Below are 43,193 nucleotides of genomic sequence, written 5' to 3'. Positions count from 1 at the left end.
ATTTAATCTGATTGGTATTACATGCTTTGCTCTATCTCTCGGCGCTCAAAATTTAATGCGTCAAGCTCACCAGCTAGCCTTCTAGCTTTATTAATATTAAGACTTAATAGACAAGCTATACCTATGCATATATCATCTAAACGCCCTGATTTATTGAGTCTAGACGCAAGTGAAAAACCAAAATCAGAAGCAGATAATCTTGGTGTACTAAAGTGCGATTATTAGCATCTAAAGGCACTACATCAGCAACTGTACCTAATGCAACTAAATCTAATAAATTGGCAATATTAGGCGGTGTTTGATAAAAATTACCATATCATTTTGTACTGAAAACCAATTGCGAAATTATTAACGTCACTTCTCCTATATTGATTTAGCCTATATTCACTTATAAAGAACAAATTGTCGTAAAGCCTAAAACCCATTTGTACTTCACCTACAATGGGTGAGTTTGGTATTTTTTTCGACAAGTCTTGATTAAAAGTGTGATCGGCAAAGCCTGATAAATAAATCCGCTCGCTGATATAAGGAAATTTCATCAAAAATACATGCTCAATTTGCCAAACACTGGCATCTTTATTATCAAACTGAACAGCATGGAAGTTTAAAGAGTAATTTAAATTTATTACTTTAAAAATATCTTGTAAATATGACGTATTATTCAACCGCCAACGAACACCTAACCTATGTCTATCATTATCATCTCCAGTCCTAAAATTCATTTGTAATGTTAGATCTAAAGGTGAATCATCAGCTATTTTCCAGCGTATATTTTGCTCTGTGTAATAATTTGCTGTTTCTTTTAATGAATTATCACTACTATATAAATTAAGCAGGCTAAAGTAAGAAAATCTATTCGGTAATTTTACGGCTGTATTTAAAGTAAACACGCTATCTGTGCCTACATCAGTGAGCTTGGGATAAACATTAAAATCTAAAAAACCTCATGGGGTATTTTTAACTTGTCCGTTAACATTTGCGACTAGAAATAATTGTAAAATAATACAAATATACAAATAGTTAATTTTTACCATATTAAAAATCCTTTTATATTAAGTTTAACTTAATAAAAGATAGTGAAAATCAACTAAAAATCAACTATATACTTTAATATTTCTGTGATTAATAAAACAGGTTAAGAAAGTATTTTTTTAACTTCTTTTGATAAACACTCACCAAAGTGAATGTGTTGTTCTGCATCCCAATGAATTCCATCAAGAGAGCTCGTGTTAACTACTTTTGCGGCATCAAAAAAATGTATTCCTAACTCTTCGGCTACCTTTGAGTAATACTGAAAAAGATCACGAGACATATATTCAGCATGTTCAAACTCCTTTTTATCTTCTTCAGGAACCTGCTCAACATAACTTGGAGATATTAATAATAGTTTTGATGATTTATGACAGAAGTATTCACTATTTAAAATTGCTTCACAAACTTCCTTAACACCTAAAGATATTGATAAAGCAGATTGCTTTAAACTAGCTTTTAAATCATTGGTACCAAGCATAATAACAACTAAGTCTAAAGGTGAGTGGCTTTCGATTAAGGATGGTAGAAATTTAATACCATTTCGGTCATTTCGATTTGGATCATCATGAATACAGGTTCGTCCATTTAGACCTTCTTCGATTATCCGAAAATTACTACTTAGATTTGCTTGCAATACACCAGTCCACCTTACGTCAAATGGATAACGCTGCTTTGTAATTGGTGTATACCCCCAAGTATTTGAGTCTCCAAAACATAAGATATTTTTCATATATATTTACTTGTTATATTTTAAATCAAAAAGTATACGATATCATTTTACATTGCCCTCTCAAACAGCAATAATTCTTTTATAAAAGAAATCAATAAATAATAAAGAGTTAGAAAATGGTAGTAATCATTATTTGTGCACTTGTCGCAGTGCTTTTACCTTATTTAGCAAAAGTACCGCTTGCAATAGCAATGCATAAAGAAAGTAAATATGACAACAATTATCCTAGAACACAGCAATCTAAACTGACTGGTTTTGGGGCAAGAGCCCTTGCAGCACACCAAAATTCATTTGAATCCTTAATCGTTTTTTCTGTAGCGCTTGCTGTTATTTTAGCTACAAATAACATCTCAATCACAATACAAGTATTAGCTGTAACGTATATTGTAGCTAGAATAGCTTATTGCATTATGTATTACATAAACTTTAGTAAGTTACGCTCTGTTATGTGGTTGATTGCGATATTGTGTCCACTAGCAATGATCTGTCTCAGTCTATCAAAAATTCAATAAAAAGTTGAATAGGATGATTGCTAGTTAATTTAAAGCAATCATCACACTAAAACCCTTTTAGTTCTTTTGATTAAGAGCTTCTCACCCCAGTTATAAAGCATTAATCCGATAATCACAAACAGAGCTCCTATCATAAGATTTATACTGATAGTTTCACCATTGAAATATACGCCTAAACTTAAGGCAATAACGGGAGTCATCATAGTAATTAATGCGACGGTACTCGAGTTTAGTTTTTGCAAAATAAAATAGTAAGCAATAAAACCGATTAATGAGCCAAAAACACCTAAATATATAATTGCCCAAATAGAACGTTCACCCCAAGTATCTATAGGTAAAGTACCATCCATTAGCAGCCAAACTAAAGTAAATAAAGGCAGTGATATTAATAATGCACCCACTGTAGTTGAAATTGCATGTATTTCGATATCAACACTTTTAACTAATACAGAGCTTAAGCTAAAGAAAAATACCGCAATTAGAATGTAAATAATACCAAGCGTACTTTCTCCATTTAAAGATATGCTATCAGAACATACAAAACCTAACCCTATAAATGAGGTCAGTATCGCCATTTGACGAATGAAACCAAATTTAGGTTCATTAAGAATTTTTTGCGCCAAGAGCCCAGCTAAAACAGGCGCCAAACCAAATATAAGTGACATCATTCCTGATGAAACATATGCTGCTGCCATATAGCAAAATGTCATACCACCAAAAATACCTAACCCCGAATAACAATATAACTTTAAAGCAATTTTATTTATTGGAAAATCAATTTTTGAAAGCTTAATAATGAGCCAACCTAAAATAACTGCGATCACCATACGTGCTAACACAGCTAAAGTAGGATTTACTGTTTCACTACTCCAAACAATTCCTAAAGGAGTCGTGGACCAAATTAAAACAACAACTAAATAAGCGATAGGTACGTTCATTGTATTTTCCTATATATAAAATACATGTAGAAACAAAAATTGCAGTATTTGAATGGTATAAAAAGACAAAAACCGCAAGATTATCTCTGCGGTTTTAAAAGGTAAAATCTAGATTTTTTTATTTACACCACAGGGCAGCTATGCCATTTATAATTGCGTATTAATAGCCAATTATGACAATTTTGATTTACATTTGAGGTAAGTCGATTGAGCTTCATTGTGTTTGGTGTAAACTTAAATGATTCTAAAAAATATAAGCATCTATTGTGCGCCTAACTCACCAATTGAGTCAACTAAAAATATTGTTAAATATCACAATCAAAGTAACAAAATTAATTTATAATTGCTAAACATACTAAAATTTACTTACTAGTGTGGGTGAAAGAACCATCCCAATCATTTGATAATAATGTGTCTTTTAAAGATGCTATTCGTTCTAAATATATCGTATAAATTTTTCGATTTTTATTTACTTCTGTTAAAACTAAAAAGTGACTTTTTGCTTTCTCCCAGTTTTGATCTAGATATAGATTATAAGCTTCTTGATACTGCTTTAACTCATGATTTACGGCTAAGTCTTCAGTCATATTTTCAGGTATAGGTTCAAAAATACTCACCGCTTTGTGTTTACCTTTTACTCTGACTTTATCTATAAGCCTAAATTTCATATCAGGACAGTGTTCAATACAGGTTTCACCAACTAATATATCGACACCATAAAATTTTGTGAGTCCTTCTAATCTAGATCCTAAGTTAACAGCATCTCCCAATACAGTGTAAGCTTTACGATAAGTGGACCCCATATCTCCAACATTCATTTCACCAGTATTAATTCCCACTCCAACTTTTATCTGAGGTAAACCTTCCTTTTCAAAAATATCACTTAATTCATTAGTAATCTCTAACATTTTAAATGCACAGCAAATAGCATTACTCACATGGTGCTTATCACTTACCGGCGCATTCCAAAAAGCCATTACCATGTCTCCAACATATTTATCTATAGTACCGCGATGTTCAAAAATAGATTGAGTAATGGGTGAAAAATATCGATTAAGTAAATTTACAAGTTCATTAGCAGTGAGGTTTTCTGATATTGTTGTGAAACTACGAATATCTGAAAACAACACTGTCATCTCTTTTCGTTGCCCAGATAAGTTAATCGCATTGGGATCTTCTAACATTTTATCTATATGAGCAGGAGGTACATATTGATCAAAGATACCTTTTATTTGTTTTCTTCTTCCTGATTCAGTGAAATAGCCAATACCTATGTTTAATATTGTTAATGAAAAAGAAATTAATAAACACGTCGCCATTGGCAAACTAACTTTCTGCACAGACCATAAATAAAAATCTAAAGAAATTAATCCCAACAAGATAAAGAAACCAGTAAAAGCAATACTTCTAGGTCCTAAAAAAGGAAAATAAAATGATAACGCACAACCAATTAATAACAACATCAATAAAATTGTTGCTTCCCACCAGTCAGGTACACTCGGTAAAATTTCAGGATGTAAAATGCCATCAATTACATTTGCATGAATTTCAACTCCAGGATATTGCACGCCAACAGGTGTAGCCCTCAAATCTGAATGCCCTATTGCAGATGTACCGACAAATACAATCGCACTATCAAATAATGAGCTATCAACTTGATCATGTAATAAATCTGTCGCTGAAATATAAGGATAGCTTTTAGCTGGGCCTTTAAAAGGTATTAAAACGCGACCATATTCATCAGTTGGAATAATCTCCCTGCCAAGCTTAAGACCAACAATACTACGAGAAGTTGTTAAATCTGCTGTGATAACTTTAATATCATCCGATAAGGTATATAACTTTGCAGCTTCCAGAGCTAATGATGGGTAAAATCGATCTTTATATTGCGCTATAAGTGATGTTGTTCGAATGAAGTTATCCAAATCTGGGGTTGAGTTTATAAAACCAATCCCTGGTGAATTATTCTGTAAAATCGTAATGTTATTTGTATGACCAAAAAACTCATGACTATGTAATTGATTAAGATCTTGAGTATCAAAAGTAATCACACTTGATTGCATTTCTCCAACTTGTACTTGTGGGTCTGTATGAAATGCCATGCCTAAAACCACATCTGTTAACGTTAAGCTTTGCGCCATGATTGCGTCTGCATCAGCACTTTGAATTAGCGGAGATAATTGATTGATCAAAGTTTTATGATCTGGTTTTTTATCTAATAGCTTAATAACGGAGTTTACATAGTTTCTTTCAGGTTCAGAAAACATGATATCAAATGCCACAACAGCTGTTCCTGCATCAGCTAATTTCTCAATGATTTTAGCTATTTTAACGCGACTCCAAGGAAATCGCCCCTCTTTTTCTAAACTCTTTTCGTCAATATCTAATATAATTATATTAGTCTCTATATTTCTTGATTCTATTGTTATGTTAAGTCTTAAATCATAAATTAAACCATTTATTCGTTGTAATATTACAGAATTTTCAGCACCAAAATATTGCGTTAACATAACTAAAAAAGTAATAATTAAGCCGCTGATCATCGCTTTATTGTGCTTTTTAAAAAGACTTATTAATAGCATTAAAAAGACCCATTATTAATTTTATTTTAAAAAAAACAACTAAAATACAACTTTATGGTTCCACCAAGTTTATTTTTTGAAGATAAAAAAAGTTTGTTGGAAATAGGTTAAGATTATCCCCCCCTGCAATAATAAGTGTGCCATCAGGACGAACTAATATAGCTGATGCCCTTTCATTTGAACCATAGTCGAATAATATGCCGCCCGTAGAACCGTTAAATAAAATATCTTTAACTCCTGTATCTAATATTTTTGCGATAAAAATATCTTCATCGGTACCATTACTATTATATCCAGTTATCAAAATATTTTCTGAGGCATCTAATGCAAGCGCTAAGCTTGCCGCATTACCAGAACCATAGTTATAAGATACGATACCATCGGAATCAAAACTGGTATCGAAACTACCATTACTATTGAGTTGTATAACAACCACCTCTGTTTGACTGTCTGATGAAGCACCTGACGCTACTATTTTGCCATTTGATTTTACTTTAACTGTTTTTAGCATATCTTGGTTGAAACTAGCAGTAGGATCCAAATCAACAGTGAGGTAACCATTACTTACTGCAAAACCATTTTTATCTAAAACACCACTCGATGTCACTTTTGCAACTAACCCCTCAGGATTTGCCTCAACATAGTGCTTAACACCAATAGTAATAATGGAACCATCAGACAATACTGCGATATCTTCAATCGTTTCTTCTTCAGCCAAGTTTGTCGTTAAATCAAAAATAGCAACACCATTTGTACCAAAGGTATTATCTAAAATACCTGTAAAATCCATTTTGGTTAAATACATATCCTTCGTTCCTGAAGACGGATTATAAGTGCCGCCTACAACTATTTTATTACTCTCTAAATCTATTGCGTTTAATGTTAACTGCCCACCACTTGATATTGTAAGTTCACCTGTACTATTAAAAGTAGTATCAAGAACACCAGCCACACTTAGCATAGTAATAAAGCCTGACCTTCCAGTACCACCTACAACAACAAGTCGTCCATCACTCAATTCAATGATATCTTTACCCATAAATGAGTTTTCAGCATCTTTTTTGATGTAATAACCATTACTACCAAAGCTTTCATCTAAAAAACCATCACTATTATATCTTGAAACAATAAGATGCTGATTTATTTCAGAACTACCTACAGCTACAAATTTCCCAACATGAGGTGCGACCGTTAATTCAATCACCTGATTTAAAGAATCATTACTAAAAGTAGGATCAAATACATTAAAACCACAGCTATTAAATGATGTGTCTAATGCACCTAAAGCTGTAAATCTTGCTAATAATAAATCGGGAGCATTATTCCTTGCAGAAATTGCTTCTGTTAATAAGACTAATTTGTCACTGGTATCGATAGCGATACTCGCTATAGGGTTATCCCTAAATTCATCATCAAATATTACTTGACCTGAACTAGCATAAGTTGAATCTATTGTGCCGCTACTATCTGTTTTATACAAAATACTCTCAATATTTGAAGTACCTTTATCAATTCCAAAAAATATACTTCCGAACTGATCTTCAACAACCCCCCTGCCAATTGACGTATTTTCACCTGAACCTGCGTCACCATCAATATCAACTATTAATAATCCATTTGTTGCACTTGCAAAACTTGTAATATCTAAGGTTCCTGTTGAGCTCACTTTTAATGCGGCAAAATCTGTAGCTTGCAATGGTTTTGATGATCCCACCATAATCACTTCGTTACTTGAATTAATATATGAATCATAGGAAAAATCATCTGTTGAACTACCAAAATCAAATGTTGATGTGCCATTTGAACCATAACTTGAATCTAACGTAGGTGTCGTGGAAACATCAAATCTTGCTACTGCAAAATCATTCTTTGTTGAGCTATTATTTGCATAACCTGTGATCACAGCCTTACCATCGCTTTGTAATAGCAAAGAAGTCGGTATATCAGGTCCTGTTGTAAATATAGCATCGGCATTTGTATATGAATTACCATCATTGGCAAATTTAATAACTCTAAAGCCACCACCTCCCGAACCAATGTTAGATGCAACTAATATATTATCGCTTGCATCAACTTTCACATCTGCAGCAGTAGTATCATAACCATAACTTGTGATTCGATAACCAATCGAATTAAAATTCGTATCAAGAACGCCCACAGAGGTATAGCGGATCACAAATACTTCTTTTGTTGTACTGTTATCTTGGATTCCTGTTACAACTATATTTCCTAATGAATCAATATCAACAGCAACTGCTTCTTCTACAAAACCTAAATCTTTATTCACCACCCCTTGATAACCAAAATTACGATCTAATGTGCCATCGGTATTAAATCTAGTTATAAAAATATCTGTAGTATTTCCACTAAAATCATTTTTACCAATAACGACAATTCTTCCAAATGAGTCTAAAATCATATCATTAGGTTGGTCATAACGCATTTTAGTAAATGAATTTGAAGCTGCAGTGCCTGAATTACCAAATGAACTATCGATTGTTGGCGTTACATTTTCTGCAACATTCTTCACGCTGATAGAAACATCTGCTGTATCGCTTAATGAGCCACTATCGGTCACTTGAATTTTAATCGTATGGGACGCACTTAATTCATAGTTTAAATTACTGTTATCAGCAATCGTAATCTCGCCTGTACTACTTTTTATGCCAAATATACCATCACTATTAATCGTTATACTGTATGTATGTGAATCACCAATATCCACATCTACAGCTGTAATTGTAGTAACAGAAGTTGCGTTTGCTGAATTCTCAGTAATATTTGTCGTTATATCATTTATAATCGGAGCGTCATTGACAGCGACTATAATTAAGCTAACAGTAGAAGAAGTGCTCCCGCCATTACCATCACTGATACTGTAATTTATGGTATCTGAACCATTAAAGTTACTACTGGGTGTATAATTAAGGGTTTTATCTGTCTCTATCGTCACGCTGCCATGTGTTGCTGTGGCAATTGTCACCGAGAGTGTATCGCCATCTATATCACTATCATTGCTCAGTATATTAATATTAACAGACGTATCTTCATTGGTACTTTGGTTATCTGCTATTGCAATTGGATCATCATTTACAGCTAAGACTGTTACATTCACTGTTGAAGAAGCTGTACCACCATTGCCATCACTAATACTGTAATTTATTGAATCTGAACCATTGAAGTTTAGATTTGGTGTATATGAAAGGTTTGCTCCATCAACTATTGATACTGCACCACTACTAGCTGTTGCAGTTGTAATACTTAAATTGTCTCCATCAACATCGCTATCATTGATTAAAACAGAGATGCTCACTGTACTGTCTTCATTAACTGTTTGAATATCAGGGGTTGCAATCGGATCATCATTTACAGCAAAGACTGTTACATTTACTGTAGAAGATGCGGTACCACCATTGCCATCGCTAATACTGTAGTTTATTGAATCTGAACCATTGAAATTTAGATTTGGTGTATATGAAAGGCTTGATCCTACAACTGCTAATACTGAACTGTTACTTGCTGTTGCCGCTATAATAGTTAATGTATCACCATCACTATCAGTATCATTATTTAATACATCTATAAATAGGGACTCATCTTCACTCGTAGCTGCTGTATCGGGGTTTGCTACCGGATCATCATTCAAATTTATTACTGTAATAAAAACTTTTGCTGAATCTTCCCCACCATTACCATCACTAATAGTATAATCAATAACATCCTTGCCTATAAAATTAATATTAGGTGTATACGTGAGTGTGTTATCACTATTTATATTAACAATACCAGCCGAAGAAATAGCAGATAAAACAAATAGAGGATCATTTTCAACATCACTATCATTAGTCAAAACATTAATATTAATCGTAGTTTCTTCTACTGTACTCGTAGTATCATCAGTCGCAATAGGGTTATCATTAACACTTGATATCGTTAAAGTTGCTTTACCAATATCAGTTCCCCCTTCACCATCAATTACTTCATACTCAAAGCTATCTGAACCAAAGAAATTTTCATTAGGTTGATAACTAAAACTCCCATCTGTTGACAAGGTAACAATACCATTCGATACATTTGTGAAAGCAGTCGTATTTACAGATAATATATCACCATCTGCATCTGTATCATTATTTAACAACCCAGGCACACTTATAACCATTAATGAATCTTCGGTTAAGGCGAATATATCATCGAAAGCAATTGGCGCATTATTACTATTATTTATAGAAACAAGCACTTTTCCTTGTGCTTCTCCTCCCGAATTATCTGAAACGGTATAAACTATTTCAATTTCACCTTCAAAATCTGTTTCAGGATTATAAACTAAAGTATTCTCCTGAGTGATCTCTACACCTCCCTTAATTACGTCTGCACCTATAACGGTTAAAGTATCATTGTCAACATCACTATCATTTGCTAATACATTTATATTCACAGGGGTATTACTGAAAGTCTGTGCCCTATCATCATTAGCAATAGGTAAATCATTGATACTCTTCACCTCAATTGTAACGGTTTCAATTGAAATTAGACCTAACTCATCAACAACCTGGTATTGAAACGTATCTGTACCAAAATAATTTGCATTAGGTGTATATTCAAAACTACCATCAGTAGCCATAATTAAGTGACCCTGAGCAGGTGATAACAATGAGCTTGTGTTGATTTTTAATACATCTAAATCAATATCAATATCATTTGCTAATACACCTTGATTAGCATCTACAAACAAAACTAAGTCTTCATCAATAAAATAACTATCTTTCGTGGTTATAGGTGCTGTATTTTTTCTATTTACGGTAATAATAACACCAGCCTGAGCTGTGTTGCCTTGCAAGTCTGTAATTTCATAAATAAAGCTATCAACGCCGTAATATCCTGAACGAGGAAAGTAACTAAAAGTACCATCAGAGCTTAAATTTAAAGTGCCATGAAATGGACCTCTAATAAGATTTTCACTGATAGCTAAAGTGTCATTTAAATCATTATCAAAATCATTGGAAATAATGGAAAATAAGTGAGGGCTACTGTTATTTACAATTAATGTTTGATCTTGCTCTGTAACATATTTGTCATTAGCAGCTACTGGTGGGAAACTCCCCCCATTTATTGTAATTATGACATTTGACTGTGCAATGCCCCCTTGGCCATCAGTTACTTGATAAGTAAAACTATCAGAGCCTTGTACTCCTTCATTAGCAGTGTAAGTAAAACTACCGTCTTCATTTAATGCTAAAACCCCCTTACTAGGGGAAACTTGTGGTGTAGTCATCAATATTAAATTTTCACTATCAATATCCAGATCATTAATAAGTAATCCAGGTGCAGGTATATCTAAAATGGCATTTGATTGACTCTTTATATTCGCTTTAAATTGCTTCTTTATTACTCCTTCCAAGTTAAAATTATTATATGACGATTCCGGTTCATCATTCGTAGCTAATATTGATATCACTGCTAGTGCGGTATTTGTTTGCCCTAACTCATCAGATACCTCATAGGTAAAAATATCTCTACCATTAAAGTCGATAGTAGGTTCATATAGAAAACTACCGTCTTGATTAATTGTTAAAACCCCATTATTTGGAAATACAATAGGTGTTGGGTTAATAATGACAGCTCCATCTTCTAAATCCGTATCATTTCCAACCAAATTTCCAACTAATTCTGTATCTTCATTAACAGAAAAAAAATCATTTTCTGCTATTGGTGCTAAATCAACGGCACCATTGAGAGCTGACACTTTCATCTCTTCACTAAAAGCACTTTCTCCTGAGCCATCAACCCCTGTAACAATGCTAAAAAAAACTTTACTATCATTTTGAACCTCAAAAGCTAACTCTGGTTTTTTAAGTGCTAAAAATGCTTGTCCACCAGCTAAAGTTTGATAGTTTTCATGGTTTACTCCTGCAATAGAAGATATGTAAATGTTATATCTCAAGTAACCACTAAGCCCTTGCCAACTAAAATCTATATTTCGACTAGATCTAATTGCGTTGAATCCAGAAATAAAAGTTGCTTGCCAAATGAAGTTTACGTTATTAACTAAAACACGGTTATTTTGACTGTCATCAATCCATAATTCTAACCTTAACTCCCCTGAAATTTGCTCAAAATCAAGAGGGTTAATGCCTGTGATGGTTTTATGAAATTGTGTTCCACACTGAGATTCGCATAAAATATAAGCTTCCGGGCTATTTGGGAAACCAATATATACCGAATTTATCCCATCGGGATCAGATACATCTATTGAAGCTGTGAGATTGCTATTTAACTGTTGATTACTGAGTGGTAATCGAAATGAACCACTGGAGTTCGAAAATGTATTTGTTTGAACTTTAGGTGATTTATAAACTTGTTTATTAGAACTCTGTATATAATTAAACTGAACAATTTGATTACTTGAGATTACTTCATTTGGCTCTTCCGGTTGAATAATGTCTATATATGAGTTGACTACTTTCTCATCATTTGACTCACCGCAACTGCTCAAAGCTAAGCTACAAAAAAATATTGAAAGCAATTTTGTTAATGGACTCCTCATAATTCCTCCCATTATTTTATATTCACATTATCTACTCTAAAACTCCCATTTGCGGTTACATCTTTATTATCTATTTCATACAAACTAAAGTTTGTTAAAGTATGGTTCAAATCATTAAGAAAAAAAGCCTCAATATCCCCATCAGCTTTATTATTTCCATGAGAAGCAAAATTAATGTTCATTTCAAATGAGTCTACATTTATAATGCCATTAAATGCAGCAAACCACTCTCCAAGAGCATCATCAAAAACCAGATGTCCAGTTGGAATAGTACCGTTATCAAAATTAATTGTCATACTTGCTTGGAAATTTGATATTTGGCCTAAGCTACTATTTACAGCCACTTCACTAATATTATCGTAAGTAACTGAACCTGTTTTTTCTAAAATCAGTTCAGCTAAATTATTCGGAGGGACCAACACATCAACTTCATCTTGAAAAGGTTCAACTATTAATTCTAACTCTTCCATAGCTGGCTCAGGGATCCAATCACTCTCTTCAACATCTGGATTTTCAATTACTGCAACATTCTCAGAAACTTCAATAACAAGTTCTGATTGTGAATTATCATCTTGTGTTTCAATATCATTCTCTTGAACTGCTAAATCATCTTCACTATCTGACTGGGGATCTGAACTATGGCCTTCATTAAAATTATCAGGAGGTAAAAGTAATTCTGTTACCTCACCTACTTCGTCTATTTTTGCATAAGAAAAATCTTTTCCTTCCCCTAAGGATATATTTTGTTCATTTACTCCTACATCAATATTAATATCAACAACACCTTTCCATACAGCAATTAAAAGCTCACCATTGATAATTTCTATTTCATAATGCGTTCCACGTATGCCAATACTCCCAATAGGCGTTTTTAATTTATAATTTCCTTTCTCTGATTTAATCGCACCTGTTACAGATCTTAATCCCCCTTTAATCAGTTCCATAGTTACAGAGCCCGTTTTATCAGCTACATTAAACTCATATTCTGAGATCAATAATTCACTATTCTCTTTTAAAGCAACCATGCCACCATCAAGCATTTTGAACTGAGTTTGACTATTCACATCTGTTTTTACCAAATCCACATCAAATATAGGAGCACGTCTTTTCAACTTTCGTTGAATTGTTGTACCTACTTGTATTGCATTAACTTTTCCTTTTGCAATTATCGTTTTACCCGCGGGTTTACTTGCCAAAACGTCAATCGGAGCCGTTAAAACAATACAAAAGGTAAATATAAAAAAAAGTTTATTTTTAATGCGATTATTCATCTTAAAACCTTTAAAATTGCTTCATGAGTCCAAGTGAAATTTCGTTCCTGTCATACTCATATATGGGTAAGTTACTTTGCTTTTGTGCATGTTTTAGACTTAATTGCCAAGTCCAATTATCTTCAAAATAATAACGCCAACTTAAGCTACCTCTATATAAAGCCTCATCTCTTATTTCTAGCCAGAATGGATGAACACCTTTATAATTATAATCTTGATATTGAAATAAAAAATTAATTTGATGATATTGAGAAACAATATAACTCGTTTGATATTGTAGTAAGTACAACTTATAAGAATTATAGTCGCTCTCATGAGAAGTTGCGTCGATTTTACTCACACTCCCTTGTATTTGATGCCAAAATGGCCCTTCACTATATTGCGCACTCATACCAATAAACTGATCTTTAGAATCGAGATCATTCAGCTCTGAATACACTGAATCACCGATACCTGCTAGCAAAGAAAAATTTATTTTTTTATCAAAAGGTATTATGAGGTTTATCTCTAATCCATATTGATTTCGATACATAGCAGAATCAAGCAATAATGGCCTTAAATAAGCCCCTATTTGAAATGTACTCCAAAACCAATCATCTTGATATGTAGCAGAGATTTGAGCAATACTACTTTGAAATTTGTTATTTTCACTTTCCTTATAATCAGTATGAAATAGCGCAATTTCACTTATTATCAATTTATTTTGATTAATTGGAGTTTGATACCGTAATTGATAATTCAAATATAAAGCTTCATCTGAAGTTTTTTGATTCTCCTGGGATAATTTAATCGGTTGATTTAAAAGAGGAGATTTAAATTCGTCTAAAATAGCTCCACTGTTAATATTACTATCATGACCAATCGAGAAACCAACAAGCTGTTTTATTTGCTTTTGTTTATTTAATAATGATTGTTCAATCCTATCTAAGAATACTGAAATAGTTTGTTTGAATTTATCATCTGATACTAAAGGGTATAATTTATTTAACTCATTTTTTGCAGCCAATAAATTATCAATATAAAAGTAAGATTTAGCTAAATTAAAGCGCGCTAATTTCCACTTTGGTTTGACTATTACAGTTCGTTCTAGAGCAAAAACAGCTTGTTGATAATTGCCAGATTTTACTGCTGCAATTCCGATCAAGAAGTCAAATGTAGGTTCACCTGCATAATCAAAAATATATTCATCTGAAAATACTAAAGCTTGTCTATATTGTTTCTTTTTTATTAACTGGCTTAATTCTGACAATACTTGTTTTTTACTTAAAGCCTCAACTTGAAAACATATAAATATAAGCAATAAAAAAAATAATAAATAATATTTCGACATCTTAAAATTTAAGTACATATAATTTCCTGAAGGTTAGTTTTACTAGGGGGTGTTGATCTTTCAGGGTTAAATTTTGTTCGAGATAAAAGCATTTTAGTCGCGGCGAGTAGTGTGTAGCCTAGTCATTCTAAGTTAATACGACTCAATAAAGAATAAAATGCTTTTAGCCGAATCCTTCGGACAGCGTTTGTTGGGCATTTTTACGGCGTTATCGCCTTTTTATGTGGAACAACCACATGACAAAGCCTTTGCCTTGTATAAATGCCCAACAATTCGCTGCAAAAGTAATCTCGAAAGATCAACAGCCCCTAGATATCTTCAAAAATATAAAAATATTTATTTATTAAAATTAGCACAGGATTTTAATTTAACAATTAAAGGGTAAAGTCATTAATAACCCTTCCCTTGTATTGAAGTTATATTTAGCGGATATAAAAAATGCTTTAAAGTCAGAGCCTGTTTAGACATATCTTGTGGCTCAGGTTGGAATTATTCACCAATATCTTCATTCCATAATTCGGGCTTATCATCAATAAATTGCGACATAAGGTCTTTACACAACTGACTATCTAAATTAACAACCTCAACCCCTCGTGATTTCAAGTATTCTTCTGGTCCTTTAAATGTATGATTTTCACCGATTACGACTTTAGGTATGCCATACAATAAAACAGCGCCAGTACACATGTCGCAGGGTGATAAAGTTGAATATAAAGTTGCTTGTTTATATTCATTTGCTTTAATTCGACCTCCATTTTCTAAGCAGTCCATTTCTGCATGTAAGACTGAACTTCCTTTTTGAACTCTTTTGTTATGCCCTTGTGCCACAACTTCATCATTAATGACTAAAACTGAACCTATTGGGATCCCTCCTTCATCAAGTCCTGACTTAGCTTCTTTAATCGCAATAGCTAAAAACTTATCCATGTTATTCCTTGGCTTGTAAATAATGTTCTAAATTATAAGTTAATAAACTATAGTCTAATTACTTATCAATGGGGGCAGCCATTTGATCTAAAGCTTGAATCTTTGTTTTACGACGACCGCCTAATTCCGAATACAACATACCAACAATGATTAAACTCGCACCGATCCAACCTTTGTAACCTAAATGTTCATCTAATATAAAATAAGCTGCAATATGTGCAAATATAGGCTCTAAAGCAAAAATCAATGCCACTTTATGTGGCTTAATTAGTCTTTGGCTTGATGTTTGAGCCCAATATGCAAAAGCACTCGCTAACAATGCTGAATACAAAATAGCAGCGATTACATTTTTATTGTTGAGTTGATCTATTAAGCTCATATAACTTTCGCTGGCAGCAGTATTCATTTCAAATAATGCAGCTATTGCACTGTAACAAGTCACTGCACCTAATTGTAAAATACTAAGTGGAATAACAGCAAAACGACCTCCATATTTGGCCATCATAGAAATATGACTGGCATAACACACCGCACTAACTGCAACTAAAACATCTCCCTTATTAAACTCCAACTTGTCTCCCATGGTTAAAAAATATAAACCAATAGATGCTGTTACAACACTTAACCAAATTTCTTTTCCTACTTTAATTTTAAACAGTAAAAAGCCAATAATAGGCACTAAAGGCACACACATCCCTGTAATAAAACCGGTATTAGAGACACTGGTATACAATAATCCTTGCGTTTGTAATGAAAAACCTAAGAACAACAACAAACCTAAACCAAAACCAGATCTGAATAATTGGGAATTGGTATAGTTAAACTCACTTTTATTCTGTTTTTTCATCATAAAAAGTAAAGGTAATAAAGCTAAAGTTGCAACGCCAAACCTAAAGGTATTAAAAGTATTTACAGGCATTATTTCAATGGCGTCATCAACAACTACAAAGCCAATACCCCATATCAAGTTAACCAAAACCAGCGCCCAAAATGCCATTATGGGAGTACGTATCATGCAATTATTCCTATTTAACTAATTTTTCTCATTATCAAAGAAAACCTGTTATTTTTAAAGCTCTAACTATGTAATCTTTTATTAATTTGTTCATTAAAACACTTCCCAGTATAATCCTGTCATTAATAATATTTAAACGAGCCAACCATGAAAGATAGCAACCAAATACTAAGCACCTTTTTAGCCGATATTAAACCAACACAAATACTTTGGGCGCTACAAGACAAAGAAAGTGAAGACTGGGTTGTTTTGGATTCTATTAACTTTGAAAATGCAGATGTAATGCCTATTTGGTCAAGTACTGAATTTGCTCAACGGCACTGCGTAGACGAGTGGAAAAACTATATTCCTGCTGAAATATCAGTGGCTGAATGGCTTGAGTTTTGGGTTGAAGATTTAAATGACGATGGTGTTATCGTAGGTGTTAATTGGCAAGAAGAAGGTGAATGCCTAGAGCTTGATTTGTCTGCATTTAGCCAAGCAGTTGCAACTATCGAAGCCTTATAAAATAAGGTTTCATCATCAAAAAGGCGCTTGTGCGTCTTTTTGACTCTTCGATTCAATATCACAGCAAGATATTAGGTGTAGTTTTAATTTATCTAGATCTATTTACTTTATCCTTTCATTAAACAAATGCAATCATGCTGAGCCACGCTTATTCATTTTATATTTTAATTCACCTTATCTGTTTGCGACTAAATCCTTCTGACGTCTAATTTTATCTCCCGATTGTAATCGCTCAGCACCACGAATAATAACATCTTCACCTGCATTAATATTTCCAGAAACAGATACCCATTCACCAATTCCTAAGCCAACTAATACATTAATTTTTTGGGCTTCATCATTTTCATCTACCGTTAAAATAAATGTCTCTTTTTCTCTTACGATTAAGGCATCTCTTGGTACTAAAGTTGCCATTTTCGTCGCGCTTTTTGGTAAAGACACCATCACAGCAGCACCAGAAACAAGGTTTAAGCCATCTGCAGATAAATGTACATCAAAAGTACGAGATAACGGGTTGCCTGCTTGACTCCAAGTCCTTACAGATAATTCAATTAAGTGTTGCTGCCATTTAACCAATACCTTGCTATCTACTTGTAAGTAAGGAGCGATACTTATTGGTGCCGCAATCTTAATATCTAAATGGTGTGTATCTACTAATTGCACCAAAGGGCGTCCCACAGAAATTAACTCACCAATATTAACAAAGCGTTTGCTTATACTACCGCTAAAAGGCGCTTTAATATGGTTTTTTTCTATAGCTAATTGTGTTTGCGCTATTTGAGAACTTAATACTAACACTTCATTTTGTGCTATTACTAAATCTTTCGTGATACGTTCAAGTTCACTTAATGCTGTATTATTCATTTTATTGAGTTTAGACATGCGTTGTTTTTGCTTTAACAAGTAATCGGCTTCTACTTGGTGCTGCCTAAGCTGCGCTTGCCTTTTAGTTAATTGTAATTTTAAATGTCGGTTATCGATTGATGCAATTACTTGCCCTTTTTCAACTTTAGCCCCTATATCTTCAACCCATAATAGCAGCCCTATTTGTTCAGCAGAAATAGGTGCGTTAGTTCTACTAATCACATTACCAGGTAGCCAAGTTGTTGGATTAACTTGCTCATTCTTCACTGTTTGAACCGTAACCAGTTTGGCATCTTTTTCATCAGCAGAGACTACCATAGTGCTTGTTAACATCCCTGCAATTATAAAACCTAAGCTTAAAGTTAATTTATTCATTAAAAATTCCTTAAATTATTTGTTAGCAACAACATTTGATGCAGGTACTAAATTCGAATCATTTTTTAATTTTCTATTAAAACCAAAGTCTTTTGCGCTGAGTCTTAATAAACATGGTAAAAGTACAATTGTAAAAATAGTGCTTACAGCTAACCCCCCAACAATAACCCCCGCTAAACCTCGATAAATAACATTGCCAGCACCTGGTACAAGTAATAAAGGTAACATGCCAAAAAAGCTGGTAGCTGTACTCATAAATATGGGTCTTAAACGTAATTTGAGTGATTGTTGAATTGCTAATTCACGACTTAATCCATTTTGCTGAGCTAAACGTGTTTGATGTACTAATAAAATCGCATTATTAACAACTAAACCTAACAAAATCACAAATCCTATCATGGTCAACAAGTCTAATGGTTGAAATACAAATAGATTTAATAATTGCAATGCTAAAATACCACCAACAGTTGCTAAAGGAATTGTGATCACCACTAAAGCACTGTCTTTCACTGAACGAAATAAAGCTGCCATTAATAGAAATAAAATCACTAATGCAAATGCAAAATTTTCGCTCATTATAACGATGGCTTTTTCAAGCTGATCTGCACTACCACCATAAATAATATTGCCATCCGTAGGCATTACTTGCGCAACTTTTGGTGCTACTTGCTCTTTAAGTACAGCGATTGTTTCTTCTAAAGACCAACCTTGTGGCGGATTAATATTAATGCTAATGGTACGGTTACCATCAATCCTTGTTAAACGAGAAGGTCCAGCCGTTCTATCAATAGTAACTAGATCAGATAGCTGATTAATTGTGCCATTTCCAGTTACGATAGGCACATCAGCCAATGAATCAGGGTCGCTCCAACCATCAGCACGTAAAATCATATTTAGGCGTTTGGTACCATTAAAATATTCTCCAACGTATAAACCATCACCTAAAGTACGCACGACACGACCTACATCTGTGCGATCCCAACCTTGCTCTAAAATATTCCTATCATTGGGTGTTAATCTAATTTCAGGTTCAGCCATTTCAAGCCCCGGATTAGCCCAAACACTAACATCTGGTATGGCATCTTTTACCCATTGTAATGTCTGTTTAGCAACTTGCTGTAATGCCTTGCTATCTTTAGATTGAAGGTGCATTTGCACACTTCGACCACCACCAAAACCACCAAATAAATTACCTTGACGCACAAATGCAGTGGTATCTGGTAGATCGATTAATATTTCATTTTTAACTACATCAAGTAATTCATCTACCTTAGATTGATCTTTGGCTCTAATACCTATATTGCCACCACCTGAACCACTAAATATATAATAATTCTTAAGTGCGGGTTCTTTTGTACCATCCATATATGGCTTTAAACGCTCTACAATAGGATTAATAACTTCTTTTTCTAAAGTTTTAACATTCGCCCCTGGGGGAAAACTTAAATTAGCATCAACTGCATCACGTTTTACTGGAGGTAAGTAGTCTAATTTAGGCATAGCAATATAGGTGATCGCAACGGGTAGCACGAGCATAACAGTAGCAAGGACTAAGCGTTTAATTGATGTATTCGTAATAGACATAACCAAAGTTGTTATTTTATGCCATAAGGCTTGATTAGGGTCTACTATATTGCGTTCATGTAAAAAATACTTAGTTAATACAGGTAATAAAACAGCTGCAACCAATAAAGATACAGAGACTGCTATCGCAATCGTTAGCGCCAAATCTCCAAATAATTGACCTTCTATATCTTTTAAAAAGAATACAGGTAAAAATATGGCAACCGTTGTTGCAGTAGAAGCTAAAAGTGCGCCCCAAACTTGTTTAGATCCCAACTCTGCACTTTTGTGATTATCATGACCTTGTTCACGCATTCTTAAAATATTTTCAAGTACCACAATTGCTGCATCGAGAACCATTCCCACTGCAAACGCTAAGCCAGCAAGAGAAATAACATTAAGTGAACGACCCGTGATCTGTAATACGATAAAAGTAGAAAATAAACTAATTGGAATGGCTGTCGCAATGATTAAAGTCGCTTTCATTCGGCGAATAAACAACCATAAAACGGCTAAAGATAGAATGATTCCGGCAAATAAGTTACTTGTTACTAAATTAATCGCGCGATAAATAAAAACCGAAGCATCAAATGATTGCACCATCACAAGTTGTTTATCAGCAAGTACTTCTTGATTTATTAAGACGACTTCTTGTTTTACTTTATTTAATGTTTCAAGTACATTTGCGCCATTCGCTTTATCGATACGAAATGAAAATGCAGGGTTACCATTTTGAATAGCCAATTGTTGGCGATCTTGACGAGTGACTGAGATTGTTGCCACGTCACCTAAACGTATATTACTAAAATTTCTTGATTCTAAAATTAAATCTGATAATTCATCAACTTCATATTTACCATTAAAGCGTAGCGTATACTGACGACGCCCAACATCAATAAATCCACCTGAGATATCATTGCTAGCCGACACCAATGAAATCAATTGCGGTATTTGAATACCATATTGGGCTACTTTTATTGGGTCGAACCTTATTTGTAATTCTTCTCGATTTTGCTCTGAAAAAGTTTGAACTCCTGCCACCCCATTTATAGACTCAAGCCTGGGTCGAATAACATCATCGGTAAAATCAATATAATCACTGATTGATTTATCATTTCCCGGTAACGCCTGTAAGAAAAACCAGGTTAACGCAGGGTTATTACCACCAAAACCTCCTAGCATAATACGCGGTGGTAAAGCATCTCTTGGTTGACTTTGTACTCGAGTCATACGGCTGATCACTTCAATAAGCGTTTGTTCCATCTCAGTTTCAACACCAAATACCAAATTGATAAAGCCCCCGCCCTGATTAGCAAACGCATTCATTGAACGTAAACCTGGAATGCCTTTTAATACTTGTTCTTGCGGCTCTAGGATTTCTGATTCAACTTCTTTAGGGGAAGCCGCACGCCATTGGGTTTGTATCGCAATGCGAGGCCGCTCTATATCAGGGAATAATTGTATTGGTAATTTAAATAAACTTAATACGCCAACCAACAAAATAAGTGCCACAATTACCGCAACTGCTGCTGGATTTTTTAACGCTGCTGAAATCAATTTCATTTCAATCTCCAACCAAAATTTCGATTTAACAAATGAAAAATATTGACTAAAAACTAGCATGCTTAAAGAATTAAAAAAGAAATTTTTCGGTGAATCACTGCGAAATAGGATAAGTAGCTTAGCTGAAATCTCTTGCAAAACATAGACACACAATGACATACTTTTAGCCCTAAAACACATGAAAATGACATGTATTTCTCTTGGGTAATTTAAATTTCACGACCAATAATAATAGCTCATCTTTGGTCATGATATCGACTAACCCTATCAATTTATCTCTATTATATTTCCATTATTTAAATACGCTTTCACTGTGCCTAATTCATTTCGGTCATGTACTTTGAACCAATCAATACTTGGCATTACTGAAACTATCTGCTCTTGTTTGAAGTTGCTTAAATGAATGGCATTAAAATATATCGTATCTTTAATGCCATTCCAACTATATAAATCACGGGTATAAACCCATAAAATGAGATAATCAACTAATCGACTAATCGACTTTTTGAGCATCTACTATACCCAAACCACTTCAAGATGCAGGATTCAGTTGGAATTAGAAATGCTTTAGGCAAGGCATTGATTGAAGAACATGGTTATTCCCTTTTCAAAATCAATAACGCTGCATAAAGTATTTATAAACCAACCTTACAGGGACTTCTGAGCAAATCATGCTCGTTGTTGCCTGCATGGATGTAGGTACTAGAGCAATGCAGGAGCATATTGCCGGTCCATCTTTTTTTAAGGGAGTAACCATTAATGCAAAGATGCGCCTAGATCATGAATTGCTCAGCAGTCCTGAACCTCACATCTTGAAGTGGCTTGGGTATATAAATAAAATAATCGATATCAAACCGAACTAAAGTAACAAATAAACGGCAGTCAGATTCAGAAATCATCTCCCCTAACAAAAATCGCTGCTTGTTTAACATATCTTCAAGCTTTGTTAATAGACTGAATATCGGTTTTATAGCTATATCATACGCTGCTTGGTTTTGTACAAATCCGGCTTTATAAACACCATTATAAAAATCTCGGCCTCAAGCGACCTAGTTTTAAGATAGTCCAAAACCTTGAAAAGCCTGTGCTGTATAGTGTTAACTAGGCTTCGCCCAGTCAACACTATACAGCACAGGGACAAGCCCCCGAGATTTTCGCTACGCTCTGTTAAACTGTCTTATGTATGAATTATTTATCAATCTAATATGGCTATTTAAGTGATATAAAAGGATAATAAAATCACTTACCCGTGACTTTATTTAACATATGAGAAAACTCCCTCCATTAAATGCATTACGCGCATTTGAAGCTGTCGCTCGTTTAGGTAGCGCCCAAAAAGCAAGTAAAGAGCTGCATGTAACTCATGGCGCAGTAAGTCGACATGTTAAACAATTAGAACATTGGTTAGGTATAACTTTATTTGATCGCAGTCAAAGAAACCTTAAACTCAATACTAATGGCAATAACTATATACAAACAATTTCAGCGGCATTAGATCTCATCCATGAAGGTACTAATAATATTCAAAATGTTAAAACATCGAACATGTTAGGCATTGCCACAACACATTCATTTGCAAGTAAATGGCTAACAGAACAACTGAGCAATTTTTATAAACAGTATAGCGATGTTGAAGTTTGGCTTTCTCTTGATCAGCAACAAATAAATTTTAATCATACGAATATTGATATCGCAATTAGAATGGGTAAAGGGCCTTGGCCTGAATATCACTGCATACCATTAATGCAGGACAAACTAATTACTGTATGCAGTCCGCTACTTTTGAAGCAGTCAATTAAGCTAGACTCTCCCAAAGATCTTGCTAAACATACCTTATTGCATGATCAAGACCCAAATATATGTTGGAATTTATGGTTTAAAGAAAATAATGTATTAAATATAAATCCAAGTAAGGGTCCTCGATTTTCAAGCGCAGATATTTTACTCCGGGCAGCAATGAGTGGCCAAGGTATTGCCTTAGTCAGTGAAAAGTTAGCCGCTCAAGATATCAATGAAGGAAGGTTAATCCAACCTTTTTCAGGTGCCGTAAATTTAGGCAATTATCATTGGCTAGTTATCGCTAAAAATAAACTAGAAAATATTAATGTGAAAAAGTTTTTAATTTGGATTGATAATCTTACTTACAAATAATATGTTGATATAATTAACTATGTAATTAATTCCAAGTTTAACCCTCCCATAACCTTACTTTGTTTATACTAAGCCCAATTTAATATTAAACAGCTGCATACCAACTGAATTATAAAGACAATTTTAATCTACACTTATTCAGTTAATACCATATAAACGGAGAAAGCTTTATGCGTGCTTGCCTAACCTTATTTATACTTATAATCGGACTTACCGGTTGTAGTAAACCTGAAGTCACTCAAGAGCGAGTGATCAGACCGATTGCTTGGACTCAAGTACAATTAAGCAACTTAGATCAAATAAGACGTTTATCTGGTATTATTCAACCCGTTGAGGCCACTAACTTAAGCTTTCAGGTAGGCGGCAAGGTAGATTCTGTAAAAGTAAAATTGGGTGATGCAGTCACACGAGGTGATATCTTAGCCACACTAGATAAACGTAGCTTTATTTTCAGCCAGCAGTCATCACACGCTAATTTACAAAAAGCAAAATCTGCATTAGTCGAAGCTAAAAATGAATTTCAACGTTATACCGAGTTATCTAAACAAGGACTCGTCTCAAAGTCTGGCTTTGATAATGCACAAGCGGCATTTCAATCAGCCTCCAGTGCTGTAAACTTAGCAAAAACGCAATTAGATATCTCAACTAAAGATTTAAATGATAGCCAATTAAAAGCCCCATATAACGGACGTATTACCAAGCGTAGCATAGAACCATCAATGCAAATTACGCCAGGTCAAACTGTATTTGAAATTGAAGGTGAAGATGGTTTAGAAGTACAAATAATGGTACCTGAAACATTAATTCGCGATTTATCAACCGGTAATAAAATGCAAATACACTACCCTGCATTTTCTAATTTAATTGGTGATGGCACAGTAACCGAAATTGGTACTCGAGCACAAACTGCCAATGCTTTTCCAGTGACAGTGCTTATTGATTCATCAGTAGTTGGGCTAAGAGCAGGTATGACAGCGGAAGTCGACTTTACATTTGAAGGTGTTGGTCGTACAGGTTATCGTGGCCAAACATTTCGCTTACCACTGTCAGCTATCGGTGCGGGTTCAGGTCAAAAAACTTATGTATTTGTTTATGATGAAAAAACACAAACAATTTCAAAACGACCCATTCAAACAGAAAACATCATAGATAACCAAGTGATGATTTCATCAGGATTAAAAGTGGGTGAAATTATTGCAACGGCTGGCGTCAGTTTTTTACGGGATGGCCAAAACGTACGTTTACTTGATAAACATGTAAAACAATTTAACTAATTTTTGATAATTGAGGCTTGAAAATGAATTTAACTCAAATCGCTTTTACTTATCGAAAATCCGTTTTGATGGTTTTAGCATTGTTACTGATCAATGGCCTTTTTGCGTACTTTACTTTACCTGCGCAAGAAGATCCCTCTATCACAATCCGTAATGCCATAGTGACAACCTCATATCCTGGTATGGCGCCTGAGCGCGTAGAGCAATTAATTACTCGCACGTTAGAAAAAGAAATTCGAAAAATTCCAGAAGTAGAAAAACTGACATCAACATCGACTACGGGTCAATCGGTAATACATGTTGAAATTTATGATAGATATTTTAATTTAGATAATATCTGGCAAGATTTACGTAATAAAGTAAAACAAGCTGAGGCTAACCTGCCTGACGGGACACGTACACCTTTTGTAAACGACTCATTTGGTGATGTTTCCGTTGTCACTTTAGCCATAACTGCGGATGGCTTTACCATGGGTGAATCACATGATATTGCAAAACATTTACGTGATCATATTTATTCTGTTACTGGCACTAAAAAAGTAGATATTTTAGGCATACAAGATGAGCGTATTTTTTTAGAAGCAAGCTCCGCTAAGTTATCTCAATTAGGCATTTCACCTCAAGCAATTATTAGCGCTTTACAAAAACAAAATATCATCAGCCCAGGTGGTCGAATAGATACTGGAGCAAAATCTTTTGTGATAGAACCAACGGGTAATTTCAATTCAATTACAGAGATAGGCAATACTCATATTTCGATCCCCGGTACTGGAGATACAATCGCACTAAAAGATATAGTATCCCTTAAACGTGATTATATTGATCCACCCCACCAACCTGCTTATTTTAATGGTAAACCTGCAATTATGCTTGCGATAGCCATGCTGCCTAACTTTAATTTATTAGAATATGCGCCAAGGGTTAAAGCCAAAATTGCAGCGGTGCAAAGTACTTTACCTATTGGCTATAATATTAATATCGCGACCTATCAAGCCGAACAAGTTGAACGTACTGTAAGAGGTGTATCAATCAACGTATTACAAACTCTTGCAATAGTTTTAGTTGTGGTGATTTTCTTTTTAGGCATGAGAACAGGCTTAATTGTAGGTTCTATCGTTCCTTTTGTTATGTTAACAACTCTAGCTATAATGCAATACAGCGGTATGGTTTTAGAAAAAATGAGCTTAGCGACTTTGATCATTGCTTTAGGCTTATTGGTAGATAACGGTATTGTTGTCGCTGAAGATTTTAAACGTCGGTTAGAAAATGGCCAAGATCGTTTTGATGCTATGTGTCAAGGCGGTAAGGAACTCGCGTTACCATTATTAAGCTCATCAGCGACAACAATATTTTTTTTCTTACCTCTTATATTAGCTGAACACGTTGCTGGAGAGTTTACCCGAGCTATTTCTCTGGTCATTTTAATCACACTTTTAACCAGTTGGGTATTAGCTTTATGTGTAACCCCAACTTTATGTTATTTTTTCATCAAAAAAGAAATAAGCAATTCGAGTAAAAAAAATGAATCACAAAACAGCCTATTTTATCAGAAATATGAAACGTTTTTACATTGGGTTTTAAAGCATAAAACACTCTTTATGGTTGCTATGTTGGTTTTATTAATAATCTCAATATCTGGTTTTAAATTTGTATCTAAGCAATTTTTCCCAGATTCAGATCGCACTCAAATTATGATGTATATCGATTTACCTAATGGTACTTCGGCAAAAGAAACTGACCGCCAAATGAAACAAGTGTTTTCTTGGCTTGATGATAAAAAACGTTTCCCAGAAATTACCAGCTATTCAGGCTACTCCGGATTTAATGGGCCACGCTTTGTATTAACATTAACACCTGAAGATCCTTCAGATAATAAAGGTTTTGTGGTATTAAATGTTGAGCCGGGTACTGACTTAAATGTCATGACCAGTAAATTACATAATGGCTTAATTGAAAATTTCCCAAACGTATTTGGCCGTGTAAAGCGCATGTTTGCAGGACCATCAGACTCTAGTTCTATCAAAATTCAGGTCAAAGGCCCAGATAAAGACATTATTTATGCCAAAGCACAGGAAATCATGGATGTTTTACATCAAGTACCGCATACAAAAAATATTAGAACCGATTGGGAAAATCGCATTGTAAAAGTAATGGTCAAAATAGATCAACATCGTGCCCGCCGCGCTGGAGTGACATCTGACGATATAGCTACTGCACTGAGAGGTTTTTTCAATGGTACCAATATTACCGAATTTAGAGAAGATGATGACATCATTCCTATCATACTTAGAGCAAATGACAATGAACGTTTTAACCTAGATAGGTTACGCACTGCATCAGTATTTTCTAATACTTCAGGGCTTGCAATACCATTATTTCAAGTAGCTGACTTTGTGCCTGTAAATCAGTATTCTAAAATTCAACGTGAAGACATGTTTAATACAGTGAGTGTAGAAGCCACCAATACTGCGATGACAGCACAAGATTTACAAAAAGTAATAGATAAGAACATTGAAGCACTCAAAGCTGATTTACCTGTTAATCATAGTATTGAATACGATGGCGTAATCACGCAATCAATCGATGCACAAAAAGCACTTGGTGCTAGCATGCCTATGGTTATAGGTTTCATTTTGATTTTATTAGTGATCCAATTTAATTCTTACCGACGCGCATTAATTATAGTATTGACAATTCCGCTATTAATTATTGGTACTGTGAGTGGTTTATTGATTATGAATGCACCTTTTGGTTTTATGGTGACATTAGGTATATATAGTCTTGCCGGTATTATTATCAATAATGCCATTGTTTTAATTGATAGAATTGATATTGAAATTGCCAATGGCGTTGAACAATATCAGGCTGTAATTAACTCGTGTATGACACGGCTAAGACCCATAACAATGACGACAGTGACGACTATCATGGGCTTATTACCTTTAATACTAAATAAAGACCCATTATTTTACGGTATGGCTAACGTTTTAGCTTTTGGTTTAGGTGTAGGCACTATTTTAACCTTAGGTGTAGTACCTGTATTATATGCTGCCTTTTTTAAAGTAAAATCAGCACAATAGATTTAATGAAGCTGTAGCATTTAAACAACAGCTACAGTTTCATCTTCTTAAAGACTATAAAAAAACTGGATACAATGAAATCACATATACTACTTGTCGAAGATGACCTAGATTTAGCTGCTACCATAATTGACTATCTAGAACTTGAAGAAATTTGCTGTGACCATGCATCCAATGGTGTCATTGGATTACAGCTGATTGAAAAAAATTACTATGATATGGCAATTTTAGACATCAATATGCCTCGCATGAATGGCTTAAGTTTATGTAAATCTGTCCGCGATCTTGGCTTTAATATGCCAATATTAATGCTAACAGCCCGAGACTCATTACCAGATAAATTAGCAGGTTTTGAAGTAGGAACCGATGACTACATGGTTAAACCTTTTGAAATGTTAGAGTTAATAGCGCGTATAAATGTATTAGCCAAACGTCAAAGCGGTCAATCCCAACAATTTTCTGTCGCAGACTTAACTGTCGACTTTGAATCTAAAATAGCCAAGCGTCAGCAACGTGAATTAAAACTATCACCCACTGGATGGAAACTACTTGAAGTATTATTACGAAAATCTCCACAAGTGATCAGTCGAGAACAATTATCACGTACTATTTGGGGTGATGATATTCCTGATAGTAATAGCTTAAAAGTACATATATTTAAATTACGTCAGCAGGTAGATTCTGAAGATGACACTAAATTATTAAAAACAATTTCAGGACAAGGTTTTGCTTTAAAGCCATGAGTGACAATAACTATAAATGAACAATAATAAAACACTTCGTAAATATGTAATAACCGCACATACTATCATTGCGTTCATGGTAGTACTCAGCTATACAGCACTTATCAATATCTACTTTGTGAATGGTTTAGACGAAGGCAACTTTCAAGATTTACACCTTGAAGCAAAAAGTTTCAGTAAAGCATATAACAATAAGCAACAACCTGACATTCCTAATTCAATTCATTTCAAAGGCTATATTAGCTGGAAAATCGTGCCTGACTGGGTAAAACAATACTTTCCTGACTTAGAAACTGTGACAAGAACCCAAATGTTGAGTAAAAGATTGAATTTAAAAGGACATATGATTTCATGGCCCGAGCAAGTTATTTTTGTATTAGCGCAACCACTCAATGATGGTAAAACATTCTATTTAACCAGAAAAATTGATATAGAAACTTATCAAGATCTAAGTAAAAACAATATTAAAAACATGATCAAATTAATTTGGCCCGTTGCTTTATTATTCTTAATTATCATGCATTTATTTATTCATTTTTTATTAAAACGCACCATGCGACCTTTGCATCAACTGGGTATTTGGGTCGATCATTTAACCTTAGATAATGTCACTGACCCCATTCCTGATTTTGAATTTAAAGAGCTGAAACACATAGCCAATCAGCAGCAAAAAGCCATGTTAAGGATCAGTGAAGTACTAGATAAAGAGCAATCTTTTTTACGTCATGCAAGCCATGAATTAAGGACCCCGATAGCTGTAGTTAAAAGCAATGTACAATTAATGGAGCGCCGTGAAACAGATCCTAAAAGCCGCACCTCTATAGCTCGTATTAAACGAGCGGCTTTAAATATGCAACATATGACTGAAACTTTATTATGGCTCAGTCGAGAAGATAAAAACGAAAAATTAATCATAAGTGATATCAATATCACTGATATGATAAAGCAACTCATTGAAGATAATCAGTATTTATTACAAGGTAAAACGATTTCACTTCAATACGATATTGATGACGTATCATTAAAATTAGCTCCGACTCCTTTTCGACTAATTTTAAACAATATAATACGAAATGCATTTCAATATACTATCGAAGGCACAATACATTTAAGTTTTAAAAATCAAATACTCATAATTGAAAATATCAATACAGGCAAAGCAGAATTTGATAAGGAAAACTCAGATTATGGTTATGGATTAGGCCTACAACTTGTTGATAAAATAATCAGTAAAATGCGTTGGCAGTATGAAAACAAGCAAATCTCAGGTGGTCGAAAAGTTGCTATCAACTTTAAAAAACTACCTTAAAATATTTTTTATTTATACTTATGCGCGATCATCTTTAGGAGATCCCATTACAACATGTGTTGTAATTGATGCGACATGCGCAGAGGTACCTAAAACATCAGTGTGAAATTTTTTATAACTGATTAAATCTGTTGTTTCTACACGTAATAAATATTCAAAAGGACCTGTTATATTATGGCATTCTTTAACTTCTGGAGACAAAGTTATGGCTCCTTCAAATTCCAACTGTGCATCTTTTGTATGACTTGATAAACCTACAGTGACATAAGCAACACAACCTATGCCTAACTGAGTTTGATTGAGTACAGCTCTATAACCTTTAATAACTTTTGAACGCTCAAGCTCCTGTACTCGGCGTAAACATGCTGAAGCCGAAAGTCCAACTCTATTTGCCAATTCCGCATTACTGATTCGACCATCCAATTTCAGCTCACGCAATATTATTGCGCTTATTTTATCTAATTCAAACATTAGTTGTGTAAAAACCTGTATTTATCGAAACAAAGCAAGATAATTTAATGAAATAAAAATTATAATTGTTTAAGTCCTTTATTAAGAAATTATAACCTCTAGAGGTTTTTATGAATATAGAAATATTAACCGCATTAGCTACATTTGCCTTTGTTTCATCCATTACACCTGGACCAAATAACTTAATGCTCATGTCATCGGGTGCAAACTTTGGTTTTAAGCTGACTATACCACATATGTTGGGTATCAATTTAGGCTTTGTATTTATGGTCTGTTTAGTCGGCGCTGGTTTATTACAAATATTTGATATTTATCCAATAAGCTATAAAATATTAAAGGTTTCCAGCATTTTATATCTTGTATATCTCGCTTATAAAATTGCAACTAGCGCACCAATACAAGATCAAAAAACTCATAATACAAAGCCATTTTCATTTTTACAAGCGGCTATATTTCAATGGGTCAATCCAAAAGCCTGGACCATGGCATTAACTGCAATTAGTGTATATTCTCCCACTAAAAGCATGGATTCCATACTTCTAGTTGGGGCAATTTTTGGTACTATTAACTTACCTTCGGTTGGAATTTGGACTGTATTAGGTCAACAACTCAAAAAGTTTTTGACCAGTGATCTTAGGCTTAAAGTATTTAACTTTACAATGGCTTTATTATTAATTGCCAGTTTATACCCTTTAATTATATAAGTTATAGAATTATATTAATTTTCCGAGTAAAGTTGCCAAATTAAATGTCACAGTAAAGAAAAATAGGTCTTCATTTATGGATCATCTAAACATTCATGTGAATGAAGGCCAGCTAATTTATAAGCAGTCGCTTTCAAATACGATTGCCGAAGTAAGAGAATATAAACATTACCGCTGGCTAGCAACTAAAAATACGCAACAATCCCCATTAGTATTTCAATCGATTGTAAATTTAGACAATCCAACTGAATTAGTATTTCCGTATACCCGAACTATGACATTATTTTTACTTTGGAAATCAACAAATATAAATTTACTTAATTTAGGCATGGGTGTTGGATCTATTGAACTGGCATTACAGCATAAACACGTAAACATTACTTCTGTAGAACAAAATAGCGATATTGCTGAAATAGCGCAAAAGTATTTTAACTTACCTAAACAAGTAAACTTAAATATTGAAACAGCTGAACAATTTTTAAAGAACACAAACCAAATATTTGATGTTATTTTATGTGACATTTTTAACAGTCAAGATCATAGTAATTGCATCTTTGAACTCACGTTTTATAAACAATTAAAGCAAGCACTACATATCTCTGGAGTGATTTTTTTAAACTTACTGCCTAAAAATACTACACAATTACAGCATATATTACTGTTAATACGCCAAGTTTTTAACCATGTCGCTTTAGTTGAATATCCAGATCATAAAAATATTGTTATAATCATATCCTCCAAAGTAATCCCGAATAAACAACAGCTTATTGACGCTAACAATAAAAAACTGCACCAATACTTCTATGACTTCACAAGCATTATTTCATCAACGATTTATTTACCTATCAAACTAAACAACTCATAATTTTATTAACTATAAGGCTCAGAAAAAACTTTACGTCAATACTTAGATATCCACACAAAGTAATACCTTAATCAGAAAAAATGATGATAATTATTTGAAGTTCCATGTAAGGTCTGTTGATCTTTCAAGTTCATAATTTGACCACTTGCATTGGCAGCCATATGATGCAGCATGCCAATGCGAGTGTACCTTCATAATTTCTTTTTAATTTATCATATCTTGTCGCTATGCCTAGGTAATGCTTGAGGCGAGCAAAAACATGCTCAACTAAATGAGGGTATTTATATAAACACCAATCGATATCATCATTTACCTACCTTGGAATTTCTCTTCCTTGGGATAACTAGAATGGCATTTTTATCGCGTATTTGCTCTCTAAGGACTTCACTATCATAGCCTTTATCTGCAATGATATAATCCGAACTTGGCAACATGCCTATACCCATGTTACTTCAATATACATGTTTCAGAGCTATCTGAGCGAGCCCAATTCAAGACGTGTTTATGTGGAATGTAGCACCTTTAAAACCAAGACAACGATGAAGTGAGTTTGCTCAGAAGCCCCCCTCAGCGAGTTTAAACAGGGTTTATGCTGCGTTATTAATTTTGATAAGGGAACATCTTTATCTTCAATTAATGCCTTACATAATTAAAAATAGAGCTATATCAAAAAGACAACCTAATTAGCACTGCTGCCGTTAATACTTTTCTAAAAGAAGATAATGAAATAAGAAAGTAGTTATTAATGCTTGTGCGATTATAGGGACGGCTTACTTAATCGAAAAAAGCTAAGTAATCTATAACCATGTTTTTATCATAAGCTTGTATATACCCAAACCACTTCAAGAGGCTGGATTCAGTTGGAATTAGAAATGCTTTAGGCAAGGCATTGATTGAAGAACATGGTTATTCCCTTTTCAAAATCAATAACGCTGCATAAAGTATTTATAAACCAACCTTACAGGGACTTCTGAGCAAATCATGCTCGTTGTTGCCTGCATGGATGTAGGTACTAGAGCAATGCAGGAGCATATTGCCGGTCCATCTTTTTTTAAGGGAGTAACCATTAATGCAAAGATGCGCCTAGATCATGAATTGCTCAGCAGTCCTGAACCTCACATCTTGAAGTGGCTTGGGTATAAAACGTTCTCGAAGAGTCCAAAAGTTATCGCCGCCTCCTTTATTAGTTAACATGATTAATACTGAATCATCAGCAATGTTTCGTACATAGTCATTATTGAAGCCTACCCAGTTACCTGCATGACCAATAATATTGGGTGATTGTGGATGTAAAAACCAACCAAAACCATAATAAGATAATTTACCATTATTTAATAATGTTGGTTTAAATGCTTTATTTAGCTCTTCTTTAGAGAGAAGAGTATTTGATTGCAACCCACTATGCCATTTAAGTAAATCGTTAGCAGTTGAATATACGGCACCATCTCCAGTTACTCCTTCAAGATAATATAGATCGTCCATACCATTGTTAGACTGTCCATAAACACGAGAAGGAAAGGTGTTGCCTTTGGATAAAATGGTAAAAACCCGAGTATTATTCATACCCAAAGGTTTAAAAATATGTAACTTCGAAAACTCTTCAAGTGATTGATTTGATAATTTTTCAATAATATAGGCCAAAACAACATACCCGGTGTTACTATATTCAGCAGTGCTACCAGCAGAAAAGTCTAGCTTGGGCTGATGGGTGTTAAATAAATCATATTTTGATTGGTAAAGCCCCTTTTATTCCAGAACTCATCCGTTAAGACTTCATAATTAATCATTCCGGAAGTATGGTTTAACAAGTGTCGGATAGTTATATTTTTATATGGAAATTCAGGAAGATGTATTTGAACTTTATCATCATACTTAAGCTTGTTTTGCTTTTTTAATAACATGATCCCCATTGCTGTAAAATGTTTGGAGAGCGATCCTAGATTAAATGATGAATCTAATGTGATCATATCATTACGATGTGGATGTACTTTACCAACAGTTTTGCTGTAAATTATCTTGCCTTTACGGGCAATTAAAAATGCGCCACTAATTTCATCCTTGTTATCTAACTCATTTATCCAGTTATTAAATTCTTTTAACTGTTGTGATTGAACATTTTCGTCAGCTTTTAACTTTTGGGAAATAGACAAATACATTAGTCCGATGGTAAGTATCAACACCTTAAATTTCATGAATTACATCTTTATTATAATCTTGATTTCGCATGAAATTTATAATTTAGGTCTTTATAAGTCAACTAATATCACCCCCCGTTGTTATATCTAAAAACCGAAACTCTGCAGACCTAATCAACTGTACGATTAGTCTAAGTTATCAAATATGAGCTACAACAATTAAACGTTACCCTAATTCAAAGTAGTCGTTATATTTTAAGTTTCTAGTGTACTTCTAAAATGCTCGAGTTTTCTTTCAGGTAAAGGAGGACTAAAATAATAACCTTGAACTATATAACAACCATTTTGTTCTAAAAATTCAATTTGCTCCACTGTTTCAACACCTTCAGCGACTAAGTTAAGCTTTAATTTAGTCGCCATTGCGATTATGGCAGCACTAATAGCCATATCACTTGCATCTTTTGGAATATCTTTTACAAAAGATCTATCAATTTTAAGAATATCAACAGGAAAACGCTTTAAATAACTCAATGAAGAAAAGCCAGTACCAAAATCATCAATAGATAAAGAAAGTCCTAAGGCTTTAAGTTCATGTAATTGCACGATAGCGGCCTCTATATCGCCCATTAACATGCTTTCAGTTAATTCTAAATGTACATTATTAGCACTAGCATCTGTTTCCTTTAGTATTTGAGATAATATATCGACTAAATTACTATCTTTAAACTGTCTTGCTGATAGGTTAATTGAAACATTATTTCCAATATTTTGTTCAACCAGCCTTTTTGCAAAGCGACATGCTTCCCATAGAACCCACTCACCAAGCTCAACAATAATTCCTGTACTCTCCGCAATAGGAATAAACTTATCTGGAGATATCATTCCCTTAACTGGGTGGAACCAGCGGATCAATGCTTCATAGCCAACAATAGTTCGCGTTCTACTATCAAGTTGAGGCTGATAGTACAATTCAAATTGCTTTTCTTTTAATGCAACCCTTAACTCATTTTCAATTAACATGCGTTCTTTGGCAGCAGCATTCAGATCAGAGTTATAAAAATGATAGGTATTTCTACCTTTTGCTTTTGCTTCATACATCGCTAAATCAGCGTGTTTTAACAATTGGTCTTCTTCAGAGCTATCTTGTGGGGCTAACGTGATACCAATGCTGGCGCTAACAATAACTTCATCATTAACTAATTTTATTGGCTTACTTAAGGTCTCTTGAATTGTATTTGCGACTTCTCTCGCTTTTTCTCTATCATTAATACCACTGAGTAATACTGCAAACTCATCACCACCCAACCTTGCAATGGTATCTTCTGTTCTTAATCTATACTTTAATCGATTTGCCACTTCTAGTAATAACTGATCGCCAGCATCATGACCTAAAGTATCATTAATACGTTTAAATTCGTCTAAATCAAAATAAAACAAAGCAAAAGAATAATGCCCTCTTGCTGCTAATGCCATTGATTTTCTTAGCTGCATTCTGAAAAATGCTCGGTTTGATAAACCCGTTAATGTATCATAATAAGCCAACTGTTCCATTTTACGTTGGCTTTCTTTCACAAAACTAATATCTTGTGCACATGCCACATAACTAGTAATTGAACTATCTTCATTTCTAATAGGAGAAATACTCAGAGATACCCAAATCGCTTTATTGTAAATATTCCTAAATAATGTATCCCCTCTCCAATAATGTCTGCTTTTTAGGTCTAATTCTATATCATCTACTAATATTTGCATCTCTTGTGCAATAATCTTAAGTATTGAAGACCCTATCAGTTCCTTTTCTTCATAACCTGTCATTTCAGGCATTTTAGGATTTACATATACAATATTTAAATCTGAATCAGCTATAACAACCGCACTGCCAGAAAACTCAACGGCCTTAATAAGACGTTTTGCGGCTAGTTCCGCCTCTTCTTTTTCTATAATGCGTTGATCTAAATTATCTAAATGTTTGGTAATTTCTTCAGACATGTTTTTAAATGCGCCATTTAATGCACCTATTTCATCTTTATTTGCTTCAGGGAAGTCTACTTTTGATTTACCTTTACTTTTGCCAAAAGCATTAACCGAATGCACTAGCGTAATAACACGCTTTAACAATAATTCATTCAATGATTGATGTAACAAAATAACCACTAGAACAGTATAAATTATAAACAAACCAAAGAATTTTATTTCTAATTCATCCAAAGCAGATAAAATAGATGAGCGCTTTTTATATACCCCTATATACCAATCAAATGATGCTATTTTATGAATATTGACAATATGTACTTCATTATCTTCAATAAATGAACTTGGAAAATTAAGTAAGTCTTTTTTGATAGCTAATTGTACTAATTCTTTTAAATGCTGAGGAATTAAATCGCTTGTTTCAAGTAACTGATTCATACCTCCCTCTTTCTTTTCGATCAAATTATTAATTGACGGATGAGATAATATTTGGCCTTGTTTGTTAAAAATAAAAAATTGCTGCTCTTTATCCGATACTGAAAAGTGTTTAATTAAATCTCTGAAGATTAAATCACTCCCTGTTATACCTAAAAACTCGTTTTTGTAATATAAAGGAACGATAAGGCTTACAATCCATTTATGCCAAATATTATCGTAATAAACAGGTGTCCATTTAGGGCTTCTTGACGGATTATTTTCTTCTAATGCAACGGAATAAAATAGATCATTTGAAAATTGATGATCTGGTTCTAATTGAACAGCCCAATTGGGTGGAGATACTCGAATAAAATTATCTTTGCTAATAAAATAAAAATTGAAAAAATTTCTAGTCAATGTGGGTGAAATAATTTGCCAGAGTACTTCGGTATCATAAAATAATTTTTCATAAAAGTCGTTAAAGCTTGATTGTGGAATATAGGCTGCAGATAAACCATCTAATGCGATACTTCGGACCACTGAATCTTGTGAATGATCAAATTCAATTTTCTTTTGATTTGGCTGAATGAAGTTATATTCAAACAATTGCTGTTTTACAACAAAATTAGCTTTAGTCGCTATTTTTATTTTATTATCAATGATTTGATCGAACTGCCTGATGAAATTTACTCCCGTTGTCTTTAATGCCTCATACTCTTCAAAAATTAATTGTTTTCGTTCAGATTTAAGCATCAAAACAGCAACACTCATTCCTGCAATTAAACAAATAACTGAGATTAAAACAGATAATTTAACGCTAAGAGAATTTCTTCCATAACGATATGGCAAACGGCTATACTTCAAATTTAAACCTATACAGTTGCTTTTAGAAATGGCTTTTGCCATCAACTCCTTAAATATAAAATAAACTCAGCCCAAACAACACCTTTTTTATATACAAGCAGATTAATTTCTAAATATTTCATTTAACACAGCAGAAAAAGTAATATTCAAAAAATAATTAAAACATTTATTGACTTATGACGCGCTAATTTTTAAATTAACGGTATGAAACGAATTTATGCTCGATTTTTCTTTATGTTTTTTATACTCCACCCTAAAAGGGAGGCAGTTTAGTCACGACATAAAAAAGTCAGCGACAAATACAAGCCTCCCAAATGGGAGGTTTTTTTTTGCAATAAATTTTAAAACTGGGAATGAGGAAATACCTATGACTAATGATGCATTACAGGCATTACGAAAAGATATCAATGAGATTGATTCTGAATTATTAATACTACTAACAAAGCGGCGCCGTATTAGTCATTCTGTTGTTGAATACAAGATATCGAACAATAAACCAATTAGAGATGAACAAAGAGAAATCGCGCTATTAGAAAAGTTAATATCGTATGGTAAATCTCTTGGTTTAGATGCTTATTATGTTAATAGTGTTTTCCAAACGATCATTGAAGACTCTGTGTTACATCAACAAGCAATGTTACAACAAAATATCAATCCTGATATTAAAGGTGAAACTAATCGCATTGCATATCTTGGTGGTCAGGGTTCATACAGCCAATTAGCTTGTCACAAATACTTTAGTCGTCGTAGTGATCATATAGTTGAACTTGGTTGCTCAAGCTTTTTTGAAATCACGAATAAAGTTGAAACAGGTCAAGCTGACTTTGGCTTATTACCTATTGAGAATACTTGTTCTGGTAGTATCAATGAAGTCTTTGATTTATTACAACATGCACAAGTTTCAATCGTTGGTGAATTAACACAATCAATAGAACATTGTTTAATTGCCAAAGATGGGCTAAAAATTGAAAACATAACAAAAGTTTTTGGTCACCCGCAACCATTCACACAATGTAGTCAATTTATTCAAGGCTTAGAAAATATTCAACTTGAATACTGTGATTCAACATCTAGCGCAATCGCTAAAGCACTAGAAACACCTTATAGTGCTGCTATCGCTTCACAACAAGCAGGGATCAAAGCTGGCTTAGAAGTTGTACAATCGGCAGTGGCAAATCAAGTTGAGAATCATAGTAGATTTATTGTTGTTGCAAGAAAACCGATGCAAACATCAAAACAGATCCCTACAAAAACAAGTTTGATAATGGCTACAAGTCAAAATGCAGGCTCACTTGCCGATGCTTTAATCATTTTTAAACAACATAGTATTAACTTAGTTAAACTTGAATCACGCCCTGTTCCTGGCAATCCATGGGAAGAAGTTTTCTATGTTGATTTAGAAGCAAACTTAATTCAAAGTAATACACAGCAAGCACTTGAAGATTTAAAAGAAGTAACTGAATATGTTCGAATCCTTGGATGTTACCCAAGTGAATCAATGACTCAGGTTGAAGTGACAAAATAAACTTTCAGGTAACGAGTACCTCGTAACTCGTTACCTGAAGATGAAAATTAGCTAAACGAAGAATATTGAAAATAACAAGTAATTTCAGTCTTGTTGTGGCCTAAACAAAGCTTTAAAGCTAATTTATTAATCTAAGACTTTAGAATCATTTGCCTTATTTAATAAAGCCCTACTTTGTTTTAGAAATAACTCTGCAGAATCAGAAAAATAGCTTTTAGCATCGCTAAAACCAGCTATTAAACCTGCTTTATCTCCATTTTTTAATTTTACTAAAGTTTGTTGATAAATATCTTTATAATCTTCAAGTAACGATTCAACATTATAAAATTGGGCTAACATAATGTCTGCATATAATCCTGGTGACTGAGCAAATAAACGACCCACCATCATCAATTCTAATTGATATATCGGAGATGAGCAGCTTTTGATTTCAGTTAAACTATGCGTTTGTTTTGCTAAAAACTGTCCATAAACAAATGTCGTTAAATGGCGCATAACTTGCACAATTTGCATAGCTTCATCATGCTTTTTAGCATCCATTTCTACTAATTGTGTCCCCCAAATTTTTAGTTGGGCTAATAAAGAATCTATTTTTATATCACCTCTACCACGGCATACAACAATTATTTGCTTTACCCAATGCTCTATATCTGGACCAAACATCGGGTGTAATCCAACAACTGGGCCACTATGACTATTCATCATTGCAGTAACTGGTTTTTCTTTTACACTTGTAATATCAACTAATAAACAATCATCATCAAGTTTTGGTAGCGCATCTACAATAGCTTCCATTTTATTAATAGGCACCGAAACTAATACTAATTTAGCACCTGATAAAATTTCATCTTGGGAAATTTGTTGTTCTTTATCCAAAATTCTAACTTCAATACCAGAGCGACGTAATTGATTGACAAATAATTGCCCCATTACACCATTTCCACCAATAATCACTGCAGGGGATAAGTCAGGCGCAACACAAGCAAGTTCTGATTGTTGATTTTGGTATGACTCTCTCATCATACGACGTAAAATATCTTCAACTAAGTCCCCTGATACACCTTGCATTTGTGCTTGTGCTCTTCGAGCTTTTAACAATTGTATTTCCCGCTCGGGAATATAAACAGGTTCTCCTGAATCTCTTTTAATTTGTCCTACTTGTGCTGTTATTTTATTTCTTTTCGCCAAAATGGCGACTAACTCAGTATCACAAGCATCTATTTGTGAGCGAAGATAAGCTAACTTTTGAACCAAAACCAAACCTCGTAAACTTAAATTTACATCAGTACATCATTATATACATGTGATATTATCATACTTTAAAGTAATCAAAAGCGATTCTTTTCATGAACACACTTCTCTTGGTGTATTTAATTCAAAACTAGCAGAAACGTGTTTTAAATTTTAACTAATTGTTCCGTTTTTATGATTATACCAATTCCTATAATTAAGTGACCACTCAGAGCTTATGAGGTTTTACAATACTAGGCATGTCAGTGAATTCATGGTTACTCCCTTTAGAACTGACTTAACAACATATCAAAAACTCCTTTTAGGTGGATTTCAAAGCGCTTTATTATCGGAAATAGTATAACTATGCACCGAGCAGTTGAATCTGTCTCTATATACACGTGCTACTTGGAAATATAGGTTTCGGAGCTTGGGTAGGATAGGAGTACAAGGCATGATTTGTAATTAAGTTATTCGCTGATGATGAATCATAACGCCGTAATCGTTTTCTACCTAAACTCCCATAGAATAAGAAGATAAGCGATCAACTGCATTGTTATAAATATTTGTTAAGGATGACTAATGACACATCTTATAACTCGCGTTATACACGCTTCTCAACTTGCTGAAATCGTGCATTACCATGTAGCATTGGATATATAAAGGTGGTATTCATTAATAAAACAAGAACAAGTAGATGTGCGTATTTTCTTTTTCGATTAAATATTATTAATGCTTTGCTTATAATTCTGATTTTTTTGTGGCAAAAGAGTTTCGAACTCATTAATATCACTATTTACTAATTGTAATATTTTTTCCCCACCACTAGCATTAATACCTTTATATAACAATGGAGATAGAATGAAATTTGTGTTCTCTATTTGGGTTAATGAATGTTGAAGCTGCTCCCAAAACAGAGTTGTCATAGTATTAGCAAGTATACTTGCGATCCCCATTTTTCGCCATGAAGGTGATACATATAAATATATTAAATGGCAACAAATTCCAATATTATTATCTTTACATAACTCATCGTTATCATACCAATAATCCATTATGGAAAAATTAAAGCTAATGTATGCTATTGGGACATCATCTATATCTTCTGCAAATAGAGTTAACAAATGATGTTTCATTTGCTTTTTAGAATTATACCCCAATTTTATTTTAAATGAACTTGCTATCTTTTCTTTTATTTGGGTAACACTTTCATTATAAATTAAAGTTTTCATGACTTCTTCAGAACTAATGTGTGTTGGTTGCTCAAAAATAATTAAGTTTGGAATTTTATGAGAATAAAACCAATTGGGATGTTGACACTTTATTGTTTGAAGATCTGTTTTAGTAACACTCTGAATAAATCCATTACCTTTAGACTTAGCAATAGTTTCATCTAATAAAAATAAAGATTTCAGCATGTTTTCTTTATTTTTCATTGCCATGATATACCCCTATATAGAAAATAATTTAAGTCAGGTGTAACTCATATTTAATTTATAGTTGATATTATTAAATCCTGCTAATTATTAACACCTGATAATACTAAAAACTTAAAACGCATTTTTTTAGATACCGTTAATATGCTAATGAATAAAATAGAATCCATAGAACCATCTCTGTTGGTTATTTTATTTGGCCATTTATGAGCATCTCCCACAGTTTTACGCAGCAATCGTTGCTTTAGCTCCACCGAGGAATTAAAATCCAATGCTATCTCATTTTCCATTTTACTAGGTGATGGCTTTTTTCAAGATATAGTTAAATAAAAATAATATGGCATAATTAATGAATGAATGGGGTATAGTTTAGATTTTCGCCAATATGTTTTAGCTTACAAAAAAAATGGATATGCAAGTTTTAGAAAAAGATGTGCAATCTCATCCAGATGATTATCAATGGGAGAGAGCTAAACGCTTAGGAGTTTGCCAACCTGCTATTTATCACACTCTAAAACGCACTAATATCAACTTTAAAAAACACTAAAATACCCAAAAGATGACGAAGAAGAGCGATTAAATTTTCAGCGTCGGATTGCGTGTTATGAAGAGGGTGGAAAAGACATTTTTTATCTTGATGAGGGTGATTTGGCACAATGTATGTCGCGCACTCATGGCGATTCAAAAACAGGTCTTCGTTGTTATGACATGCATGATTGGCAAGTAAAAGGCCGAGTAAATATCATTGGAGCTATTGTCAGTGGTCTGTGTTTTTACATGATATGTCAATTCCGATGTGTTCTATGCCTGGTTAATTCAATACTTACTATCAAAGGTGCATAAAGACGCTGTTATTGTTATGAATAATGCCTCTTTTCATAAACGTACTGTATGCTCGATGCAATTAACGAATATCGATTTACCTGCGAATTTTCACCTCCCTATAGCCCTAACTTAAATCCAATTGAGCAAAAATGGGCGCATGTAAAATTAATTAGAAGAACTAAGTGTTGCGAGCTTTACAAACTATTTTCTGAGCACCTTGACTATGCCATTTTATATTGATCCGGCTATACTAGCCTATACACACATCTATTATTGGATTGGAGCATTTGGTTAAACTGAGCAATACTCAATTCTATTGCTATATACCCGTTCTACTTGGAAATTCAGCTTTCAGAGCTGGGTAGGATAAGAATACAAAAGTATGATGTGAAATTTAATCTAGTCGTTACGCTCTGTTAGAAACATCGAGTAGGGTGAGG

The 43,193-nt window shown here is 33.8% G+C and carries 32 protein-coding genes and 2 pseudogenes; 13 read left to right on the top strand and 21 right to left on the bottom strand.

Annotated elements, in window-relative coordinates:
• Positions 1-20: 20 nt before the first annotated feature.
• From CJF42_RS28650 to CJF42_RS15325, 3 genes and pseudogenes are all read right to left on the bottom strand, one after another.
• A pseudogene (locus CJF42_RS28650) lies at positions 21-301 on the bottom strand (single-stranded-DNA-specific exonuclease RecJ); the annotation flags it as partial.
• 7 nt (positions 302-308) lie between these two features.
• Positions 309-890, bottom strand: a complete 582-nt coding sequence (locus tag CJF42_RS15330; protein ID WP_212668830.1) for a hypothetical protein — start codon at positions 888-890, stop codon at positions 309-311.
• 245 nt (positions 891-1,135) lie between these two features.
• A complete protein-coding gene (locus tag CJF42_RS15325; protein WP_095367529.1) occupies positions 1,136-1,762 on the bottom strand; it encodes an SGNH/GDSL hydrolase family protein in 627 nt (208 codons plus the stop codon).
• A 116-nt stretch (positions 1,763-1,878) separates the two neighbouring features.
• Between CJF42_RS15325 and CJF42_RS15320 the strand changes: the two genes are divergently transcribed.
• On the top strand, positions 1,879-2,274 hold the full coding sequence (locus CJF42_RS15320) for an MAPEG family protein (protein ID WP_095367528.1): 396 nt from the start codon (positions 1,879-1,881) through the stop codon (positions 2,272-2,274).
• A 41-nt stretch (positions 2,275-2,315) separates the two neighbouring features.
• On the opposite strand, the gene CJF42_RS15315 is transcribed toward CJF42_RS15320, so the two are convergent.
• The 5 genes from CJF42_RS15315 to CJF42_RS15295 all read right to left on the bottom strand — a co-directional run bounded on the left by CJF42_RS15315 (position 2,316) and on the right by CJF42_RS15295 (position 14,957).
• Positions 2,316-3,212 carry a DMT family transporter gene (locus tag CJF42_RS15315; protein ID WP_095367527.1) on the bottom strand — a complete coding sequence of 299 codons (897 nt, stop codon included), beginning with the start codon at positions 3,210-3,212 and terminating at the stop codon, positions 2,316-2,318.
• A gap of 362 nt (positions 3,213-3,574) precedes the next feature.
• Positions 3,575-5,794 carry a CHASE2 domain-containing protein gene (locus CJF42_RS15310; RefSeq protein ID WP_095367526.1) on the bottom strand — a complete coding sequence of 740 codons (2,220 nt, stop codon included), beginning with the start codon at positions 5,792-5,794 and terminating at the stop codon, positions 3,575-3,577.
• A gap of 52 nt (positions 5,795-5,846) precedes the next feature.
• Positions 5,847-12,338, bottom strand: coding sequence for a tandem-95 repeat protein (locus CJF42_RS15305; protein ID WP_170940626.1), 6,492 nt, complete (start codon positions 12,336-12,338; stop codon positions 5,847-5,849).
• 11 nt (positions 12,339-12,349) lie between these two features.
• Complete coding sequence (locus tag CJF42_RS15300; RefSeq protein ID WP_095367524.1) at positions 12,350-13,609, bottom strand: FecR family protein; 1,260 nt, start codon at positions 13,607-13,609, stop codon at positions 12,350-12,352.
• A 10-nt stretch (positions 13,610-13,619) separates the two neighbouring features.
• Entirely contained in the window at positions 13,620-14,957 is a 1,338-nt protein-coding gene (locus CJF42_RS15295; protein WP_095367523.1) for a tetratricopeptide repeat protein, read from the bottom strand.
• 139 nt (positions 14,958-15,096) lie between these two features.
• Between CJF42_RS15295 and CJF42_RS15290 the strand changes: the two genes are divergently transcribed.
• A complete protein-coding gene (locus CJF42_RS15290; RefSeq protein WP_252097627.1) occupies positions 15,097-15,324 on the top strand; it encodes a hypothetical protein in 228 nt (75 codons plus the stop codon).
• A gap of 104 nt (positions 15,325-15,428) precedes the next feature.
• Here the strand turns inward: CJF42_RS15290 and CJF42_RS15285 are convergent, their stop codons facing one another.
• Together CJF42_RS15285 and CJF42_RS15280 are read right to left on the bottom strand one after the other, a co-directional pair.
• Complete coding sequence (locus CJF42_RS15285) at positions 15,429-15,866, bottom strand: nucleoside deaminase (protein ID WP_095367522.1); 438 nt, start codon at positions 15,864-15,866, stop codon at positions 15,429-15,431.
• A 58-nt stretch (positions 15,867-15,924) separates the two neighbouring features.
• Complete coding sequence (locus CJF42_RS15280; protein WP_095367521.1) at positions 15,925-16,881, bottom strand: DMT family transporter; 957 nt, start codon at positions 16,879-16,881, stop codon at positions 15,925-15,927.
• A gap of 147 nt (positions 16,882-17,028) precedes the next feature.
• Between CJF42_RS15280 and CJF42_RS15275 the strand changes: the two genes are divergently transcribed.
• Positions 17,029-17,388: a DUF2750 domain-containing protein gene (locus tag CJF42_RS15275; RefSeq protein WP_095367520.1), complete on the top strand. Its 360-nt coding sequence runs from the start codon at positions 17,029-17,031 to the stop codon at positions 17,386-17,388.
• Between the two features lie 174 nt (positions 17,389-17,562).
• Here CJF42_RS15275 and CJF42_RS15270 read toward each other — a convergent pair whose 3' ends face one another.
• The 3 genes from CJF42_RS15270 to CJF42_RS15260 form a co-directional block, all read right to left on the bottom strand.
• Positions 17,563-18,627 (bottom strand): efflux RND transporter periplasmic adaptor subunit, encoded by a 1,065-nt coding sequence (locus CJF42_RS15270; RefSeq protein WP_095367519.1) that lies wholly within the window; start codon positions 18,625-18,627, stop codon positions 17,563-17,565.
• A 15-nt stretch (positions 18,628-18,642) separates the two neighbouring features.
• A complete protein-coding gene (locus CJF42_RS15265) occupies positions 18,643-21,753 on the bottom strand; it encodes an efflux RND transporter permease subunit (protein ID WP_095367518.1) in 3,111 nt (1,036 codons plus the stop codon).
• 267 nt (positions 21,754-22,020) lie between these two features.
• Positions 22,021-22,266 carry a hypothetical protein gene (locus CJF42_RS15260; RefSeq protein ID WP_095367517.1) on the bottom strand — a complete coding sequence of 82 codons (246 nt, stop codon included), beginning with the start codon at positions 22,264-22,266 and terminating at the stop codon, positions 22,021-22,023.
• A 158-nt stretch (positions 22,267-22,424) separates the two neighbouring features.
• Here CJF42_RS15260 and CJF42_RS27550 point away from each other — a divergent pair, with 158 nt between their 5' ends.
• From CJF42_RS27550 to CJF42_RS15225, 6 genes are all read left to right on the top strand, one after another.
• The gene (locus CJF42_RS27550) at positions 22,425-22,616 is read left to right on the top strand and encodes a hypothetical protein (RefSeq protein WP_170940625.1); all 192 of its coding nucleotides are present in this window, start codon (positions 22,425-22,427) and stop codon (positions 22,614-22,616) included.
• A gap of 403 nt (positions 22,617-23,019) precedes the next feature.
• Positions 23,020-23,904: a transcriptional regulator GcvA gene (gcvA, locus tag CJF42_RS15245; protein ID WP_095367515.1), complete on the top strand. Its 885-nt coding sequence runs from the start codon at positions 23,020-23,022 to the stop codon at positions 23,902-23,904.
• A 170-nt stretch (positions 23,905-24,074) separates the two neighbouring features.
• Positions 24,075-25,178, top strand: a complete 1,104-nt coding sequence (locus CJF42_RS15240) for an efflux RND transporter periplasmic adaptor subunit (protein WP_252097626.1) — start codon at positions 24,075-24,077, stop codon at positions 25,176-25,178.
• 23 nt (positions 25,179-25,201) lie between these two features.
• Complete coding sequence (locus CJF42_RS15235; RefSeq protein ID WP_095367513.1) at positions 25,202-28,258, top strand: efflux RND transporter permease subunit; 3,057 nt, start codon at positions 25,202-25,204, stop codon at positions 28,256-28,258.
• A gap of 74 nt (positions 28,259-28,332) precedes the next feature.
• The gene (locus tag CJF42_RS15230; RefSeq protein ID WP_095367512.1) at positions 28,333-29,001 is read left to right on the top strand and encodes a response regulator transcription factor; all 669 of its coding nucleotides are present in this window, start codon (positions 28,333-28,335) and stop codon (positions 28,999-29,001) included.
• Between the two features lie 16 nt (positions 29,002-29,017).
• Complete coding sequence (locus tag CJF42_RS15225; protein ID WP_095367511.1) at positions 29,018-30,310, top strand: sensor histidine kinase; 1,293 nt, start codon at positions 29,018-29,020, stop codon at positions 30,308-30,310.
• 18 nt (positions 30,311-30,328) lie between these two features.
• Here the strand turns inward: CJF42_RS15225 and CJF42_RS15220 are convergent, their stop codons facing one another.
• The gene (locus CJF42_RS15220; protein WP_095367510.1) at positions 30,329-30,781 is read right to left on the bottom strand and encodes an Lrp/AsnC family transcriptional regulator; all 453 of its coding nucleotides are present in this window, start codon (positions 30,779-30,781) and stop codon (positions 30,329-30,331) included.
• A 110-nt stretch (positions 30,782-30,891) separates the two neighbouring features.
• On the opposite strand from CJF42_RS15220, the gene CJF42_RS15215 reads away from it, so the two are divergent.
• Both CJF42_RS15215 and CJF42_RS15210 read left to right on the top strand, forming a co-directional pair.
• Complete coding sequence (locus tag CJF42_RS15215) at positions 30,892-31,485, top strand: LysE family translocator (protein ID WP_095367509.1); 594 nt, start codon at positions 30,892-30,894, stop codon at positions 31,483-31,485.
• A gap of 76 nt (positions 31,486-31,561) precedes the next feature.
• Complete coding sequence (locus CJF42_RS15210; RefSeq protein ID WP_095367508.1) at positions 31,562-32,350, top strand: spermidine synthase; 789 nt, start codon at positions 31,562-31,564, stop codon at positions 32,348-32,350.
• Positions 32,351-32,480: 130 nt separating this feature from the next.
• Here the strand turns inward: CJF42_RS15210 and CJF42_RS15205 are convergent.
• The 4 genes and pseudogenes from CJF42_RS15205 to CJF42_RS15185 form a co-directional block, all read right to left on the bottom strand.
• Positions 32,481-32,763 (bottom strand): annotated as a pseudogene (locus CJF42_RS15205) (transposase); the annotation flags it as partial.
• 670 nt (positions 32,764-33,433) lie between these two features.
• Positions 33,434-33,991, bottom strand: coding sequence for a serine hydrolase domain-containing protein (locus tag CJF42_RS15195; RefSeq protein WP_095367507.1), 558 nt, complete (start codon positions 33,989-33,991; stop codon positions 33,434-33,436).
• Between the two features lie 50 nt (positions 33,992-34,041).
• Positions 34,042-34,542: a serine hydrolase domain-containing protein gene (locus CJF42_RS15190; protein WP_095367506.1), complete on the bottom strand. Its 501-nt coding sequence runs from the start codon at positions 34,540-34,542 to the stop codon at positions 34,042-34,044.
• Positions 34,543-34,740: 198 nt separating this feature from the next.
• Entirely contained in the window at positions 34,741-37,779 is a 3,039-nt protein-coding gene (locus CJF42_RS15185; RefSeq protein WP_095367505.1) for a bifunctional diguanylate cyclase/phosphodiesterase, read from the bottom strand.
• 325 nt (positions 37,780-38,104) lie between these two features.
• On the opposite strand from CJF42_RS15185, the gene CJF42_RS15180 reads away from it, so the two are divergent.
• Positions 38,105-39,262 (top strand): chorismate mutase, encoded by a 1,158-nt coding sequence (locus CJF42_RS15180; protein ID WP_095367504.1) that lies wholly within the window; start codon positions 38,105-38,107, stop codon positions 39,260-39,262.
• Positions 39,263-39,388: 126 nt separating this feature from the next.
• On the opposite strand, the gene tyrA is transcribed toward CJF42_RS15180, so the two are convergent.
• The 3 genes from tyrA to CJF42_RS26825 form a co-directional block, all read right to left on the bottom strand.
• Positions 39,389-40,516: a bifunctional chorismate mutase/prephenate dehydrogenase gene (tyrA, locus tag CJF42_RS15175; protein ID WP_252097624.1), complete on the bottom strand. Its 1,128-nt coding sequence runs from the start codon at positions 40,514-40,516 to the stop codon at positions 39,389-39,391.
• Positions 40,517-41,211: 695 nt separating this feature from the next.
• Positions 41,212-41,934 (bottom strand): GNAT family N-acetyltransferase, encoded by a 723-nt coding sequence (locus CJF42_RS15170; RefSeq protein WP_095367502.1) that lies wholly within the window; start codon positions 41,932-41,934, stop codon positions 41,212-41,214.
• Between the two features lie 77 nt (positions 41,935-42,011).
• Complete coding sequence (locus CJF42_RS26825; protein WP_141235570.1) at positions 42,012-42,200, bottom strand: hypothetical protein; 189 nt, start codon at positions 42,198-42,200, stop codon at positions 42,012-42,014.
• A gap of 134 nt (positions 42,201-42,334) precedes the next feature.
• Between CJF42_RS26825 and CJF42_RS15165 the strand changes: the two genes are divergently transcribed.
• Positions 42,335-42,475: an IS630 transposase-related protein gene (locus tag CJF42_RS15165; RefSeq protein WP_212668829.1), complete on the top strand. Its 141-nt coding sequence runs from the start codon at positions 42,335-42,337 to the stop codon at positions 42,473-42,475.
• Positions 42,476-43,193 lie beyond the last annotated feature (718 nt).

It is taken from the genome of Pseudoalteromonas sp. NBT06-2 (genome assembly GCF_002276045.1).
Classification (GTDB): domain Bacteria; phylum Pseudomonadota; class Gammaproteobacteria; order Enterobacterales; family Alteromonadaceae; genus Pseudoalteromonas.
Note: the sequence above shows the minus strand (reverse complement) of the source record. Positions and strands in the feature narration are given on the sequence as shown.

Excerpts from the sequence above, each read along its gene's own strand:
- CJF42_RS15275 (WP_095367520.1), top strand. The coding sequence starts at position 17,029 with ATGAAAGATAGCAACCAAATACTAAGCACCTTTTTAGCCGATATTAAA.
- CJF42_RS15220 (WP_095367510.1), bottom strand. The coding sequence starts at position 30,781 with ATGTTTGAATTAGATAAAATAAGCGCAATAATATTGCGTGAGCTGAAA.
- CJF42_RS15280 (WP_095367521.1), bottom strand. The coding sequence starts at position 16,881 with ATGATACGTACTCCCATAATGGCATTTTGGGCGCTGGTTTTGGTTAAC.
- CJF42_RS15170 (WP_095367502.1), bottom strand. The coding sequence starts at position 41,934 with ATGGCAATGAAAAATAAAGAAAACATGCTGAAATCTTTATTTTTATTA.
- CJF42_RS15165 (WP_212668829.1), top strand. The coding sequence starts at position 42,335 with ATGGATATGCAAGTTTTAGAAAAAGATGTGCAATCTCATCCAGATGAT.
- CJF42_RS15210 (WP_095367508.1), top strand. The coding sequence starts at position 31,562 with ATGGATCATCTAAACATTCATGTGAATGAAGGCCAGCTAATTTATAAG.
- CJF42_RS15230 (WP_095367512.1), top strand. The coding sequence starts at position 28,333 with ATGAAATCACATATACTACTTGTCGAAGATGACCTAGATTTAGCTGCT.
- CJF42_RS15300 (WP_095367524.1), bottom strand. The coding sequence starts at position 13,609 with ATGAATAATCGCATTAAAAATAAACTTTTTTTTATATTTACCTTTTGT.
- CJF42_RS15215 (WP_095367509.1), top strand. The coding sequence starts at position 30,892 with ATGAATATAGAAATATTAACCGCATTAGCTACATTTGCCTTTGTTTCA.
- gcvA (WP_095367515.1), top strand. The coding sequence starts at position 23,020 with ATGAGAAAACTCCCTCCATTAAATGCATTACGCGCATTTGAAGCTGTC.
- CJF42_RS15185 (WP_095367505.1), bottom strand. The coding sequence starts at position 37,779 with ATGGCAAAAGCCATTTCTAAAAGCAACTGTATAGGTTTAAATTTGAAG.
- CJF42_RS15320 (WP_095367528.1), top strand. The coding sequence starts at position 1,879 with ATGGTAGTAATCATTATTTGTGCACTTGTCGCAGTGCTTTTACCTTAT.
- CJF42_RS15240 (WP_252097626.1), top strand. The coding sequence starts at position 24,075 with ATGCGTGCTTGCCTAACCTTATTTATACTTATAATCGGACTTACCGGT.
- CJF42_RS15315 (WP_095367527.1), bottom strand. The coding sequence starts at position 3,212 with ATGAACGTACCTATCGCTTATTTAGTTGTTGTTTTAATTTGGTCCACG.
- CJF42_RS15305 (WP_170940626.1), bottom strand. The coding sequence starts at position 12,338 with ATGAGGAGTCCATTAACAAAATTGCTTTCAATATTTTTTTGTAGCTTA.
- CJF42_RS15310 (WP_095367526.1), bottom strand. The coding sequence starts at position 5,794 with ATGCTATTAATAAGTCTTTTTAAAAAGCACAATAAAGCGATGATCAGC.
- CJF42_RS15235 (WP_095367513.1), top strand. The coding sequence starts at position 25,202 with ATGAATTTAACTCAAATCGCTTTTACTTATCGAAAATCCGTTTTGATG.
- CJF42_RS15265 (WP_095367518.1), bottom strand. The coding sequence starts at position 21,753 with ATGAAATTGATTTCAGCAGCGTTAAAAAATCCAGCAGCAGTTGCGGTA.
- CJF42_RS15260 (WP_095367517.1), bottom strand. The coding sequence starts at position 22,266 with ATGCTCAAAAAGTCGATTAGTCGATTAGTTGATTATCTCATTTTATGG.
- CJF42_RS15270 (WP_095367519.1), bottom strand. The coding sequence starts at position 18,627 with ATGAATAAATTAACTTTAAGCTTAGGTTTTATAATTGCAGGGATGTTA.
- CJF42_RS15290 (WP_252097627.1), top strand. The coding sequence starts at position 15,097 with ATGCTTTTAGCCGAATCCTTCGGACAGCGTTTGTTGGGCATTTTTACG.
- CJF42_RS15180 (WP_095367504.1), top strand. The coding sequence starts at position 38,105 with ATGACTAATGATGCATTACAGGCATTACGAAAAGATATCAATGAGATT.
- CJF42_RS15190 (WP_095367506.1), bottom strand. The coding sequence starts at position 34,542 with ATGAAATTTAAGGTGTTGATACTTACCATCGGACTAATGTATTTGTCT.
- CJF42_RS27550 (WP_170940625.1), top strand. The coding sequence starts at position 22,425 with ATGCTCGTTGTTGCCTGCATGGATGTAGGTACTAGAGCAATGCAGGAG.
- CJF42_RS15285 (WP_095367522.1), bottom strand. The coding sequence starts at position 15,866 with ATGGATAAGTTTTTAGCTATTGCGATTAAAGAAGCTAAGTCAGGACTT.
- CJF42_RS15295 (WP_095367523.1), bottom strand. The coding sequence starts at position 14,957 with ATGTACTTAAATTTTAAGATGTCGAAATATTATTTATTATTTTTTTTA.
- CJF42_RS15225 (WP_095367511.1), top strand. The coding sequence starts at position 29,018 with ATGAACAATAATAAAACACTTCGTAAATATGTAATAACCGCACATACT.
- CJF42_RS15325 (WP_095367529.1), bottom strand. The coding sequence starts at position 1,762 with ATGAAAAATATCTTATGTTTTGGAGACTCAAATACTTGGGGGTATACA.